Genomic DNA, 57,671 nt, shown 5'->3' with positions numbered 1-57,671 from the left:
AACGTTTTTGGCATTTCCGATTAAGGAGTTCTTTGTCAGCCTATATTTCCGACTCTTTAGTCACAAAGCGTCAGAATTATAAATTTATGATTTCCCTTTAATCGTAACCCTCCTTAATCCCCCGGTGCTTTGGGGAGAAATGTTACCTCCTTCCTTCCGATTCCCTCCCCTTGATAAGTAAGGGGAGGGTTAGGGTGGGGTTAATCAGGGTAGTGACGTGGCACACCTTAATTGGTGGATTAGCATTGTAGGGGCGCATGGCGTGCGCCCGGTTTAAACGTCAAATCTATTCCACAATTTTAGCTGTTTCAGTCCAGTAGTGGCGTGGCACACCTTATTTGATGAATTAACCATTAGCCCCGAAACCGTAGGGGCGCATGGCGTGCGCCCGATTCAATGGTCAAATCTAATCCACCATTTTAGTTGGGTTGGTGCGTTACGCTATCGCTAACGCACCCTACCTCAAACCCTTACCTATCTTCATGAAATCTTCACAATAACGCCAAAATCCTGCTGGTTTGATGAAGATTCGATGAAGCTAATGTATCACGTTGATCATGGATTTACAGCCGAACGATGTTAATTCCGTGAATGGCGGGCGGTTGAAACAGGCGCTGGCATTTTGTGCATAAGGCTCTCAGTTCTGGGAAATATAACAATCTAGGATACAATCCTGTCAGAGGGAAATCCCGTATTTTTACCTAAACCTCAGGTGCATCCCATGATTGCCGTGCAAAACTCAGCCTACGAGTATCAAGTTGGGGGGTGTCTACCCATTGATGCTCCTACCTACGTGGTTCGACAAGCTGACAATCAACTCTACGAAGCGCTGAAAGCTGGAGAGTTCTGTTATGTTCTCAACTCCCGCCAGATGGGGAAGTCTAGCTTGCGGGTTCGCACGATGCAGCGCCTGAAGCAGGTGGGGATTGCCTGCGCTGCGGTTGATCTGACCGCGATCGGATGCCAAAATATTACCCTAGAACAGTGGTACGCGGGTATTGTCTACACCTTGGCTGGCAGCTTTGATCTCATGGATGCCAGTGAACTAGAAACTTGGTGGTCTACGCGCAAACATCTCTCTATTGTACAACGGTTTGGCACATTTTTTGATGAGGTATTACTTCAAGCAATCCCGCAAAACTTAGTCATATTTTTCGATGAAATCGATAACGTTCTCCGCTTAAAATTTCCGGTGGATGACTTTTTCGCCGCGATCAAATCATGCTACAATCAGCGAGCCACGAATCCTAACTATCAACGCCTCACCTTTGCTCTGCTTGGCGTCGCTACACCATCTAATCTGATTCAAGATAAATACTGCACCCCATTCAATATTGGTCAGGCAATTGAACTTTCGGGGTTTCAGCTCAAAGATATTCAACCCTTAGCCGAGGGATTTGCCGGGAAAGTTAGTCATCCCGATGTAATTCTCCAAGAAATTTTAGCCTGGACAGGGGGTCAACCGTTTCTCACCCAAAAACTGTGTAAATTAGTCAGTCACTCTATTGAGAAACAAAGACATTCTCCTAAAACTAAGGAAACCTGGCAAGCTAATCCATTCAAAAAAATTTTTCTGGGACTAAATGGTAAAGCTAAAGTCTCAGCTTGGATTGAACACCTAATTCAAACCCAAGTCATTGAAAATTGGGAAGCCTTTGATGAACCCGAACATTTAAGAACAATCCGCAATCGCTTGCTCAAATGTGGGCAGCGTCATCCGGAAATTATTTATATCTACCAGCAAATTTTACAAGATGGACAAATTACGGCGAATGACAGTCGTCCCCAAATGGAATTGCGGTTGACTGGATTAGTGGTCAAGCAGAATAGTCAACTACAAGTTTATAACCCGATTTACAAGTCTGTCTTTAGTGAACAGTGGGTGCAGCAGATTCTTCCTAGTCTACCTCAACCTGTTTCCTTCGCGAAACGAAATCACGAGGGAGAGCTTGACTTAGACACCCTAGCCGAACGTCTCTACAAACACTTAATAGATTGCTTACAACGGGAATCTCCGGAGCAAATGATTGAGCGTTTCCATCAGTTGTTTATCCATGGAATCGACTATTCAGACCAAAAAATTTTAGATATACTCTACAGAATTACCGCCTCTAGACGAGCGGATCAAGAGTTTAAATATATCATTTATCGCTGCTGTCACATTCTGGTGAACCGTTGGCAAATGACGCCGAAAGAACATGTAGCGATCAACAAGTTGCTGGATTTGTTCCAAATTAGCCACCAGCCCACCACTAGCCGTTTGCGACAACTCGTACAAACCTTTATCAATTCAGAAGAATATCGAGCCTTAGAACGTCTCAGGGTAGTGGTAGATGAGCCAACATCTACAGAAAAGTCTTCTAAATGGGAACGGAAGAAATTAGCTGAGTTAATTGGGCGATATCCATTCTTATTTTCCTATTGTCTATTGAGTCAAGACTGTTCCGAGGAAGCTCAGCAAACCATCCAGAAACTGCAAGCGGAAAAACAGCAACAGTTGGAAGATGAACTGTGGCAGTATGCAACCTATATAGTCAAGGGAAGCGTATCCCCTACTAGAATGAGGAAGCCGTTGGTAAAAAATCCTACCCTATTGGATGATGAAGAATTGCATCTGGCATTGCGGCAGTTTGGCGGAAAAGCCAAGAATTCCTATGCCTACTGTGAGGCACAAAATTTTCTACACCGCACATTGAAAACGCCGTCGTATTCTCTCTTTAAAGACAACTTGTATCAGTATATCATTGCATCAATTGATCCGAGCTATGGACAACATTACTTTTATGGATTGTTAAATAAACACCTGGCTAATACGCTAACTGAATATAATCAGAATAAACTGGACAAGTTTCTGATCAAGAAAACATGCAGCCAGTTGTTTAATTTACTCATCGTCGAAAGTTCAGAAAAACCGGAACATTATTGGTTTGATGATTTAGTGGTTAATCTGGGTTCGCTACAAATGACAGTTTTACTGCTTAAACTGGTTTTGCTGTCTCCATCCGAAATTCGCCCTGACCTGGAAAAACGCATGGCTATTTTATTCAATCACTACGAATCAAAACCGATGGGAGATATCCCCTCTCTGGTTAAATCGATGGAAAATTTGAATGTTGCTTTTGTGGTCAATTTTGGCTTCAGAGATTTTTCATTGCTTAATAAGTATTGAATGTAAATTTACTGTTTCTTGACGAATAACCAATGACTAAGTAGGTTGGTGGAAATAAACTTAACTAGATTAAGTTATGTAAACAAGTCTCAAACCCTTATTCCTGTTCCCTGTTCCCTGTTCCCTGTTCCCTAATCTCCACCACTAACTTTAATTGTGTCCACCTACTTAATCACTATAATCGTCTACAGAGAATCCAACGCAACTCTAACGGTGGTCTTCCCTGTTTTAAAGGAAACACATTATACCCCAAACACCAATTAATAAACCAACTGGTGGGGGGCCACGCTATTTCTGGTAAATGTTCGCGTTCGTACTCTAACACAGACTCATCGGACACTAATTCTATCGGCAATCGTTCCATCGCTTTGGCTAATTCTTGGCGGGTAAACAGACAAGACCATTTCGCTTGGGATACTTGTTGGGTGACGGGATCAGGTTCATAGTCGTCAACCGTGAGAAACATACTAAACAGTAACAGTCCTCCCGAACAAAGAACATCGCAAATTTTGGCTAATAATAATCGCAGTTGTTCCCCATCCCGAATATGAGACGCCACAACTTCAGCCAGAACCACTAATCGATAATAGGCGGGTCGCAACCTGATTTCGCGACTGAAAATATCACCGAGAATTACTCTGACGGGTAAATTCGATCCTTGGACAATAGTTTGTAATTGATTCGCAAACACTGGCGCTAACTCAACCGCATCAACCGGATGACCAAGTTTCGCTAAAGGGAGAGTATTGCGACCCGCCGCCGCACCAATATCTAACACTGGAACGTGAGCAGGTTCTCCCAATTGTGCTGCAATTTCCATCAGTTTCGCATCGGGATGTGACCCAAATAGAGGCGGTTCTAGTTCATTTACCCATTGTTGATAGGTATCCGCAACAGATTCACTCTGTAGGGAAAAGTTAAACTTGAAGCGTTGTTCAGGGGGTGCAGTTAGGTCGTATTGAATCACTAATAGGGAAAGAGGCGATTGTTCAAATCCTTCTTCCAGTTTCAGTGTTAGGTTGTGAGATAAGCGACTGGCGGCTTCTTCACCTAATGTTTGGTTAATGGTTTGCAGCAGTGCTTCTATTTGATGCAGGTAATAGTTTCGCAGCGCGGGTACGCAGGGGAGTTTGAGTTGACCACGAGTCAAAAACTGGCGTTGTAGCTGGTGGATATGTTCTTCTCGGATGTTAGGGGGTTGATTGTTGATGGTTGATTGTTCAGGGTTCATCGTTTATTGTCAGTTGATTACACAGGTTATCCTAAATACTGTTCAATTAAAATTGTGGGAGAGATTTGACGATGTGATGGGCGCACGTCGGTCATTGGTGTCAACTTAAGGCTTGAAACCCTTACTTAATCAGAGATCCCCCCTAGCCCCCCTTCAAAAGGGGGGAACCAGAAATTAATCAAAGTCCCCCTTTTTAAGGGGGATTTAGGGGGATCTAAGCTTTGAGCGCTAGTCATACAAAGTCTTAAGTTGATACGAATGCACGTCGGTGCGCCCCTACAATTCTAATCAACTAATTAAGCTGCGCCACGCCAGTAGGTTGGGTTTCGACTTCGCTCAACCCAACGACTTCGCTCAACCCAACGGAATCTAGGGCTAAGGTTCCCTTACGACAGATCGCACTCTTGAGCTTTTCTATAATAGAGAGTTAGTGTAAGGCTTGCTGTCGCTGGGTGAGGTGGATTGGAGAAGGGCTGAGACTATCCTCGATTAACCGGGTTCACCTTTTGAGGGAAAGGTTAAAATTTTTCCCAGGAAAGCGCACGAACTCTTGGGCTTTTCTACAATGGAGAGTTAGTGTGAGGCTTGTTATAGCAGGGTGAGGTGGGCGATGGAGACAGCACAACAATGGTATGACAGAGGTATTCAGGAATATGAGGCGGGGAATTACGAAGCAGCATTAGCTAGCTTTGACAGGGCGTTGGAGATTCAACCTGACTCCCCTCAAGCTTGGTGTTACAAAGGCAATTGTTTATGGTATTTAGGGCGGTATGAAGAAGCCTTGGATTGCTACGGACAAGCTTTAAGGATTGACCCTAACGACTCTACTGCATGTGCATGGAATGGTAAGGGTTTAGTTCTCAATGCATTAGGGCGCTACGAAGAAGGATTAGTTTACTTGGAGCAAGCAATAGCCAAACAACCAGATAACTACAATGCCTGGAATAATTATGGAATTGTACTCCATGGCTTAGGTCGCTGTAAAGAAGCCCTAGCTAGCTATGAAAAAGCTATAGAAATTAATCCTAATGACTCCGATCCCTGGCATGGTAAAGGAAATGTTCTCAAAGAATTAGGAGATTCTGAAAAAGCATTACTGTGCTACGAAAAGGCACTAGGAATAAAGCCAGATGCATATATTATCTGGCATAACAAGGGCAATCTATTAAAAGACTGCGGATGCTATGAGGCAGCCTTGGCGTGCTATGAAAAAGCACTGATTATTAAACCTGAATATTCTATCTCATGGGATGCTAAAGGTAGAGTCCTCAAAGTTTTAAGACGCTATAAAGAAGCACAATCTAGCTACAAACAGGCACTACAGTTACAACCTCAAAACTATGACGATTGGATAACTAAGGGTGATGTATTTTCAGAGTTACTGCAGTATGAAAAATCACTGTATTGCTATAATTATGCATTGAATTTACAAGGCAAAGGATATTATGCTACATGGCGGAAAAAAGCTTTTGCTCTTTATAAGTTAAGACGCTATCATGAAGCGTTGCAATTGCAACAAAAAATATTAGAAGTTCAACCAGAATCCTATGATGATTGGCTGCGAATAGGTGATACTCTCAGTGCCTTAGAACGCTATAGAGAAGCGCTATATAGTTATAACAGAGCTGTTGCTCTACGATCAAGCGATTCTTCAGCTTGGAATAAAAAAGGCAATATTTTTTATAGCCTAAAAAAATATAAACAAGCTTTAAGATGTCATAAAAAAGCCACGAAAATACAACCAAATTATTATTTTGCTTGGTATGGACAGGGAAGCGTTTTCTATATGCTCAGTCAATATCAAGAAGCTATTGATGCTTATGATCATGCCTTACAGCTAACTAATAATCAAGATTGGATGGCTTGGGCGAATCGAGCCTTAGCTGTCTCTTACCTAGACGGTTATGAAGCAAGAATCCAAAACTATAATAACGGATTACAAGCTCTTCAACCCGACAACCCCGCATATAACGAAGGGTGTGGCTATTTACATTGGCAGAAAGGCAAAGCCCAATATCAACATGGCAAAGAACATACACAATATATGCCTGACTGGTTCGATGCCAGAAACAGCTATCAACAAGCCCTAAAATTCCTCACCGCACCGCATTTACGATTACAGCGTCTAGAAGTTTTACAAGACCTCATTCAAGTCTATCGCGCCTTAAATCAAACCCAAGACGTGCAGGTATTACTCGCAGAAGCCACCGACTTACTTGGACGTTTACTGCAAGAAATGTCCTTAGACGCCGATAAAATCCGACTATCCCGCAAATTTGCCAGCTTGGTGCAATTGCGGGTTGATGAACTCGCCCACTCTCCCGAACCCACTCACCCGATAAAAGCCCTGGAATTAGCCGAAGAACGCAAAAATCTCTGCCTGCGCTGGCTGCGCTACGGTACTTATAAATCTACTGAAGAAAGTCCCAGTTATGAGCAAATGCAACATCTATTAAATCCCCATACCGCGATTATTTACTGGCACATTAGTCCGGCGGCGATTACCACATTTATCCTGGGACACGAACAGCCGCTTCAGGTTCTCAAACCCAGGAATTTAGCCACTGACGATAACCATCCCCAATCCCCGCCCCCATCCTTTCAACAACTGCTCAAATTTGAAGACTGGCTGAAAACCTGGAAACAGGATTATCAAGCTTATCGCCAATTTGACCAACGGCGCAACCAAGCTAATTCCAGAGATGGGGGAAATCCTCAACCCTGTATTCCCTCAGACGAGGAGAAGCGCTGGATAAAAACTATGCCTAAATCCTTAAACCGCCTAAAGGAACTGCTGAATATTCCAGGAATTGTACAGTACCTCAAGCAGCATTGTCCCTCCGTCACCCATTTAATTTTAGTTCCCCACCGAGACTTGCACCTGTTACCGATTCATGCCTTATTTCCCGATAAATTTACGATTACCTATCTCCCCAGTATCAAAGTCGGACTCGATAATCAACAGCGAAAAGCCACCCAGCGAACTCAACCCCTATCCTTCTCCCTCCTGAGTGTCGAAAATCCTCTGGGTGATCTCAAATATGCCTCCCTCGAATCAGCCGCCATTTGTCAACTTTACCCCCAACCTCACCGCTTACCTAAATCACGCGCCACCCTATCCGCTATTCAGCAAGCTTTCTCCCAGCCTATCAATATTTTCCACTTCTCAGGTCATGGGGAACATAATCTGGAACACCCCCATCAATCCCACTTGAAATTAGCCAATGATGAGGAATTTATATTAAAGGATATCTTTGCAGCAGATTTAAGTCACTGTCATTTAGTCTGTCTCTCCGCTTGCGAAACCGGATTAACCAGTCAATCGGGATTAATTGATGAATTTGTCGGACTTGCCAGTGGTTTTCTGGCGGCGGGTGTGACTCATATTGTCGGGAGTCTCTGGAATGTGAATGATTTATCCACCACGTTTCTGATGCTGAAGTTCCATGAAACCTTACAGGAGAATCCAGATGATGTATCTCGCGCCCTCCGTCAAGCGCAATATTGGCTAAAAAATGCGACGAAGCGAGAACTGAAACCGATGATTAAGCGATTACCGTTGAAGAGTTCTTCTAGAATTAAGTTGAATAAGTTCTTAAATAAAATTGATGATAATAGGAAGCCCTTTGCTTCTCCCTTTTACTGGGCAGCATTTTGTACAATTGGCTAAATTATCCTCTTGAATTTGTATAAATTGTATAAATTGTATAAATTGTATAAATGTAGGGTGCGTTAGCGAAGCGTAACGCACCATGATTCTACGAAACCAGCTTGTTAAATTGGGTGTTAGTAGCCAGCAAGATTACAGGATATAACGCAACTTAGTATTACCTGTTCATTCCATTTTCTTGTAGCCAGTTCGATAAGTCTTCTAAACTATTGAACCCTAAAACATCATTTCCTAGATGTTCTACTTGTTCAAAGGATAAGTTTTGAATCTGGTTAATAATTTCTGGAGCAATTAAGCCAAACTGCCGCTCCAGTAAACGTAATGTCCATCGGATTCCTTCCTCTCGACGCCCTCGCTCTAATCCTCGCTCTAATCCTTGCTCTAATCCTTGCTCTAATCCTCGTTCTAACCCTTGCTCCAAGCCTTTAGCTAATCCATCCTGCTCTGCCTGAATAATAAATCCCCGTTGGTCTTCGAGAAACATTTCTTGTTTACGCAATTTTTCCAATTCCTCTACACTTAAATTCGCTTGATTCGCGATATTCATGGCTTTATCCAGTGCCGGAAGTTGACTAAATGTGGGTGGAATGACTTCCAAGCTGGGAGCTTCTTTAATAAAGTAAATCCATTTATCTGTTAAACTGTCTAATTCATCCAGGGTTTTCGTGAATTTGGGTAATTCCACAAAGATTAACTCGATTTCCGGATCAGGATAATCAAACAACTCCTGTGTTTCCTTTAAGCCAAAGCGTGTCAGGAACCGTTGAGTTTGGTTAAACATGAGAAAATCGGTAATGGTTAAGGCAATAGCGGGTTTAAGATAAGAGTATCCTTCCCCATATTTGAGTTGATTCGCATAAGTTTTGGTTAGGTTATAAATGACACGCTTCTCAAAGCACGCCACGTTGAGTACCTGCATTTCAATTAATACGGTTGAGCCATTATCTAGTAAGGCTTTTACATCTAGATAGCTATCTTTGAGATCAACGACATCTCTGGGATTATAAGGGTCAATGATTTCTAAATCCTGAATTACAGGATTGGCGTCATAAATCAAGGCGTTTAAAAAGCTAATCAAGATATCTTTGCTGTCGTTTGACCCAAATATTTTTTTGAAAGCAAAGTCAGTTTTGGGGCTAATAAATCTTAGAGTCATAATTTTTCAACCATTTAATCAGGGTAAAAATGATTATATCGTTCCTGTTGAACCCAACTGTAACTAAGTAGCGAGCAAGATGCTCGCACTACCAGGATTTCGTCATTATTGATACTAAGGTTTAAATGCTAAACAGCTTAAGTTGTCGGACATAATGTAACCTTTATTTCCAGGGAATTTAAGCGTTTATGGCGCTAAAGCGCAACTACGAACAACTACGAACTTCAAACCATAAAATTTTCCCTCACCCGAACATCCCCTAATTCCAATTCAACAGTAAACCCTTTCCCCAAGGGAGTGGTTAACCCTACCTGATTATAATAATCCCCCGGTTGTGCTGTCGTTTTTCGCCAAACTTGCCCCGCTTCATCCAATACGGTTAACTCTAATCCTTCCGGTAATGTATCCTCTAACTCGGTTGAATAAACCTGCAACAACACATCAATCTGTTGTTCTGAATTCCGCTTCACTCCCACCAATAATTCCACCGCTTGTTCAGCTAATTCTATGGTTTTATGTTGGGCAAATGCGGCTTGCGGATGGTTGGGTGCAAGTTCTCCTAAACTTAACGCAATTTGCCAAGAGGTTTCCTCATGGTGACAGGTTTGCAATCCTTTGACTAATGCCTGAATAATCGCTGGATGAGGATTTCCTGTTTCCCCTAATTCCAACGCGGCTTGAAAACTCACCTGTTTATCGGGATTATCCAGTAATTCCATATAGCGACGAATCACTTGTGATCTCGAACCCCCCCGCGCCCCCTCTAATTCCTCACTCCAACTGGATGTATTATTCATTTCTTGGGCGAGAAATGTTCCAATCAGTGTTGCTTCTGCTTCCCATTTATCCAGCACATTTTGCTGAAACCATTGCCGTAACTGTACCCCCATTGATACAGGGGCGGTGGGTTGATACTTAGAGACGGCATAAACATCCTGCACCGGAACACCCAGCAATTTTTCTAACTCTCCCGATAAAAATAAGGTCATAATCTGGTCAAAGTTGGCATACGTTCCCTCAAGAATAAGTTCAGTCTGGGATTCGTTAGGATTAGAATTATTGTTAGGAGTCATAAGGTTATCGTTTAATTAATTCAGCTAAACCTGGAATTTGTCTAAGTTGATTAAATATGGCATCTATATCCTGATTCCCTGATATAACCAGACGAATCTCTAGTGGTTCCTCGCGAATAGATGATGTTATCGCTTTGCGGTATTTGGATTGATTGTTCTCTGTCGCTAAATCCAGATAGACTCTAACTTGCGCCCAATCTTTAATTGGCTTCTTTGTCAAGCGTTTGACATATTTATATAAGGTTTTAGAAAGAGCGGGTCTAACGGTACTTTTGTAACTAATATTAAATCGTTCAGCGATTTGTTCTGAACTGACGCCTTGTAGCAAAAGACAGAACCAACAAACTTCCTTGAGTGTGAGGGGTTGGGGTTGAATCTTTAGCTGCTGAATATCTGCATCGCTAATCTCTCCATCCCCTATATACTCTTGCACCCCTTTTGCCCATGCCATATCGTTTAATAGCCGTTGCAAATGCCATTGTTCCTCCACAACTGGACATTCACGGCAATGGTGTTGATTGTTAGACGCAGGGCAACGCTTCGTTAAATCGGGCATCTTTTACCATACAACATCTAGGGTCATTTGTGCTAACCAACATGGGTGGGTAAATGTTCGGGCAAATACCAACAACGATGGGTTAGAGAAATGGGAATCAATAGAGTCCAATGGACATAGACAAGTTCAGTGTACTCCTTCCCCATGAAACTTAAACGTCTACCCATTGTACTCAGTAGTGTCAGCCTAGTAAGCTGCACGGCTGTTTCCCAACCGCCAACCCCACCACCGCCCCAAGCTGGCGTCTGTCGCACTATCCACGGCGGAAGTGAACTCTCTCTCAACCGCCACCTGCAAACTATCCGGGTTCCGGTGAGTCGGGAGAGTGCAACCGAAGGCTTTACCACACTCATTCTACCTACCTCGGCGGAGAAAATGAGCATTCAGCTACTGATAGGAGACAACAGTGGATGGTCAATTCTGCCCAAAAATCAAGTCGTCGTTTGGCAAGACGCCAACACGTTGGACTTTTCCCCCAACCTACGAATTATAAAAGGCGATCGCAAAATTTTGGTGCTGAATCTTCCGGTTAATCATTTCACCCTAACTGTGCAACCTGTCGTCAATCCTGAAACTCAGGTGGCGGGAACAACTCAAGCTTATCCTGTCACTCTCTTCGCCACAGGTATCACGTCTCCGTTTCAATTCTTAGAGAATTCGTTCACTCCGGGCAAATCTTTCCCAGCCTCTGTGAACTCAATTCTCAATCGCACTCAACCCGGTGATTTATTAATCCCCAATCGCTTTGCCCATGAACTGACTCTCTCAGAAATTACGGGCGCTGAACTTAACCGTTGTCCTCGTTCTCACTAATGGAGTGAATTATGACTTCAACTCACGACTCTGCTGACAAAATTTCCACGGTTTTACCTGAACAAGAAACAAAAACACCCTTGATTGACAACTCAAACCAACGACTAAAAGTAATCCTGACATGGATAGGATTTAGTGGGATTTGGGGCTTCTGGTGTATCTCGGCTTTGGGATCGTTTATCGCTTTAGCAGTTCTCTTGGACATTTCTGGTGGTGGCGTTATTGGTAAATACAAACTTGATATTTTTGGCTTTAAGGTTCCCACGAAAACTCTCGTTTCGACTATTTTCGCAGGTGCGATTGAAGTGGGCGGTCTAGGGATGAGTTGGCTTAACCGAAAGCACAAATCAGATGAGTTGGACTGACGATTAAAACCAAAATAGTCTTGTACGGCGTTGGGTTTCGACTTCGCTCAACCCAACCGACAATTCCTTGAATTAAAGCACATTTTCGTTTAACTAATTCCCATGAATCGTTTAATCTTACCTAAAATAACCCCTCCTTTAGTTGTTCACATTGGCATAGTCATTACCCAGTTTTTTCTATTCTCATCCGCCCTATCAATTGTCTTGTTAGGTCAATCTTCGACTATGAATTTTAATAGCTGGACAACAGAAGAAACTTTGGCTGAAGTGAATCCCCAATCACCGATTCCTTCTCCCTCTGATCCCCTATCTGCTGGTCTAATTTACAGTTTAGCCTTAACCGCCGCGATTTGCAGTTCCTGGGTGATTCCAGAGGTAGCTTTAGCGATGAGCGATCGCGTGACGTCTTTGCACGCTACTCCTAACCAGGATACCTCTCAAACCTCTCCCGATCAACCGATTCCCGAAGACAGTAACACCGACACTCAAGATGAACCCAACAGCACTCAGGATATGAATATGAAAATGCTCAGATTTAGTCAACAATTTATGCAAGTTTTAGGACAGCAGATGCTGGAAGACAGCCTTCATCGCCAGCAAGATTTCCTCCGTAAAACAATTGATACACTCAATGCTCAAAATGAGCAGTTAAATCAAGACTTGGAACGGGCAAAAACGTTACCCCTAGAGATTGTCAATCAGGTTCTCCAAGCGGAAGCGGTGCAATATATCCCCAATTTGGATGACTATATTGAGCAAGAAATACTCAAGCGCAACAATCAGGACTAAATGGCAAATTGTCGTGGTGTGATACAGCAAAAATCATGGAATAGATTTTGCTATTTAATTGGGCGCACATCAGTCATTGGTGTCAACTTAAGCCAAAACCCCCTCACCCCCAACCCCTCTCCATCCCCCCTAGCCCCCCTTTGAAAGGGGGGAATGAGGGGAGAGGGGAGCAAGTACGCCCTGACTCAAATCCGTTGACCCAGAATCCATCGCAGTTCCACCACGGATTTTTCCGCTGAAGGAACTAATATATTCCCCCCTGTTGCCCAGTTGCAAAATTGCTCGCTTAAGGTTTCCGTCTCTGGTGATTGATGTTCGCGTTCATAGTCTAAAAAGGATTCATTAGAAATGAGTTGAAGGGGTAATCCTTCCATCGCACTGGCTAAGTCTTGTTGCGTAAAGAAAGAAGTCCAGTGAAGTTGAGAAATCTGCCGAGTTAACGGATCAGGTTCGTAATCGTCTTGACATAAAAAAATAGCAAATAGTAATAGTCCTCCTGAACAGAGAACATCAGACATTTTGACTAAAAATAATCGCAGTTGCTCAACATCTCGACAATGAGCAGCAATAACTTCTACACCGATCGCGAAACGATAATGCGCTAGAGGCATTCTCACCAGTGGATCAAGGATATCACCAACGGTCACGTTAACTGAACCAGTTGAGGCGGCATTTTTTAACCGTTCAACAAAGGTTGGGGACAACTCTAACGCATCGACTGAATAACCCTGTTTGGCTAAAGCCAAGGTATGGCGACCCATTCGGGCACCGACATCTAATACCGTTACGGTTGTCGGATCTTCAAACTGTGCCGCTACTTGCATCACTTTCGCGTTTGGTTCAGACCCAAACAGGAAAGGCTGTCGGGACTCAACCCATTTCTGGTACTCCTCGACAACTGATGCAGCCAGTATTGATGTTTTGAATTTATATCCCTCATTTGTCGGCTGGGAGGTTTCGTACTTCAGACGCAATCTACTATGGGGAGAAATCCGAAATCCCTCGACCAGATTCTTGGCAATCATTGGACCCACTTGCTGCAATTGTTCCTGGCTAAACCGAGAATCAATTGCCTGAAACAGCGCCCCTATCCGCCAGATATAATACTCGGTTAATGCTGGGATACAAGGCATGACCATTTCGCCATTTGCCAATACCGATTGAACAAAATCATCAAACAGGGTTTTTTGAAGAACGCCAGGATCGGTGACAATGGGTGGCGGTGGATTCTGGGGGGGCGGGTTGTCAGAGGTGATCATTGCTCATCGGTGCTGGTAGAAGAAGGCAGAGGTTAGACGGTTGGTGGGCAATGCCCACCCTACGGTAGATCAAGGGTTTCTGCGATCTGAAAATGCTGATTAGCCTAGTGCTAACAGTTAGAAGCTGTGTTGCACTCAGTTGTTTTTCTCTACCACCTAACACCGTTTTGGCGTAAAAATGTCCGAATCTTTAACAATTTTTAATCACCCAGGACTTGAGGAGTTCATTCACTTGGTCGGGAACCTCATCATGGGGACAATGACCCGCTTGGAGATAGTATTCTGTCAGTTGGGGATAATACTGACGGAACTTTGCTCCCCGTTCTTTAGCATTCATCCAGGGATCACCTTCTCCCCACAAGAGTAAGAGGGGACAGCGTAATTGGGAAAGCAGTACATCGATTTTTTCCCCTTGGGGCGATTTGAAGACAGAGGCGAAGACTTTATGCGCTCCGCGATCGCAGGAGGGACGATAGATATCGTCTACCAGTTGGTCGGTAATGGCGCTGTGATCTAGATAGACTTGCTTGAGGGTTCTGCGAATGATCGCCCGTCGCCGCAGGTATTGAAACAGAAGGAAACTCGCCCAAGGTTGCAATAAGAGCGATCGCGTCAGGTTCTTGAATCCCTTTCGCCCAGAATTCGCGGACTCTGGAACTTTCGTCTCGGTAAACGGACCGGCACTATTGAGCAACACCACTCCCGCCGCAGAATCAGGACGTTGCGCCGCCACACACAGCGCACAATAGCCGCCTAAGGAGTTCCCTGCCAATACTACAGGCTGACCAATCACCTGAGTGATAAAATCATGCAACTGATCGCGCCACAACTCCCCACTATATTGCCAGTCCGGTTTAGCGGATCGTCCAAATCCCAATAGGTCAATTGCCCAAACTTCAAACTCCTGTTGGAGTTCAGCCATATTCTTGCGCCAGTGATCCGTCGATGCACCAAATCCATGGATCAGTAACAGAGGGGGGTGTTGCGATCGCCCTTCACCCGCTTTGACGTAGTAAATGGACTGTCCTCGCCATTGCCAATAGATGCCAGGAATAGTAGCCGTTGCTGCAACGGGGGTCGCCTGCATGGTTCTCGATAATGTTAAGTAACGTTAACTAACCTTAATATAGCGTAAGCGTTAAGGAATAGGATCACCATGTAAAGGTGTAGGGGCGGGTTTCACTACTATCTCTTTGGTTGCACCCAGATGCAACTAAACCCGCCCCGATACACAGGTTTCGTGATTTCTCGTGAAAAGTCAGGAATTACCCAAGCGTTAACTGCTGGTGTTTTTGAGAATCAGTGGATATTTGCACATCAACCTTCTCCGTCGATTTTTTCAACGCCGCTAACTGAGGAATGGCGGTGCGACTCATCTGGTAATATTCTGCATATCGCTCAATCCCGATACAGCAAACGCCTACAGCTTCGGCGGCGGCGACTGTCGAACCTGAACCCATAAAGGGGTCAATTAGAATACCTTCGCCTAAGGGTAAAACAGCATGAACAAGTTGGCGTAAAAACGACTGAGGTTTTAAACTGGGGTGATTTGCAATCTCCCGTTCTTGACGCGGAGTTCGTTCACTAAAAATAACATCATTAAATGGATTTCCGTCCGGTGTTCGTCGTAAGCCTCCCGTTTGAAATTCTCGCAAACAGTCACTCACTTTCATTCCGGATGGGATAGGTTTTCGCAGAATTCCCCACGGTTCATAACATCCTCTGGGCATAGATGATACATGAGGAAATTCCTGTTCAGCATTTTTCGGGCGATCGCCGCCGCGCAGTGTTCTCACTAAACGAATTAATTCACCGCGAAATTCTAACCCACCTTCAACGAGTGCCGAAAAGACTAATTGAGACAGAAAAGCATTACTGGCAACAAATACATGACCCCCAGGACGAAGTACACGCACGACTAATTTTGCCCACTCAACAAAGAAACATTTCAACGTGGTTCGTTCCTTCTGAGTTAGTGCTGTAAATCTGGGCAAAGGTGAGCGTTGATGTCCATCATAAGACGGTGGAATTCTCCAAATTCCTCCTTTACCATTGCTTCTTTTCTTAATTTGCTCGATGTCATATTCTTTGACGCCATAGGGTGGATCGGTGACGACTCCATGAATGCTATTTTCCGGTATCTGTGCCAACCAGTCGAAGCAGTCTGCATGTAAAATGAGGGAGCCACCTATGGTTTCTGAATTGTAGTTTAACGCCAGGGAATGCATTATTTTACGTTATTTATTTATACATCAAGACTATGATAATTGTGGAATTGAGTCAACGTTTTTGCATTTCAATAATTACCCCACCCTGTAACTCATAGCGGCATTCAGAGATTTCTGGTAGCTGGGATGAATATACCAACCAAGTTTAATTATCTAGACATTATACCGGATAACCAGCCTCTTATAGAAAAGACTCTCTTGTAAGTTAAGGAGAAGCAATCATGCAAATCACGATCGAACTTCCTGACGACATCGCCAATCAACTACAACTAAAACCTGCTAATATCTCCCGCCAAATTTTAGAACTTATCGTGGCTGATAACTACCGCCAAGGATACATTGGAGCCGCCCAAGCCCGCCAGATGCTCAACTTCTCATCCCGGTGGGAAACTTATGAATTTCTCAAGCGTGAAAAAGCCTACTTGCCTTACACGGAAGATGATTTAGAGCAGGATTCACAAAGGATTCGTAATGTTATAACTCAAGAATGATTACTCCTATTTTTGAGATAAAAAGCTATAGAAAAAGAGCGAGCCTTTGAGAGAAGTTCAGGTTAAACGAGGAAATGTGTGTTAGTTTACGCTATTTAGTCACACATTAAGACTATTAGGATTGTAGGATTGAGTCGCGATTCGGCTATCTCTACTCGCCAAATCGGGTGATTGGTCTGATAATTGTTGAGTAATATAAAGAAAAAGCTAAAATAGGGAACTGTATCCCAGCCACTATTTTTTTGTAAACACTTGAACGAGAGGGAGATTCTAGCCTTGTCTGTCGAAACGATTGAAAAGCGTTCAACATCAACCGTTCGGAAACCCGCACCTCGCTATCGTGTTTTGCTCCACAATGATGATTTCAATCCGATGGAACATGTGGTGCAAGCCTTGATACAGACGGTACCGAGTCTGACTCAGCCGCAAGCGGTCAATATTATGATGGAAGCGCACAACTCAGGAATTGCTCTAGTCATCACCTGCGCTCTGGAACATGCAGAGTTCTACTGTGAAACATTGAAGAATCACGGCTTAACCAGTACGATTGAACCGGATGAATAGGGAGACGTAAGTCCTGAACATTTTAAGACAAAACCTCCCGAAATTAGCTCAATACCCAGCACCTGTGCGGCTGGGTTTGTTTGTTGTTACCCTAGGGCTATTTTGGTTACCGTTAGCCGCGCCAATCTACCTTTTGGTCGATGACTCAAACCTCGTCACTATTCTAACGATGGCGCTATTGTTTGGGGAATTTTTAGGGCTACTACACGTTTGGGGACAGTTCGTTTATGAAGAACCTCAACTGTTAAAGCAGTATGGGTTGTACTCCTCTCGGCGCAATGGAATAGACTTGCTCAATGGGTTAAGTATTGGTTTATTATTTACCTTAAGTTTGTTTGCGTTAGAGGGGGGATTAGGATGGCTAACGTTTCAACCTCCTCCAGAACAATTGCGGCGGATTATTGTAGAAGGATTGGTTAGCGCCCTGGGTATTGGCTTGGCGGAGGAGTTAGTCTTTCGGGGTTGGTTATTGGATGAGTTGGAACGAGATTATTCTCCGAAACTATCTCTTTGGGCAGATGCGCTAATTTTTGCCACACTGCATTTTCTCAAACCCCTCGGAGAAATTATTCGCACGTTACCAGGATTTCCCGGATTAGTGCTGTTGGGATTAACCTTAGTTTGGGCAAAACGAGGACAAGGGCGTTTGGGTTTACCCATTGGGTTACATGCAGGTTTGGTTTGGGGCTATTACATGATTAATGTGGGACAACTGGTGCAGTATTCAGGTCAAGTGTCTCCTTGGATAACCGGAGTAGATAGTAACCCGATCGCGGGAGTCATGGGGTTAGCCTTCTTGATGGTGCTGGCTTGGGGGATCAGGGCGCGGGCTGTGAATTAAGCGATCGCGCCCTAGCGCCCCAGTTGCTCCTATTCTATGCCCGTCCGTTAATCTTCATCTAGATCATCATCTTCCTCGTCATCATAGTCATTATCCTCGACACCCATCAATTCAGTGATTTCCTCTTCATCATCGCCGCTCTCCTTCTCGCTCGGATCACGCGCCAGCAGACGATTCGTTGATTCTAACCACTCTAAAACTGAGGTTTCACGTTGAACGGAAATGACTGGAGCTAGTTGCTCACGAGATTCTTCACGCAAAGAAGGATTATACATAATAAATTTCAGTAAGTCGATAAAAATGATACCATATTTAACGGTGGATTGTCAGGACTACAGATGGTTAGCAAAGCCACGTTATTAGAAGCGATCGCGGGAAAAAATCGGGGGTTGTTGGCAACGGACACTGAAAAAACAGCGATTTTGGCAGCCGTTGCCCAATTAGAAGACCGCAACCCTACGCCACGTCCACTGGAAGCGCCGGATTTGCTGGAAGGGAACTGGCGATTACTCTACACAACCAGTAGCGATTTGTTAAACCTGGGTCGGTTTCCCCTGTGGCAATTGGGTCAAATCTACCAATGTGTTCGCACCGCCGACGCTAAAATTTATAACATTGCCGAAATTTCCAGCTTGCCTTACTTAGAAGGAATTATCAGTGTAGGAGCGCAGTTTGAACCCGTTTCCCAACGCCGCGTTAATGTGAATTTTGATCGGTCTGTTGTGGGATTAAAACGCTTAATTGACTATAAATCTCCTACTAACTTTATCCAGCAAATTGAAACGGGTAAAAAATTTAAGGCGCTTGATTTTAACATTGAAAGTCGAGAGCAACGGGGCTGGTTGGAGATTACCTATCTCGACGAAAATCTGCGGATTGGACGCGGGAATAAAGAGAGTGTATTTGTCCTCACTAAACCATGAATGCTGACCAATCGACAGTTTCCCTAACTCGCTTATCTCAAGGACAACTCAATCTGTTAGAAACCTGTCCGCGTAAGTTTCAACATATCTATGTGGATCAGTTCGGAAGTCCTGTTTCACCGGATCAACAAGAACGCCTGACGTGGGGAAGTGACTTTCACCTGTTGATGCAACAACGAGAACTCGGATTACCGATAGACTCGTTGCTGAAGGATAATCCCCAACTTAATCATTGGGTGACGGCGCTAATGGATGCAGCCCCAGAGGTATTTGCCCGCCAGTCTCACACCTTTCGGGAGGCTGAACATTGTCGCACGGTAACGATGCAAGGCTACTTACTAACGGTTATTTACGACTTATTTATTGAAGACGAAAAAAGCGCCCAAATTCTCGACTGGAAAACTTATCCTCTACCGACAAATCGTCATCGATTAGCCAAAGACTGGCAAACGCGCTTATACCGATATGTTTTAGCAGAAACCAGTGATTATTTGCCTGAGCAAATTTCGATGACGTACTGGTTTGTTAAGTCTCAACCCCGTCCCCAATGTCTTACGTTTGCCTATGATAGAGTACAACATGAAAAAACGAGAGCGGATTTAACGGAGTTGCTGACTCGGCTATCTGGATGGTTACACCGCTATCAAAATGATCATATCCCGTTTCCCCAAGTGCCAATATCGGCGGGTAAATGCGGTAACTGTAGCTTTGCGGTGCGCTGTCAGCGAACTGGGGAAAGTGCGGTTAGCCAAGATAATTTATTACCCAATTTGACTGATATTGAGGAAGTATCAATTTAAATCATTCGTCATTGGTCATTGGTCATTTGTCCTTTGTTTGCACTTCCACACCTCTATACCTCTGCAACCAATGCTGCTACCTTAAAAGTATTCCGGATAATCATTCGTTTATGAGTAGGTATAAACATAAAGCCCCCTAACTTGACGAAGTATTGGGAGTGGAAGACTAGCAAACGAGGATCTAATGGTGCAATATCTAATGAGTTAAACGATTGTAATCACTCTGTTGAAGAAAAAAACAAGTATTTCATCTTGTACAAATAATTATTAAACCAGGCTTCAGCTTCTACCTGTTTGCATCCAGCTCTAATTTTTATAGATGCTGGAATAAAGCTGTTTGTAAATCGGTAAGGGTTATAACTTCAATGATTACAACCAATATTTGGCTGGTCTTTAGTGTTTACCTGATTTATGCGTTAATTAGCATCCCCCTCTTTTTTATAACATCGGGCGGATGGATGTCAATTTTCTTCTACATTGCGTTTGCCGGATTGTTTTACACCACAACGACAATCTTTTTGTTTTTTAGTGCGACGGCTCGAACGGCAAAAAGACGAACTAAGGTAAGGATAAAAGGAAGTTTTTTACCCAAAATAATTGGATTGCAAACGTTTGTGATTCTCTTTAATTATGGAACGTGTGGAGATACGATATGCTATCAAGGTTTTTTGCCTAACCTTTTGGAGGAAGCGAGTTTTCCGGTGATTTTTACACCCCCCTTTATTGTCGTTTTACTTGCTCTTTTGTTGTATTTAGCGTTTTTGTCGATGTTTTTATTAGATGTCGCTTAAGGAAATAGAGAGCGGGGGGAGATGGGGGAGCTGGGGAAGCGGGGGGAGCTGGGGAAGCGGGGGGAGATGGGGAAGCTGGGGAAGCTGGGGAAGCTGGGGAAGCTGGGGGAGACGTTTCGGTGGAACGTCTGGAAGCTGAGAGAAAAAACTAAAGGTATAATTCTATGGAGGTCATCTAAAGACAAGATGAGATGAAACTAGGAATCGGACAGTTGACGAATAGCTTACTGTCTTTATTCCTGAAGTCAAACTGTCCATTATGCGATCGCGCGACGGATGCTGAACTTTGCCCCTACTGTCAGCGTCAGTTACAGCGCTGTCAACTCAAGCATCCGAGTCAATTTTGGCAAGGAGAGTTACCCGTGTTTGTTTGGGGACATTATGGCGGCACATTGAAACGGGCGATCGCGGCGCTAAAATACGAGAATCATACCCAGATAGCCCGTCCCTTGGGATTCTGGTTGGGTGAGGCTTGGCTAAAATCGGCGGCGGCGAGACAGAGGAAAAAGTTAACGGTGATTCCGATTCCGATTCACCCCAGTAAGCGCCAACAACGGGGGTTTAATCAAGCTGAACTCCTTGCCGAGAGTTTTTGTCAATTTACAGGGTATCAGTATCAGCCCCACGGTTTAGAACGGGTTCGGGAAACTGAAGCCCAGTTTGGCTTATCTGCAAAAGAGCGATCGCAAAATCTCACGGAGGCGTTTGCTGTGGGTAAGCGTTTTGGCAAACGTTCACATCATTCACCCGTACTGATTTTAGACGATATTTACACCACAGGCGCAACCGCCCGTTCAGCTACAGAAGTATTACGCCAGCAGGGAATCGCAGTATATGGTATTCTTGCGATCGCCTCGTCTAAACAGGGACGATAGACGAGATGGGGGAGATGGGGGAAGCAGATGCATTCGTAGGGGCGACCCGCCGCACAAAATTAACACGACCCACCCATTAATCTGATCGGGTCGCCCTGTATCGGGTATCGGTAATCGTCTGAAACCACCTATATTTAGACAGGGGCGAGTCGGGACAGGTAATTGGAGACACCGCCTACTATGAACAGCGACCATTGGTGTCAACTTAAGCTCAACCCCTCACCCCCAGCCCCTCTCCCACGCCGGGGAGAGGGGGGCAAGAGATCCGGTTCCCCTTCTCCCATGCAACAAAAGCGAAGCATCCTCTGTCATCCCTCCTCGCAGGGGGGAACGAGGGGGGTGGGAGAAGGGGTTAGGGGATGAGGGGGAAATGTCGAGAAGTAGATAGACACAGCTTAAAACCTTGCCAGCATTTATAATTTGTTGTCTAGGCAATTGCAAAGTTACGAATAGTAATATTGTTTTAATTAGCTAAATCTTCCGCTAGTTCTGATTCAGTTAAGCGAAAAGTATCAACATCGAATTCAGCAAGTTTGGATAAAAAGACGACTCGTGGAATTCTGGCTAGATTGGCTGCGGCTCCAGAAGAAAGTCGCCCTAATTCATAAAGCTTAACGGCGGCGGCTAAAAGGATCTCACTATCGAGGTTTTCAGGAGTTAGCTTCAGTGCCTGTACTGTTTCTTCCGATACGGACAGTGTAATTTCATACATAGCCAAATTCAAATTCAACCTTCTCTCATTGTAGTTGTCGGGTAGACAGTCGATTTGTAGGGGCGCACGGCGTGCGCCCTTTAACGCTGTGCGCTCTTAACCTTGTGCGCTCTTAACCTTGTGCGCTCTTAACCTTGTGCGCTCTTTAACCCTGTGTGTCTTTCATGTCGAGCTTGATGGGCGCATATTGGGATTTATCGTCGCACACTGGGGAATGGGTGCATACCATGCGCCCCTACGAGCGGGGTGGTTTCATTAAGCAAGTTTGGATAAAAATACGACTACCTAATAAATTTTTGTAACAAAACCTTGACGCTGTAGTATCCATCCTTCAATGTGCTAAGATAATCCAAATTAAACCGAAAACTCTTAGCGCCACTCAAAGCTGTTACAGCAGCTCTGAGCAGCTAACCCCCAAACTGATGTCTCCAGTCTGGAGGCTAGAAGAAATAGTAACACTCCTCTAGCCACTCCGACTTCATAAAGCAACTTGTGCGGGGTGGCTAAGATTTTGGGTCAATTGATTTTAGGGTTGAGGATTTGGGCGTTTTTCCGGCAAAAAAGCCGAGATTGCCACAAATCTAGTATCAACTCTCCTAAATCAAACCAACGCTACCGCGAATACCCAAAACAGGAGTGATTTACCATGTCTCGGAACTTAATCACGGCTGGGGTAATTGATCCTCGCCAATTTTCTCTGGACGAAGTACGCCATCAAGTCGCTACATTTCTTAACATTCCCCTCCAGCAAATCGATCGCGTCGAATGCTGGCACCACCAAATCTGGGTCAAGCTAGTGGAATCCCGTGCTATCTTTGTTAGTTATCGCAACTTGCCCCTGTGGATTGAGGCGGGATTAGCGGCAATTGGGCGCTGTACCTCGCGTTCCCAGTTGGATGAATTAGGGGAAATCTTCCGCCGTGAACGTGACTGGTATGATCAGCATGAGCAACCCGAAGCCGTGCAACCCTGGCGTCAGGCGTGGGCAAAACAGGCTGAATATCTCAGAAACGAGGAAGAACGCCTCAAACCCATTCGCGCCCATCAGCAAGCCGGACAGGATTGGTATGGGGCTTGGAAACGGGTACTCTATTGTTGCCGAGATTTTAACCGACTTCAGGGATTAGCCAGGGAAATCAATCAACAAAGTCAGGAGTTTCAGGATTTACCTGAGATTATGCAAAAAATGCAGCAATTGTGGCATCAGCGCTGGCAAGATCTATCGAGTGCGATCGCCTAAACCGTAGGGGCTTGGTTACTAAGCCCCTACCAAGCCCCTACGGGTGGTGCGACTACATATAGGGTGTATTTGAATGATGTATCCTTATATGTGGGGTAGCCAGGGTCAATCTGGATGAATCAGGAATGCTATTAGACCTGTCAGCTTACCATGAAGGTGAGCGATCGCGCCCCTTAACGGAATCCTTATCTCTCTTTGTTCTATGTCCTTCGTCGGTCTACATATTCACAGTGACTACAGCTTACTTGATGGCGCGTCCCAGCTACCGCAACTGGTGGATCGGGCGGTGGAATTGGGAATGCCCGCGATCGCACTGACGGATCATGGGGTAATGTATGGCGCGATCGAGTTGATTAAAGTCTGTCGGGGGAAAGGGATTAAGCCGATTATCGGCAATGAGATGTATGTGATTAATGAGGATATTCAAGATAAGACGAAGAAGAAACAGCGCAAATACCATCAAGTTGTCTTGGCTAAAAATACCCAAGGCTATAAAAATTTAGTTAAACTGACGACAATTTCTCATCTGAAAGGAATCCAAGGAACAGGAATTTTTCAGCGTCCTTGTATTAATAAAGAATTCCTCCAACAGTACCGTGATGGATTAATCGTCACCAGTGGTTGTTTGGGCGGAGAAGTCCCCCAAGCGATTCTCAAGGGTGACGTGCAAAAGGCACGAGAGCTTGCCCAATGGTATAAAGAGGTTTTTGGTGACGATTATTATCTAGAAATTCAAGATCATGGGTCAATTGAAGACCGGATCGTTAACGTAGAAATTGTGAAAATTGCCCGTGAATTAGAAATTAAACTGGTTGCCACCAATGATTCTCATTTTATCTCCTGTTACGATGTCGAAGCCCACGACGCCTTACTCTGCATTCAAATAGGGAAATTAATTTCAGAAGAGAAGCGGATGCGCTACTCCGGAACCGAGTATCTCAAGTCCGCCGAGGAGATGGCACAGCTATTTCGGGATCATTTGCCCGATGAGGTGATCCAAGAGGCGATCGCGAATACATTAGAAGTCGCGGATAAGGTAAAACGTTATGACATTATGGGGGAACCACGCATTCCCAATTACCCCGTTCCCAAGGGTCACAGCGCCGATAGTTACTTAGAAGAAGTTACTTGGGATGGATTATTGGAGCGCATGGGATGTCGTTCTCGCAGTGACATCGATCTCGTCTATAAAGAACGGCTGGAATATGAGCTGAAAATGATGCAGCAGATGGGATTTTCCACCTACTTTTTAGTCGTGTGGGATTATATTAAATATGCCAGAGATCAGAAGATTCCTGTCGGTCCAGGGCGGGGTTCTGCGGCGGGTTCTTTAGTTGCCTATTCCCTGAAAATTACTAATATTGATCCGGTGCATCATGGGCTTTTATTTGAGCGCTTTCTCAATCCGGAACGGAAATCTATGCCTGATATTGATACAGATTTCTGTATTGAACGCCGGGATGAGGTCATTGAATATGTCACCCACAAATATGGGGCAGATCGGGTGGCACAAATTATTACATTTAACCGGATGACATCAAAGGCGGTATTAAAAGATGTCGCCAGGGTGTTGAATATTCCCTATGGGGAATCAGATCGGATGGCAAAAATGATTCCGGTTTCACGGGGAAAACCCACTAAGTTAAAGGTAATGATTTCTGAGAAAACGCCTACACCAGAGTTTAGAGAGGCTTACTTAAATAACCCCGAAGTGCAGCGCTGGCTGGATATGGCAATCCGGATTGAGGGGACGAATAAAACCTTTGGCGTTCATGCGGCGGGGGTAGTGATTTCGTCCGAACCCTTAGATGAAATTGTTCCCTTGCAGGTGAATAATGAGGGGGCGGTAATTACTCAGTATTTTATGGAGGACTTAGAATCCCTCGGACTCTTAAAAATGGATTTTCTAGGTCTGAAAAATTTAACCACAATTCAGAAAACGGCGGAATTGATTCGCCAACATCAAAATATAACGTTAGATCTGGATCAGTTACCCCTGGATGAACGTAAGGCGTTTGATATTGTGGCAAAAGGGGTAATCAAGAAAATACCTGATGACATAAAACAGACCTATACGGTTTTAGAGAAAGGCGAGTTAGAGGGAATTTTTCAACTAGAATCGTCGGGGATGCGCCAGGTGGTGCGGGAGTTGAAACCGTCGAGTATCGAAGATATTTCTTCGATTTTGGCATTGTATCGTCCGGGACCTTTGGATGCAGGTCTGATTCCTAAGTTTATTAATCGGAAACACGGGAAAGAAAAGGTTGAATATCAACATCCGCTATTAGAGCCAATTTTAAAAGAAACGTATGGTACGCTTTGTTATCAAGAGCAGATCATGAAAATGGCTCAGGATTTGGCGGGGTATTCCCTGGGTCAAGCGGATTTGCTACGCCGGTGTCTGAGTGGTTCAACGGAGATTATTGATGCACAAACGGGGCATTTAGTGTCTCTAAGAGAAATTGCGTCCAAACCTGAGTATTGGTTGGGACGAGAAGTTTTGTCTCTGGATACGGTGACTCAAAAGATTACTCAGCAACCGATTAGCGAAATTTATCCAAACGGGGTGCGAGATGTTTGGGAAATTACCACCAAAACCAATCGTAAAATTAGAGCGACAGCGGATCATCGTTTCTATTCACTGTTAGGATGGCAGCCTCTGGAGCAGTTTAAGGTTGGTAGTCGGATTGGCTTAGCTAAGATATTGCCACTGGCTACAGAGAGTGATATATCAGATGCTCAAATTAAGCTAACTGCTTATTTAATAGGTGATGGTCATCTTTCGACAAAGAGTCCTTCCTGTAGCTATTTCTGTAATAGTGACCCTGAACTGATTGCTGATTTTAATCATTGTGCAGAACAACTTTTTGGGACGACTGCACCAGTCGATCATCAGTTCCATGCTAATCGTCAATCCCAGAATTTTGCCACGGCTTTGCAGGATAAAGCACTGATGGCAATTGCAGAGTCTGATGTATTCTGGGATGAAATTGTCTCGATTGAATATGTTGGTCAAGAGGAGGTTTTTGACTTAAGTATTTGCCAAACTCATAACTTTATTGCCAATGACTTTATTGCTCATAACTGTATGGGTAAAAAGAAAGTGGCAGAAATGGAGAAACATCGAGGAATTTTTATCGATGGGGCGGCAAAAAATGGTGTAGCAAAACGGATTGCGGAAGAATTATTCGAGCAGATGATCCTATTTGCTGAATATTGCTTGAGTTATGATACACCCATTCTTACGGTTGAATATGGTGCTGTGGCAATTGGGGAAATTGTAGAAAAGCAGATTGAGTGTACGGTTTATAGTGTGGATGAGCATGGTTATGTCTACACCCAACCCATTGCACAATGGCATAATCGCGGTGAGCAAGAGGTGTTTGAATATGTGTTAGAGGATGGTGCTACGATTCGGGCGACAAAAGACCATAAGTTTATGACAGATGAGGATCAAATGTTACCGATTGATCAGATATTTGAGCAAGGCTTGGAGTTGAAGCAGGTGGAGGTATTGCAACCTGTTTTTTAAGAGAGGGGAAGCCGCCGCATTAACCAGCCTTAGGTTGGTGATGAGTTGAGAATCCACCAAAGTGTAGTACAAAGGCTTAATTCCTAAGCGATCGCCTCTTGTAGGGTGCGTTAGCGACAGCGTAACGCACGAAAACAAACGATAACGGTGCGTTACGGCGCGTCAGAGCTTCAGCCGTGCGGCAATAGGCGCAGCAATCCCTAAAATGGGCGCGAATTTGTCGCTGTAGCTCAACAGGAATATAAGCGCTCACGCCACCGTTGCCATTGTTTCTAGGCAGTGTAGAGTATATCTAGCTCTGGTTTTGAGGATTGTCAGTTGATCGACTTGTGCTAGGAGACGGTCTAGATTTGCAATTTCGTCGGCAGAAAGCTGAGATTCTGCATTCTGAACTAGCAAATCGTTCAATTGATTTTGTGCTGCGGGAGCTAGCTTACTATCGGCTAACGCTTGCAGTTCATCTCGGCTTAAGCCAATTAAGCACTCGTCATCTAGAGCTAATGGGTTCACTAGCCGATTGTAGGCTTCCAAATCTAACAAGACGCCAACTCGCTCCCCCTGCTCGTTGGTAATGTAACGCACTTGCTCAGACATGGGGTTTTTTCTCTCTTGGTCTTTGGGTTCATCGTAGCTTATGGGGGTGAGAGCGATCGCTTCTCGTACTGCTTCTGTCTTTTCACTCTAAGTGAAGCCAACTTAAACAGTAAGTAAAGATTAGATGAATTAACCATTTGAGGTTTTCCAGAGCAGATCAGCTAATGTTATTCTGATAGGAAAGCTTACTCATGAAAAGGCTACTTCATGGTTTCATTCTATCCCGGTCAGAAAGCCAACGAGATTGGCAAGAGCGCTCAACAGCGACATGAACGAGCTGTTGTGCAACTGAAAATAGAAGAAAAAGCTACAGATAAACTGGCAGAAGAGTATGGTCAACTTCAGCTTAATGCTATGAAGCATACCATAGGACGCTTTATCACCTTTATTGAGAACCTAGGGCAACGAGGTTCAACAAGTGTCGAGTCCCTTTTAGAAGGGATAGAATTTTCAGTTGAGAAGATTAAGGAGTACAAAGCTGCAACTATAGAAGTAGAGGTTTTTTTCAAGGGTGGTGTTAAATCTGCTGGAGCGGCAGCAGCGGGATACGGAGGAGCGGTCACTATCGCTACCACTATAGGAACAGCAAGCACTGGAACAGCCATCTCAAGTCTTAGCGGAGCCGCTGCTACAAATGCTATGCTGGCATGGTTTGGTGGTGGCGCTGTTGCAGCGGGTGGAGGCGGCATGGCAGTAGGAGTTTGGGTACTCGGCGGTATAACTGCTGTTCCCGCTTTAGCAATTGGGGGCTTTATTGCAGCTCGTGAAGGACAGAAAGCCCTAACCAAGGCGCAGGAGTATGAAGCGAAAGTTAATAAGGCGATTGCTGAGATAAACCAGGCAAAAGATTATTCACAACAAATTAAAAGGCGGATCACGGAGTTGAAAGGATTGTTTGTATCTATAAACACTCGTGCCGTTACTGGTCTTGATGAGCTTGAATCTCAGCCATTTGATTCAAAAAAGGACGCTGACGCTGAAAAGTTCAAAAAGGTATTCGATTTGATAAAAGCACTTGTAGACATCATGAAAACCTCAGTGTTAAACAGTGAAGGCAAGCTTAACCTTGGCACTGTCACCATCCTAGAGAAATACCGAAATCTGTAAGATAGCTGGATATGACTACTAATAAAGTTTCTGTAGAAGCCTTTTTCAAAAGATCTGCTGCCTTCACCGCTCCTGCTGAATGCCTAAACGAAATTATCTCAGCTTACGTCGAGTACCAGAAAGTTGCACAAGAGGAACGGACTAAAAGGCGAGATATTGAAGCTTGGGAAAAGGCGACAATTGCCAAGATTAACGCTCAACGCGACTTACTCATTGTGTATCTTGACCGCTCGTTCGATGAACGTGCTAATAACTTTAGCGCTCTGTTTAGAGTCGTTGACCGAGCAATTGATATGGGTAATAATGAGTTGTTGACTGCGACCTTAAACAGAATCACAGAAATAGCGAAGTCGAGTCCATTGCAAGAGCTTACAAACTTAGAGTCTGTCAAGGCTGCTCTTAATGAGCCTACTCATGAATGGACACTCTAATCCTGAGCTTGAAGCTAGACACGGAAAAATTCTGATAGCTCTATTTTGAGTAGATAAAGCACTAGACTATACTGCGGCAGATAATAAAGTCCAAAGGCTTGTACTATGTTACATTTCTTCGATAATGAGCAAGAATCTTTCCTAGAATCACTACGTAAATCTCTTGAAGCAGCCAATCAAGCTGACTTTTGTGTTGGTTATTTTACCTTAGGAGGTTGGAATCTCATTGATGATTTGATAGAACTTCTTACCTATCGTAGTGAAGGGCAATGTCGTTTACTTATAGGTAGATGTGGAATTGGAAATAAGCATCAAAATGTTGTATTTGATGACATTTGTAATAAGATGATTGAAGGCTTGAAACCAGGCGAAGAGTCCACAAATAGTTTAGAGAAATTTGGAGAGCTACTAAAGAGAAAAAAACTTATTGTTAAAGTTTCCAAATACGAAATTCACGCTAAGCTATACCTAATACGTAATACTGATTTTTCAAATCAGTTCACTTGTTTTTTGGGCAGTAGTAACCTGACTATTTCAGGTTTAAAAAAAAGAAAAGCAGAGTTAAATGCTAGTTTTACTGAAACAAGTGAATGTGGCGAGCTTCAAAAATGGTTTGATAAGCATTGGTTTAATCCTAATTCTATAGATATTTCCCAGAAGCTAATGGACTGGGCTTTAACAAAAGAACCTAATATTACAAACTATATAATAGACTGTAGAATTGATGATTTACTGCTATTTCTAGAGGAATGGAATGTTGAATACTTAACTGATGGAGATGGAGTCGATTATGACTCTTTTGATAAAGAATTAATAAAAGAGTTAATTGAAAAACATGGTGCAGAAAATATTATTTTACCCTGGGAAAACAATCCTAACTGTGAAACTGTTATGGATGTATTTCTTAGAGATGAGCAATCAGAACGATATATACCTAGCCACCTTTATATATCAATGCAACGATATATGAGAGATGCTTATGATTAGGATAGAGAAGTTTGTCTTGAGTTAGCAGGCTGCATCTAGTCATTACTTCTATTTTTTCCCGTATCTATCTCGATAGACTATAACCCAGCTTCAGCAGAGCATTGCGGCACTGGGTTTCAGATGCCATTGGCACGACCAAAGAGCGATCGCATCTCATTAGTTTTCTTCAGCGCTAGGAATCACTCCAGCCCAAATAATCTGCTCACTTGTCAGATTCAACTCTGGGAAAGTGCCTGAAACAATCTGCTCAGCACCAACGAACTCCATACCTTCATACAGTTCCTCAACCAGGGTAAAAATCGTCACCTTTGATGTCAGTGGGTCAACGACCCAGTATTCTGGAATGTTTAAAACGTTGTACTCAACCCGCTTAGCCCGATAATCGGCGGTCTTTGTCGATTCGCTAACGACTTCTATCACTAAAATCGGAGGAGGTTCGTTGAGTTCAATAACAGCCTCGCGGGTTCTTAATTCGCGCCACTGCTGGCTAGGAATAATAGTCAAATCGGGAATGCGAGAGGTATCCCACTTGCCAGCACGAGGCGATCGCACACCAATCGCCACGGGTCTAACAATCCAGTCGCGTCCGCTACGCCCGATCTCAGCATCGATTTGCCGATAGAGAAAGTCAATGATTTCTCCATGTTGCCCGGTGCCAATACTCATTGCTACTAATTCCCCGTTCACCAACTCATAGCGGGTATCAGTCCCGTCTGAGTAGGTCAGATACTCTTCAAAGGTTAGCTTCTTAGTCGTTACAGTCATGATCGCCCCCTTCGGAGCATCTAGTTCGGTAGGCTATAACCCAACTTTAGCAGAGCATTGCGGCACTGGGTTTCAGATACCGTTGGCACAACCAAACAGCGATCGCACTCACCAATGAGCAGTTAAATAGCAAAGAGTTAAAATTTACCCTCTTGCAAAACGCCAATCTTGGGTAATTCGTTCCACTCCGGCTCAATCGGTGAATAACGGCAATAACACACAACAACCTCATCATACTCAGCCGACTCAACCGACTTGAATCGCTCAACTCGGCTCACTTCCCAGTCAGACCAACGAACATGAGTGCTAATATCCGGGAAGTTTGGATCGACCGACTCTTCAAATCGAGCAAACTCACGCGGACGATAGCCTGGTTCTGGCAATGCCTTATCAGAGCAATCCAAATACTCAGCCAGCATCCGGGTTAAGTGTCCAGCAGGTTGCAATTTGCGTTCTTTCCACCCCTTCGATGAAGCTGATTCAGTTTTGAAGACAATCCATCTCTTCATAAGTTATTCCACCGGACATGATATCACTCAGGGTGCAGGAGAACCATCGCGGCTGCTACTCTTGAGCAACGGAAACGCAATCACATCCCGAATACTTGCCGAATCCGTCAATAACATCACCAAACGATCAATACCAATTCCTAACCCCCCGGTTGGTGGCATTCCGTACTCTAACGCCGCGAGAAAATCTTCATCAACCCCTTGGGCTTCCAAGTCTCCAGCCGCTTTCCGTGCAGCTTGCGCTTCTAAGCGTTCCCGTTGATCCATCGGATCAGTTAATTCAGAAAAGCTATTAGCCGTTTCTCGCCCCGCAATAAATAACTCAAAACGTTCCACCAATCCCGGCTTAGAACGATGGGGTTTAGCCAGGGGAGAAATTTCAATCGGGAAATCAACAATAAATGTTGGCTGAATCAGGGTTTCTTCACATTTTTGCTCGAAGCATTCATTGAGGAGTTTCCCCAATGATGGACAGTCGTCTACCCCTTCAATCCCCACCTTTTTAGCCGCAACTTTTGCTTCATCGAATGTCTGAAATTGATTAAAATCTAACCCTGTAACCTCTTGCACTAACTCATGCATCGTGACTCGACGCCAGGGAGGAGTGAAATCAATTGTTTCACCTTGATAAGTAATTTCCAGAGTTGTCAAACTATCTTGAGTGACGGTGGTAATTAAATTTTCCGTCAACGTCATCATATCGTTGTAGTCGGCGTAAGCCTGGTACACCTCAATTGAGGTAAATTCCGGATTGTGGCGCGTGGAAATTCCCTCATTCCGGAAAATTCGCCCCAACTCAAATACCTTTTCAAATCCGCCGACAATTAACCGCTTCAGGTGGAGTTCTGTAGCAATTCGCAGATACAACTCCATCTCTAGGGTATTGTGATAGGTGATAAAGGGACGGGCTTCGGCACCCCCCGCTTCTGTACTAAAGACAGGGGTTTCAATTTCAATAAAGCCACGATCCTCTAAATAGCGACGAATGGCGGCGGTAATTTTAGCACGGCGGCGGAAGGTTTCCCGAACCGTGGGATTCACCATTAAGTCCACATAACGCTGGCGATAGCGCTTTTCGGTATCGGTGAGACCATGCCACTTATCGGGTAAGGGTAATAGGGATTTGGTCAGGATAGCATATTCACTGACATAGACCGAGAGTTCCCCTTTATCGGTGCGCTTAATTGTCCCCTTTACGCCTAAAATATCCCCAATATCCGTGAGTTGCTTGAGAGGGGTGAACGGATTCGGCAGATCCGTCATGGTTGCGGTAATCCGCTTTTTGTCCAGATAGAGTTGAATTGTTCCCGTTTCGTCTTGGAGATTGAAAAACGCTAACTTGCCAAAGACACGACGGGCTAAAATACGACCTGCGATCGCGACTTCAAAATCAACCTCTTCACCATTCCCCAGATCCGCGAATTTCTCTTGCAGTTCAGCCGCGTGGTGAGTAGACTGCCAGTGATACGCATAGGGTTCAATTCCCAACGCTTTAAGCTGTTGGACTTTTTCCAAACGGGTAGCACGAATTTCTTCCAGCGTGTTTTGGCGATCGGGTGGGGACTGCTCAGGGGACATAATAGGGAACTGCTCGATGCTAATCTTGTAGGATCTCGGACATCTATCTTAACATTCGACAGAACAGATAACCGGAGCAATCATGCGATCGCACCGAATAACCGGATTCTCGCCCTGCTGTAACCGAACGCGGTAAATCTAGAATACGCGATCGCTTCAGATGGCAAGTGCTATCAATTTTCTGACTGAATTGGATCGCCTGGATAATATCGTGCCCCTACCATAATAAAAGGCATTTTTTATAAATCGGCTTGATTTTGGGTTAAATAAAGATTGCGAACAGTCCGATTTACAAAACTGAGATAGTCATCAATTTCTTCATATAAATCTAGTTCTTGTTCTTCTTCAGTATTGAGTGGTAATTTTTGTTGTTTCTCTAATAGTGTGTTAATCCGTTCTTGAACAGTAATGGATGCCCGAAATAGAGGAATTCCTTCAACTAATTCAATACGAACCGCTCCTTCAACAGGGAAACTATTTGGTAAGTTGTGCAATTTAGGTAAAGCTAGCACAAATATTCAAGATTCCCAGAAATTGCAGGAAGTTTAGCTTTATCTGCGAGAAGCCTCACGTTCTAATGGTATATGTGTACTAATGTTAGTTAGTTTAACAAAACTTATTCAGTTGGAAGCATAAATTTGATCACAATTGTGTTAATTTTCAGCCATAAGCGGATAGAATAAGGGAATTCTGAAGCAGAATCACCGCTAGCGTTGGGGCAGTCGGCAATGTCTTCTCACGAACACCTCTGGAAAAAAGGCTTCTCTAAGCCCAATTCGACACCTGTGCCGAATCCCTTCAAGATACAGAGGCGTCGTGTCAAACCCTTACCACCACCTTTATCGCAACAGGAAACACTACAGCTCAAACAGCAAGCTGATCAAATCTCCCAGTTAGGCTACAACTCCCACAACATTCCGATTCAAGCTCCAAATCCTACAGCCGTCGCCAATCCAAGTCCGTCAAAATCCGGTGAGGTGGCGAATCAGCCCACAACGCCAGCCGCCGATGCTGTAGAGATTCAAGCAGATGCATTAGATGAGCAAGAAGATCAAGAAGAGACGAAAGAGCGCGACGAGATTTCTTTAGCAGCCGCCTCCGATGGTTCAGCATCAGATGAAAGTATCCAGCGCCAGGAAATATCCGACAGTGAAGCCGATGAAATCCCTGAACCCCAGGTAAACAGCGTCGAGAATCCAGAAGAAGACACTGAAATCCAAGCGAAAGCGCAACAACCCGCTCGTAATTTCCTAGAACTCCCCATCAACGCTCCTGGTACATCACCATCTTCTATACAAAGACAAGTTAACTTCAGGGGTAATGGTAATTCAATTCAACAGCAGCCAGTTGAAACTGAAGAAAAAGTTGAGCCAGAAGCTGAACAAGAGTTGCAGGAAGAAGATGAAACTATCCAGCGACAGGAACTACCAGACGCTGAAGAAGATAAGATATCATCGAGTGAACCTCCAACCGTTCAACGCCAATCTGAAACACAAGACACACCTGATCAAGAGACAGAAAAATCAGAAGATAATCACAATTTCCTCGAAATTCCGGTAAACGTTCCAGGTACACCGTCATCCTCGATTCAGAGACAGGTAAATCTGGGCAAGTTCACAAATTCCTCTTCTCAGCAAATTCAACCCGCCTCTCACCCCAGATTAAATCAACTCAATGCTTTTCAAACTGGCGAATTCGTACAGCCGCAGCGGATTCAGTCGCCTGTTAAGCCAGTCAATCCTGTATTGAATCAAACTCAAACAAATACAGAAACGGTTCAGAAGAAAGGTACACCACCATCAAGTGAAGCTAAGGCTGCACCGAATCTAGAGCAAGAGATTCAACAGAAACGGGGAAGCGGACAGCCAATTTCCAATAAAATACGCCAGCCAATGGAGCAGGCGTTCGGGGCTGATTTTAGTCAAGTTCAGGTTCACACCGATAGTAAGTCGAACAAACTGAATGAGTCAATCCAGGCTAAGGCATTTACCACAGGTACAGATATCTTCTTTAAACAGGGAGAATATCAACCCGATAATCAGCCAGGACAGGAATTATTGGCACATGAATTAACTCATGTTGTTCAGCAAAATGGCAGTCAAGTCCAGGCGAAAACCGATAGCCAAGTCGGGACAAAGGGAAATAAGTTACAGACAAAAGAACGCCTGGTATCCGGTTTTCCGGCACAACTGAAAATCCAACGCCGAGAAAATCCCCAAGAACAAACAGTAAAAGAGAATAAACCCCAACCAGCACAACCCGCACCCGCCCCAGCATCCGGTGGTAACGCCGCTCCAGCTACTCCCCAGGTAGCCAATGCAGGTGGGGGTGCAGCAGCACCAGCCATTCCAGAAGCAGGAGGGAAAGCTCCTGCAACACAAGGAGGAAGCCAACAAGCGGCTGGCGCAGGTGGAGCATCAGCTACCTCAGGCGGCGGTGGCGCAAAATCTCCCCGTTCCCCAGAAGAAGATCCCGCATTTAAGGGAGTGGTAAATAAGGCAAAGGGAGTAGCCGACAAAGAAAAACAGCATGACCCCGCCGAGGCTGAATCTAAAGAAGCCCAAGACTCAGCTGAACCTCCGGGTAACGAAGTAGAGAGTAAGGCGCAAGACAAACAAGTTGGGGAAATGAACCAGCAGCAGCCTGGAACCTTTAATGCGAAGGCTTTCAAGGCAAAGCTGATGGAAAAAATTGGCGCAATTATTCCCGACAACGAAGAAGACGCCAAAAAATTCAAGGAGAGTAATCAGCTTGATGCGGTGAAGCAGGATGTCTCCTCACAGGTAACTGACGAGGAAAAAAAAGCAGCCGGTCCAATTGAGGAGAAAACCAAAGCTGCCCCTGACACCAGTGGTGTTGAACCCAAACCTGTCACGCCAATGCAGCCGCCAGAAGCGGGAGCTGCACCAACTGATATTAATGCCGAAAAAGCTGCTCCTAAGCCGAAACCTGATGCTGAAGTATCCGCACCATTTGAGGCGAATAGTCAAGAACTAGATGACGAGTTAGCCAAGGCGAAAGTCCCAGAAGAGACACTGGAAAAATCAAATGAACCACAGTTTGTGGAAGCGCTAAGTGCGAAGAAAGAAGCACAAACCCACGCTAAAGAAGCCCCACAAACCTATAGTCGGGATGAAAAAGCCACTATCAATAAGGCTGAAGCGGAAGCACAAACGACGAGCCAAACCCAGCTCCAGGGAATGCATGGTCAGCGTTCACAACTGTTGAATCAGGTGATGGGCGCTCAGAGTGAAACTCAGGGTAAGGATACCCAGGAACGGACTAAAATTGCTAACAAAATTAATGGGTTCTACCAAGATACGAAGAAAAATGTTGAAGACGTTCTCAGTAATATAGATGAAGAAGTAACCAAGAAGTTTGATGCGGGTGCTGCAACTGCCAAGCAGATATTTGAGAATTATGTTGACCAGAAAATGGAGGCGTGGGAAGATGAGCGCTATGGTGAATGGTACGACGTAACTGGATGGGATGAGCGAGTTAGTGATAGTTGGCATGGGTTGCCACCGGAAGTCAATCAATTCTTTGTTGATGGGCGGCAAAAGTATCTCGATTCAATGGATGGCACTCTGACCGATATTGCTAATTTGGTTGCCCAAAAACTGAATGAAGCTAAACAAAAAATTGCTGAAGGCAAGCAGAAAATTCAGGAACACGTTGCGGGTTTGCCGGAAAATCTCCGGAAAGTCGGACAGGAAGCCGCACAGAACATTCAAGGTAAATTTGATCAGTTAGAGGAGAGTGTCAATAACAAGCAGGATGAGTTAATTGACTCCCTGGCACAAAAATACAGTGAGAACCTGCAACAGCTTGATGCCGAAATCGAGAAGCGCAAAGAAGCAAATAAGGGTCTAAAAGATAAAGCTAAAGACGCCATCGTGGGAACCGTTCAGACCATCATGCAACTGAAAGACATGCTGATGGGCGTCTTGGCAAAAGCCGCTGGTGCCGTGGAGAAAATTATTCTCGACCCGATTGAATTCTTAGGGAATTTAGTTTCTGGAATTAAGCAAGGGTTCCAAAAATTTGTCGGCAATATCTGGGAGCATCTCAAGAAAGGGCTACTGGGGTGGTTGACGGGGACGATGGCAAAAGCTGGTATTCAAATGCCGGAAAGCTTTGACATTAAAGGCATCTTTACGTTAGTGATGCAGGTGCTAGGGTTAGCCTATGACTCGATTAAGTCACGGACAATCAAGGCTCTGGGTAAGAACGGAGAGAAGATGTTCAATGGGTTAGAAAAGACCTTTGAAATCTTCGTTATCTTGAAGAATGAAGGATTAGCGGGTCTGTGGCAGTTCATTCAGGATAAGATTGGTGACCTGAAAGTGATGGTAATTGATACCATCCAGAATTTTGTGATTGAGAGCGTGATTAAGCAGGGCGTGCTGTGGGTAATTAGCCTGTTGAATCCAGCTTCAGCATTTGCCAAAGCCTGTAAGATGATTTACGACATCATCATGTTCTTCATTGAGCGCGGTAGCCAGATTGTCGAATTGGTGAACGCGGTAATGGAGTCAGTGACAGCTATTGCGAATGGGGCGCTGGGTGGAGCCGCGAAGTTGATTGAGAATGCTTTGTCTAAGGCGCTACCCGTGGTGATTAGCTTCATGGCGAGTCTATTAGGCTTAGGTGGTATTAGTAAGAAGATTCAGGAAATCATTCAGAAGGTTAAGGAACCGATTGATAAGGCAATTGATTGGCTGATTGCTAAAGCGGTGAAGTTTGCCAAGAAGATTGGTAAGAAACTGGGATTTGGTAAGGGTAAAGGTAAGGGTAAGAAAGAGGGTGAGAACCAAGATGAAAATGAGGGTGAGCAGCTTGAGGATAGGGAAGTTGGTAAAACCATTAACTTCAGTGGTGGAGATGAAAGTCATCGTCTGTGGATAAAAACTCAGGGAACCTCAACCACCGTCATGGTTGCCAGTACCCCGACTTCTGTTGAGGCGAAGCTGAATGAGTGGCAAGGAAAGCTGGATTCTCTACCAGACGATAAGCGTCCACAGGCTCAATCGTTGTTGGGTACTGCTCGTCAGCATCTGGGTACAACTGAGCAGAAAGCCCAAAAAACGGCTAAAGAAATGGAGGAGGCCAAGCAAAACTCGACGGATGAGAATGCTATTACTGAGGCTGAACAAGCAGATAACCAAACTGAGGCAGCGCAAGAGACTCTGGCGGATATACTCAAGCAGCTATTCGAGTTGTTTGGCAAGGTGGGTGAGTCTGATGAGCGCACAATGGAGGAGAAGGAAGCTGACCTTAAAAAAGCTTTGAACAAGTCAGCTCAACTAATGCGAGAAAATGATTCTACAGCTGATAGTGTCAGGACACAATTGCCTACTATCCAATCAACGCATAGGCTCACTTCTCTGAAATTGGTGAAGGCTGGCGATACTAAATATTATGTAGAAGGCAAGGTCAATCCTGAGGGAAAAACAGAAGAGGAAGATTTAGACGAGGCTCCACCAGAACTTAAAGCACTCAAACAAAATTTATCGGATGAATATGCTTTAGCAGAATTTGATCGAATTGTCAAAAGTGCAGGAGCAGAAAGAGCGAAACGAGCTTTTGATGCTATGACTCGTGATGGGTCAAGTCTTGAAGAAAAACTCATCGCGCAATACAAGCGGAAGAACCCACAACTGGAACCACCAAGTGAGGCAGTACAGGCTCAACTTGATGCACTTGCGAATGATGCTAATAAGCTGATTAGTGAATTGGAGCCATACCGTCAAAAACTAAAAGGTTTATCTAAGGCAATTAAAAGTTTGAAAGGTGAATTGAATTTCATCGAAAAAATGCGTAGCGGTCAATACTCTCCAGTAACTGAAGAAAACCTTATAGGATGCCGAAGCAATATCGATAGTATTCGCGCCGAATGGGAGAGCGGACAATCACGTGAAGATTTAGTAGGTGTTGGTGTCGATGTTGAGTATACTACGGAGAGTGGAACCAAGACTACTGTAGACGTTGACAATGTTGCTGAGAAAGGTCACTTATGGGTAGAAGTCAAGAATGTAAACATGGATAATATCGATTTGCCAGGAATTATAGAGCAGGTTGAGAAGCAAGTAAGAGCGGCGAAACAAAATCCTGTTGGTGGTGCTGGTGGACTTACACCCCGTATTGTCGTCTATTTTCCCAAAGGGGTAACGCCGACAGTAAAAGCAGCTATAGAAAATATAAAGGGTGTATCGAAAGTAGAGGGTGAACTCAAGCCTTGAGATAACTACACCTAACAGACGATTTTATATTGAGCTTTTGCCACAAAAAATAATGGTGGAGATGAAATAATTATGGAAGAGTGCATAGGAGGATTTATATTTGTCACTCCAGCGGAGAGTATCTCTCACGCCGAGTTAATTCATCTGACAATTCATACCTATAATATTAGAGATAATCTTATCCAATTACGATTACAAGAAGGAGAATGGCTACCATTTTCATCCGATGTTGCAATAGATGAATTATGCCGTGCTGGGCATGGAATAGTAGAGACACGCATAGCTGGTCTTCATGGATACGTAACATTTGAAGAGGATGTGAGTGGTTATAGCGTCATTGGTATAAAAACTTACAGAAGAGATTGGTTAGAACTTGCTTTCCCAAGTGTATTAGATTTGTTTCGGATGCAGTGGATAGCTTTATGTGAAAAAATTAAAGCGGAATTTGGATATTTTGGCAACTTTGACTTTCAGCAAGAGATTGCTTATCGAGATCAAGAAATTATCGTACAGCTATTAAGCTATGAAATAGATTATTTGGTACAAAAAGCTTTCTGGCTTACATACTTGGGGTCGCCAATCGTATCCCATTGGAATCCGTCCAATTTCTTACATTTCCATCGTCAAGTTGAGAAACTTGCATCAGGTGCTTTTGTACTCCATGCAGGACGAGGAGAAAATCCAGTTACTGGTGATGAAATTGACACTCATACCCTTTGAGTTTCATGCCGTTGTATGTTCTGAAAAGAATATCAGGTTAGGGAGAACTCTGTATGACGACAAAAACTTACAGTTATCAACTAAACAACGAGTTAACCCTACACGATCGCACCACCACCCCTCTACCCATCCACGCAGTTACCCTATCCCTAACCACCCAAGACGACCAACTCATTGAATGTCGTCTTACTTTCCAAGTTAACTCCCAACTCTACCAGCGCATCGACACAGAGGCACTATTCAATCTCAAGCCGGAAGTGCGTAACCCCCTCTCGGCTGGAGACTTCCTCCCCGAACCCGACATCCAAATCGAAACCCTTTTAAAACCCGACTTGCTACCTCGCCTAGTAGGACACACCACAACCATTGACGAAGCTGCAACCTACATCCTAAATCTCAGCCAAGAACAACCCAATCACCCATTACTATCGACTGAGAATTGGTTAGCGCTGTCGGTCAAACAGCAACAGGAATCAGGCGAGATAGGCTACCGTACCCTCTGGGATTATATTAGTCCAGCCGCCCTTGCTCAAGCCACGACTTCAGGTTCAAGCGAAGAAATTGCCGAAGCAATTACCAACTTCTTCAAAGATTGGACGGAGGCTAATCTATCGGAAGTGACACAGCAAACCACTTCTCAGTTGCTTGAGGGCATAACCAATTTCTTCGATGAATTAGCTGATGTTAGTCTGGATGCCATAGAAAAGCAAGTACCCAGCACCATCGCTGAACCTGAACCATCCAGTATCCAGATTTTGGAGGAAATGGTCAATTTCTTCAAACAGGATGATTGGTCTTTTTACCAGATCAAAGGACAACCTGTACTACAAATGGGATTCCAGGGGAAAAATGGTCAATGGACTTGCTACGCTAGAGCGAGAGAAAACGAACAGCAATTCGTCTTTTACTCAATTTGTCCAGTTACAGTACCCAAATCAAAGCGTCGAGGTTTAGGAGAATTCATCGCTAGAGCAAATTATGGCATGATTATCGGCAATTTTGAGTTAGACTTTGCTGAAGGAGAAGTCGCCTACAAAACCAGCATTGATGTTGAAGGTTCAACACTCACGTTTCCTCAAATGAAGCGCTTAGTTGATACCAACGTGGCGATGATGGATCACTATCTACCGGGAATCAAGTCTGTGATTCAGGGAGATGCATCACCAGAAGAGGCGATCGCACAAATCGAAAAGCGGTAATTCGCGATCGCTGATTCACTGATTATGACCTAACTTTTCACGGGAAGTCTAGAGACCTGATTAGGGGCGGGTTTAGTCACATCTGGGTGCAACCAAAAAGATAGTTGTGAAACCCGCCCCTACACACTTAAAACTAACGTTGCGCCACATAACGCGAAAAGTCAGATTATGACGGGTTTTGCCGAATTTCCCTTGTATCCCAGACATTTAAATAATGTAAAGAGCCATAATGCTAATTGTTATCAACCGAATGAAGAATGAACCACCAACTATCATCTAACACAACCAATATCCCTCAGCATATCTAAATGCTTCTGTACAGGTGCAAGGGTATTCGCTGCAATCATCCCACTCGCTGCAACTGCGGGTAACCCAATTCCAGGAAAGGTGGAATCGCCACAGCAGTATAATCCGGGTAGAGGTGTACCCACTCCGGGAAAGAAACCAACCCCCGCCTGAATCGCTGGTCCATAAGAACCCCGATAACGTCGCAAAAAACGTTCATGGGTTAACGGTGTACCAACTAAGGTTAAATCACACCGCGATCGCACGTCGGGTATAATTCTCTCTAAGGCTTGCCACATCACTTGCGATCGCACTTGCTTTTGCTGTAAATAAGTATCACTACGACGATCAAGTCCCTGCCAAAGTTTATAAGGTTCATTCCCCGGTGTATACACATGAATTACATGTTTTCCCGGTGGCGCGAGGGAGGGGTCAAGAATCGAAGGAATGGAGATCAACACCACATTTTGCGGCGCCGTCACCCCTTTATCCCAATCGTTGACCACAATATGGTGACAGGCTAAATCTGAAGGTAATCCTTGGGCGTCAATCCCCAGATGCAGATGCATGAAACTCTCACAAGTGGGTGTCGCTTGGCGAGACTGGCGAAACGCTGTAGGAACCGCATCGTCGGGTATCAATTTCAGCGTATCCCAAACCGAGGCATTGGATACCACCCCCTGACGCGCCCGGATTTCCTCACCCCCCCGCAACCGTACACCAACCGCCCGATTATTCTCCACCAAAACTTGCTCAATATGAGCATTTAGCCTCAGTTGACCCCCGTGTTTTTGCAGTCCCCGTACCAAGGCTTCCACAAGGGCGCCACTTCCCCCCACGGGATAATCTAAGACAACATCGGGTTGATACCAATCCGCAAACATAAACGCCATCTCTGCGGCGCTGGTTCCATTCGCCGGAAGTCCAGATAGGAGGAAACAGAGGAGATTTAACCAGTTGCGTAAGAAGGGGTCAAACACCACATCATCCATAATCTGGCTAAAGGGTCCCGTCAGTTTCATGACATTTAGCCCATGTTGCCACATTGATGGCGCAAATCGCCCCACCGTCAACGCTACCCCCAAATCCCAGCGTACCGCCGCCGGAGGAATTGCGATCGCCGCTTTTCCCAAAGGTTGCATTACCTGTTGTAATGAACGCCATTCCGCTACCGCCTGATTCCCGCGTAACTTTGCCAGTACCTCAGCAAATTGTGACGCCCCCACCGAGGTGTCAAAATCCCCCTCCGGTAAACAGCATCCCCAGGTATCATAAGTTAGACAGGGGAGTTCCTCGCCAATCGCATCCAGAACTTGACGCAGGGGGTTCGGGGAAGGACTGTAGGATAAGCCAGAGTATAGCGAGGGACCCGAATCAAAGGTATAACCATTGCGGACAAAACTGTGTGCAGCCCCACCAGGAATCGAGTGGCTTTCACAAACTGTGACATCAACGCCATAGCGGGAAAGCATTGCGGCGCAGCTTAGACCGCCGATACCACTACCGATAACAATAATATCTGGACAACTCATTATATATTGCGATCGCGAACTGATTGAGGGACTCGATGCCGAAGAGCAAAAGGTGCTTTTGTCAATATAATTAGGTATCTACCCGCTGACAATCACGAGTCACCTAATCTCTAAGTAATTATACCCAAGTTCGAGGGGTGTTTTTAAATTAAACTAGATTAGGAGGATATATATCCTTAAAATTTGGCAAATTTTTATCCTGTTTTATTTTCGGGATTGTCATGAAGCAAGAAATGATGTTTAGTAAATTCGATTTATTAAGCTTTATATCTTTTGGTCTTATTTGTTCAGTTACGTTTAGTCAAAGTCCAGCCTTAGCACTTCCCCTGGAGGAAATTGACGATATTATAGACAGCATAAATGATGGAATTGAGGAAATTAATCGCACTGGGGAAACGATAAATGAAATCACAGATTTTTTAGGAATTGATGGAGATGATGATGAAGAAGATGAAGAGGATGAAGATGATCAGTCCAACAAAAAAGAAAAATTATTCAGACTCTATGCAACATGGTATAAAAGCTTATCTCCATCCGAACAAAGACTTGTTTCTTGGCTGACTTTAGAATATGCCAAGAATCAAGACATGACTTTCACCATAATTACTTCCCGTGAAGGGTTTTCAGAAAAGCCGCTTCAAGAACAGGCTAAAATTGCTCACATTTACTACAAGTTTGATGCCATTTATAAGGCTGTCGAAGAAGATAAAAGTATTTTTTTCTCGTTTGCGTTTTGTGTAAATAGTGGTTCTGATAGTTGCCCAGTCAATGAATTATTATTGTGATGGTAACATCAAGTCATACCTACGGATATAATAGTTCTTTGCATTTGGCGTAATTTGGTCTAAATCAAGCCGCCGAGACTTGGCATTTCTGGCGCCAACTCTGCAAATCAGCTAAAGCGCGATCGCGATACGCCCCATACCGCTCTTTTTTCCCTTTAATCCGCACCCCTAACGGTGGTAAAATCCCAAAATTGGGTGGCATGGGTTGAAAGTGTTTCGGTGAGGCGGAACTAATAAACTCAAATAATGCCCCCATCATCGTCGTTGGCGGTAACGTAATCGGTTCCAATCCCAACACCAACCGCGCTGCATTTGTCCCCGCTAACCAACCCCCAGCCGATGCGGCTGTATACCCTTCCGTTCCCATCAATTGACCCGCCGCTAACAGGGTTGGACGATTTTTAAACTGTAGTGTGGGATATAGCAACTCTGGCGAATTAATAAACGTATTCCGGTGCATCACCCCCATCCGCACAAACTCAGCATTTTCCAATCCTGGAATTAACCGAAAGACTCGCTTCTGTTCGCCCCAACGCAGGTTTGTCTGAAACCCAACCATGTTCCACAACTGACCCGCCTTGTCTTCTTGGCGTAACTGTACCACCGCATAGGGACGTTTACTCTGATTTTCTGGGGCGCGAAAATCTCCCTGGCGGCTATCAAATAACCCTACAGGCTTCAGGGGACCATAGCGCATCGTATCTTCCCCCCGTCGCGCCATTTCTTCAATCGGTAAACAGCCTTCAAAGAACTTTGCCGTTTCTTGCTCAAAATCCTTTAATTCGGCTTTTTCCGCCTGACACAATTCCTGCCAAAACCGTAAATATTCCTCCCGATTCATGGGACAATTCAGATAAGCTGCTTCTCCCTTGTCATATCGGGACGCCATAAACGCAATCTCTTGATTAATCGACTCCCCGACGACAATCGGCGACGCGGCATCAAAGAAACTGAAATAGTCCATTCCAGTGAAGCGCTGCAAGTCTGTTGCTAAAGCTGGACTCGTCAACGGACCTGTTGTCAGCACCACAACCCCATCGGGGGGAATTTGTGGCACTTCCCCCCGCCGTAACTCAATCAAGGGATGACTGGCAAGGGTTTCGGTCAAATCGTGGCTAAATACCCCCCGATCTACCGCCAACGCCCCCCCAGCCGGAACTGCATGGTTATCCGCTTTCGCGATAACAATAGAATCCAGACGGCGTAACTCTTCATGCAACAACCCCGCCGCGCGATCGCTTGATAGCGCCCCAAAGGAATTACTACAGACCAATTCTGCTAATTCTCCGGTATGATGGGCGGGACTCATCTGCACTGGGCGCATCTCATGGAGTACCACAGACACACCCGCTTGGGCAATCTGCCACGCGGCTTCCGTACCCGCTAATCCACCACCGATAACCTGAATTGTCTGTTGTTCCATAATTTTTTTGTTGTCACCTGATACTTTTAACCGCGACATCTGAGACAAACTCCGACATCGAATACAATATCCTCTACTCCCCAGTGACAAATGACCAATAACAACAAACCCCTAAACGGATTTGATAGAGTAAGCATTTTACGACTGACTAGCGCCGATAAAAGTTACGGGTTCGGTTAGTCTAAACATTCCTAGGGTCAGGATTTTTATCTTTTTTCCTTGCCGTACTGTTACCTTGTTTTAACTCATCCTCATCGTTGGCTAACGTGCTGGGGTCAATTAGAGTAACATCATAAGGGTCGAGCGGTCCACTCTTGTTATCTTCCTTCTGTCGGTAGTATTCCGCCTTCACGCCTGCATTACCGCCGAACATGACTCGATCGCCATCTTTAAGTTCATAACTACTAATTGGGCGACCATTAATCGAGATTTTATTGGTGCTACGTTGACCTTGGAGATTTCCATCGACAATTTGGTAACGGTAGGAACCGTCATCGAGTGTCATCCGTCGTAACGTTGCGTGTTGGCGAGAGACAAACATGGAGAACAAGCGGATATCGCAACTCGGATCTCGACCAATCGAATAGACTTCCGCTTCTAACTGAAAGACTCGGCGTCCTTTATCATCTTCCACCAGCAATAGATGCCTGTCTTGAGCATCTGAAGCCTCTGAAGACTGATTTGAGTCCTTGGGGGTGCTGTTATTTACAGGTTGATGGAATTGAGAAGTTTCAGTTTGAGACATTTTTTTTTATCCTTGGGTTTACCGAAGGCGGTAACAACGACAAGCGAATAACCCACAGTGGTTTGATCTAGTTTAACCATTGGGCGATCGCAACGCTTCGGGACAAGGGAGATAGGGGAGACAAGGGGGACAACAGCTATTTTAGCAGGTTAGGATTTGCAGCTACTCTACATTAGGCGTCCCCGGAGAACACTCTAGAGAGCAGAAGAAATAAGATTGTGTTTCTTTCATGCTACATCGAAAACTACAGGAGTGGCGACGCCTAAAAATTCAACCATTGCGACAGGGTTCCCGGAACGGGTAAGAGAATACTCACCAAAACAGTCAGCGCTAGCAATCCAGCAAAATCCCGCCAGTTATCCAATTCTGAAACATCGTTCAATGCGGGTTCATCGACAACGGGTAGCAAGATTAAAATAATCGCCCACAGGAGTAAATCGGGTTGTAGGAATGCCAAAACCAACATCAATAAGCGACTCAGTTGACCAATGGCGGCACCGGTTCTCTGTCCAAACATGGCGTGGATAATATGACCGCCATCCAGTTGACCGACGGGCATTAAATTAAACGCCGTGACGACTAACCCAATATACCCAGCCACAGCGACTGGATGCAGGTTGATTGCCATATCTGGCATGAATTCACTACCTAATGCCCATTTGCTGAGGACTGACAGCAATAGGGAAAAACGCGGATCTAAGGATTGGATATTTACCAATCCCGATTCCTCCGTCAACGGAACCGGACTAGAATGGGCTAACCCCCAGAATAGAAGGGGAAGGGCAACCAGTAACCCCGCCACAGGACCGGCAATGCCTACGTCAAATAAGGCTTTGCGATTAGGTACAGGCGATCGCATCTGGATAAATGCGCCAAAGGTACCTAAGAAAAAGGGTATAGGGATAAAGTAGGGCAGAGTCGTCCGCATTTTGTAATACATCGCGACGAGGTAATGACCGAGTTCGTGAACCCCTAAAATTGCCATCAGGGCTAAGGCATAGGGCAATCCTTTGAGTAATGCTTCTGGGTTGGATTGCACTTGTTCGGGCGAAAGTCCGGCAATCTGAGTGGCACCCACCACAGTTGTGGTAAACAAGGTAATCACAAAGAGAGCTAATGCTAGCCCCGGTCGGGTTAACTCGTCCTGCAACCGTTTCCCTCTAGACTGGGTGTAGGGATTGGGAACCAGGGCAAAGAAGGGTTTCCCACTGAAGCTTTCCTGAAAAATCACAAAAAAGCGATCGCCAAATTCTGCCTCAACATTTTTCCGCACTGTTTTGTAAGCCGCATCCGGATTGGTTCGGAGTTTACCCCGACATAAAACCGCTTGGGGACGATACTCCAGATTTTGGAGATAGTAGACCCCCCAAGGAAAACAATTTCGCAGTTCCGTTTCTTCCTGCTTGGTTATTGGACGCAGCCCTAACTTTTCAGCCGCCTGGGAAACGGTTGATCCAGTCGCTGAGTTTTGAGAGGGTGTTGGCATCCGGTTCATCCTGGTAACCGAGTACCTGCCAATAAAGTAGGCAATGAAAACAAGTAAAATTAGGAGTAACCAGAGTTCCATGATGTACAGATACCCATTCGTAATAAAAGCAAAATTTTGACCCAGATGAGTCTGATTAGTCCAAGTGGCTAATGATTACAGACCAATCCGTATTGTGCAACCTGATTTGTATCAAACGGATCATCGTGTTTTTCGTTCCAGATCGTCGCCCAATCTAAAAGCTACTGTGTTCAAATCCCCACGCCTAGTCCTTAATCACATTTTCGCATTTCCACCCAATCGTGACACCTTAGGAGGTACAGCTTATTTCATTGTAGAGAATGGGACTGGGGTGTTGATTGATTGTCCAGCTTGGAATGATGGCACTCACCAATTTTTGCGGGATCACGGCGGTGTCTCCTGTCTGTTCATTACCCATCGCGGCGGTATTGGCAAAGCCCAAGAGATTCAGGACGCCTTTGGCTGTAACCTGGTGATTCAAGAACAAGAAGCCTACCTGCTACCCAGCGCCCAAGTTACCCCCTTTCAGCGAGAGTTGACAATTTGCGATCACTGTACTGCCTTATGGACACCGGGTCATTCTCCGGGTTCCGCTTGCCTTTACTACAACCAGGAAGGGGGCGTATTATTTTCTGGACGCCATTTGCTACCGAACCCAGATGGAGAACCTGTACCATTACGAGTGTCAAAAACATTTCACTGGCAACGGCAACTTCGCAGCCTCCAGTTTCTCCTTGATCGCTTTACACCAGACACCTTGAATTATATTTGTCCGGGCGCAAACACCGGGGCGCTGCGGGGGAAAGGCGCGATCGATCAGGCTTATAAACGGCTGTCTCAAATTGACCTAGTTTGATTGTGTAGGGGCGGGTTTCACTATTATCGCTTCTTCCCTCACCCCGATGTCACTAAACCCGCCCCGACTAATTTTTGACGGTTCAGATCAGTTCTAATTTAATTTTTGCTTCCCCTGAATCCGAACAAGGGCGGGTTTAGTTTAGTTATCGGTTTGTGCCAAAACGTTATGGGTAAAACCCGCCCCTACAACCTGACAGGTGTAGGTTTTTTATTTTAGGGTGGGGACAAGACAAGGAGGACAAGGAAGGAAAGAAGACAAGGGAGAAAAACCGTACAGAATTAGGTTCGGTCAAACTAACGTAAAAAGCTGAAACGCTCTATTTTTCGTTAAAACTCCCTCATCTCCCCCATCTCCCCCATCTCCTTCATCTCTGACTTATGCGGCTTTAGCGGCTAAGACAGAATCCCCCGTCAATAACTCCACGGCGGCTTGATATTGTCGATCTGAGGCTGTACCCGCACGAGTCACAGGAATCGGATCAAGAGACACCTCCCAATCCGGCGTAATCCCTAACTTGTTGATATCTCGATGATTGGGCGTCTCGTATTTGGCAACGGTTACGGCTAAACCTGATCCATCGGATAAGTCAAATAAGGACTGAATTAATCCTTTCCCAAAGGTTCGTTCCCCGACAAGTTCTGCTCTGCCATTATCTTGAAGTGCGCCCGCTAAAATTTCACTGGCGCTGGCACTTCCCTGGTTGACTAATACGACTAACGGTGCTTCTGTAACTGCCTGTCCAAAAGCATCAAAACTGCCCATCATGCCATTGCGATTAACGGTATAGACAATAGTGCCACGATCCAGCCAGAGACGAGCAATTTCTAAACCCGCCTGCAATAAACCGCCGGGATTATTCCGCAGATCGAGAATGTAAGCATTTGCCCCTTCTTTCTCTAATCGGTTAATGGCAGCTTCGACTTCTGTGGGCGCATTGGCACTAAATTGGGTTAAGCGAATGTAGCCAATGGGGACGTTGTTGGATTCAGAATCGAGTGCGGCATAAACTGGATTGAGGGCAATGCGATCGCGCACCAGTTCAATCACTCTAGGTTGCTCGTTTTTGCTCTGTACCGAGAGGATGACGCTTGTACCAACTGGTCCACGCATCCGGGCGGCGGCTTCATCAAGGGTTAAGGCGGCTGTGGTTTCGCCATCAATTGCCACAATGCGATCGCGCGGTTGAATTCCGGCTTCCTCGGCGGGAGATCCAGCGATGGGCGCGACAACAGCTAATTGCCCGGTTTCATCATCCAGGGCAATTTGTAATCCCACACCAGACAGTTCACCGGATGTATTCACCTTGAGACTGCGATATTGACTTGGTTTAAGCAATCGCGTGTAGGGATCATCCAGAGTGGCTAACATGCCCTCAATTGCCTTATACGTGGCATCACGGTTCTCTAAATCCTTCTTCAGAGTTTTCTGGCGCACCAGCCACCAGTTTTGATCGTTAAAGGAGTCATCCACATACGCTTGCGAGACAATCCGCCACGCTTCGGAAAATAGTTGTTGTTCTTGAGTCGATGCTGAAGCTGAGGGAGTCCACCCCACCCATAGCAGGACAATTTGGCAAAGGATTATCAGTCCAACCCAGAATGATCGTTTTGGCATAACTCAACAAAAATTAACGCTAGGCTTTGATGCTCTCATTTATCTAGTTTGGCAAAGTCTGGAAAAATAAGTGTGCCAGGGGTACAGTTTTCCGAGGGAGAAGGGAAGCAGGGGGAGCTGGGGGAGCTGGGGGAGCAGGGGGAGCTGGGGGAGCAGGGGGAGCTGGGGGAGCAGGGGAAGCTGGGGGAGCAGGGGGAGCAGGGGAAGCTGGGGGAGCAGGGGGAGCAGGGGAAGCTGGGGGAGCAGGGGAAGCAGGGGAAGCTGGGGGAGCTAGGGGAGGTGTAGGGGCGGGTTTTACCGTTAACGTTTGGTTTTCACCCTGATATCCCTAAACCCGCCCCGACAGAGTGCAAGTAGTTTTCAACAAATGACAAAGGACGAAGGACGAATGACGAATGACGAATGACGAATGACGAATGACGAATGACAAAGGACTACTCTTGTCAAGTTATGTTACATTTCTCATAGAGCAATTTCAAATCGGGTCAGTGTTCCCGATACAAAGATTCCGCCCCAGCGGTATTCAACACGCTAGTCCCAGAGCTATCTCATTTCCTGATAGACTTAACCCTATCCAGGATTAGCTCACACGCAAACAGCAATATCCTTCTAAAAATTCTGGCTTCATGTTTTCTAAGCAGGTAACTGAATCAAAAGCTTTTAACTGGTTTCAGGAGCGTCTAGAAATTCAGGCATTAGCTGAAGACGTAACATCAAAGTACGTTCCTCCCCACGTTAATATCTTCTACTGTCTCGGTGGAATTACTCTGGTTTGCTTTATTATCCAGTTCGCTACTGGATTTGCCATGACCTTCTACTACAGACCAACGGTAACTGAGGCATTTTCGTCTGTACAGTACATCATGACGGATGTCAACTTCGGTTGGCTGATCCGTTCCGTCCATCGCTGGTCTGCCAGTATGATGGTGCTAATGATGATTTTGCACACCTTCCGGGTTTATCTGACAGGCGGATTCAAAAAGCCACGGGAATTGACCTGGATAACAGGCGTAATTTTGGCAGTCATTACCGTTTCCTTTGGCGTGACAGGATACTCTCTACCTTGGGATCAAGTGGGCTACTGGGCGGTCAAAATCGTCTCCGGTGTTCCTGACGCGATTCCTGTAGTTGGTTCCTTAATCGTTGAACTCATTCGTGGCGGTCAAAGTGTTGGTCAAGCTACCTTGACTCGCTTCTACAGCCTGCACACCTTTGTTCTTCCTTGGCTCATTGCCGTCTTCATGCTGCTGCACTTTATCATGATTCGCAAGCAGGGTATCTCTGGTCCCCTCTAAACTGCGATTCCTGACAAAGACGTGCTACTCTTTGTTGATTAAGGACATTTAAAATCATGTCAATTCTGAAAAAGCCGGATCTCAGCGATCCCAAATTACGCGAAAAATTGGCTCAAGGCATGGGTCACAACTACTACGGTGAACCCGCTTGGCCCAATGACCTGCTTTACACCTTCCCAATCGTGATTATGGGGACAATCGCGCTCTGCGTTGCTCTAGCTGTCCTCGATCCAGCTATGATTGGCGAACCCTCTGATCCGTTTGCCACTCCCCTAGAAATCCTACCGGAATGGTATCTCTATCCTTCATTCCAAATTCTGCGCGTTGTTCCTAATAAGCTGTTAGGGATTGCGTTAACGGGAGCGATTCCACTCGGTCTAATCCTGGTTCCCTTTATCGAAAACGTCAACAAGTTCCAAAATCCCTTCCGTCGTCCAGTAGCAACTACTGTCTTTATGATTGGTACTCTGGTTACGCTGTGGATGGGTATTGGCGCGACGTTCCCGATTGACAAATCCTTTACTTTGGGTCTGTTCTAAACGTTCAAATTCTTTGAACTTAACACCTGTCGCTGTCTTAGTTATTTTCAAGCTAAGGCAATGACAGGTGTTATATTATCAGCCGTATTCCTAGAAACCGGGTTTCTCGTGAGGATGACAACGCATATCAACTTCACCCAAAGAAACCAGGTTTCTTGACCGATGTCCTAGGGAATAGGGAATAGGGAACAGCCAAATAGAACTTATTCGAGTAGTATTGGGGTTAGGAAGAATTTAAACATACAGCATTAGTAGGTCGGGGGAAAAGAAAAAATTGAGGAGTCTGAATAATACCCCAACTCATCATTTATTTGTTTTTCTAGAGATTTTTACCATTGAAGGCGGTATTCAATCTTACGTCAAAAATATATTACAAGCTTATCTATCAATTCAGGCTCAATCTGAAGCCGAGATCGGGGCTGAGGTATTTTTACTCCGGGATAGCCCAGATTGCGACAATCCGTTTGATGTTCCCTGTCTACAATTCCATTACCTGAAAACCAAACCCCCAATGTTAGGGCGTCTGCGGTTAGCCGCAGCGCTGGGGCTTTGTTTATGGCAAAAACGTCCCAAGCATGTTTTTTGTGGTCACATTAACTTAGCACCTCTGATTCAGTTTCTTTGTCAGCCATTGGGTATTCCTTACACCGTTTTGACTTATGGTAAGGAAGTTTGGCAGCCATTACCTGATTCCCAACGTCGGGCGCTGGCTGGTGCGGCTCAAATCTGGACAATTAGTCGCTACAGTCGCGATCGCGCTTGTGCGGCGAATGGGTTAGATCCCGATCAGGTAAAGATTTTACCTTGTATGGTGGATGGTGATGCCTTTACTCCGGGTGACAAGTCTCCAGCATTAATTCAGCGATATGATTTGGCAGGGGCTAAAGTATTAATGACTGTAGCACGTCTGTGGTCAGGGGATATTTATAAGGGAGTGGATGTGACGATTCGCGCCCTCCCCAAAATCGCAGCGGTTTTCCCAGAGGTGAAATATTTAGTCATTGGGCGCGGTGATGATCAGCCTAGATTAGCACAATTGACTCAAGAACTTGGCGTTCGCGATCGCGTGGTTTTTGCTGGGTTTGTTCCCACCAGTGACTTAGTTGAACATTACCGCGTAGCTGATGCTTATATCATGCCCTCTCAAGAAGGCTTTGGTATTGTCTATCTAGAAGCCATGGCGTGTGGCAAACCTGTATTAGCTGGGGACGCCGATGGATCGGCTGATCCTTTACAGGATGGGCGTTTAGGCTGGCGAGTACCCCACCGTGATCCGGACGCCGTAGCAGCAGCCTGTATTGAAATCCTTAAAGGAGAGAATCAGCGCTGTGATGGGGAGTGGTTGCGAGAACAATGTCTGGCTAAATTTAGCCGAGATGCTTTTCAGGAACAGTTTAAACAACTTTTGTACAACTTATAGCGCTTTTCAAGTAAGTAAGGTACACAGACAGATCCCCGACTTCTTGGAGAAGTCGGGGATCTTGCTTCGATGTGTCTACTGCTATACTTACTGTCTCTACCTCCTTAAAACTGCTCTAACTCTTCCTTAAACAAAACATCGAGAAAAATTGCAGAACCTGTAAGGTAGGCAATTAAAATCAAGAATGCCAGCATAACCATCACCTCCACTAGGAAATACGTCCACTTGGCTAGAGGTTATGCACATTATTTGCAATTCTTTACAATCTGGGTCAACGCTTGGTTGGGCGATCGCAAGTCTGTGTGCCAATCGCCACCACCCTGTGCTGAACCTGGGAATGTTTCGCACCTGACCCCTGAATACCCCTAGTCACGGACTACCGCTCTGTTTACATTTTGTCACTTTTGCGATCGCATGGGCAATAGAAATACCCGAAATAAACCCTTCATTTTACCGTAAATCCGATCAAATAGGAAATTCAAATTCATTACTTATAATTTATAACCCTCCCTCATCGCCTTTTGATAGGCTTGAACTTGCCAATCAATTCCCGTAATCGCCGTTCCCACCACCACAGCATCAGCGCCTAACTTTAGGGCTTGTTGTGCCATCTGGGGCGAGGCAATCCCCCCTTCACAGATGGTTGGCACATCTAACTGTTCGACGATTTGGGACAAAAGTTCAAACCCCGGTGGCTGGAGATGTTGGGTTGAGGCGGTGTAACCATACAGGGTAGTTCCCACAACATCAGCCCCAGCTTTCACGGCGGCGATAGCATTTTCAATCGTATCGATATCTGCCATAACTGGTTTTCCTAATTCCGCGTGAATTCGGGGAATTAATTCAGAGAGGGTTTCCCCACCAGGGCGTTGTCGTAACGTAGCATCAAGAGCAATAATATCAGCCCCGGCTGACGCGATCGCCTGGGCATGATTAAATTGAGGGGTAATGTACACCTCAGATTCGGGTATCTGCTGTTTCCACAACCCAATAATCGGCGTTGTCGGACATTGCTTCCGCACCGCTTGAATATGGGCAGGGGTATCAATTCGCACCCCAACCGCGCCCTGATTCACAGAGGCTTGCGCCATCGCCGCAATCACCAATGGATCATGGAGAGGCGAGTCAACGGGGGCTTGACAAGAGACGATCAAACCGTGACGTAAGGCTGAAATTAAGTTCTGAGAATTGGCTGTCATTACTCAATCCGGGTTAATTGCCGCCGTTTGGGTTGGGATAAGGAAGAAGGTTCCAAGGCAGAAGGGGTAGAAGGCAAAAGTACCCAGGGGATAAAGGGAGTGAAAAAAAGCGATATCATAGCAATCCCCAGTGCTGATGATACACCCATGGAAGAGGCGAAGGTAGGGGCGCAAAGACTTGCGCCCGATTTAATGGTAAAATCTCTACCACCATGTTAGCTGTGCCACGCCAGTAGATGGACATAAACTTCAAGGTGAAGAAAGCCCTATTTGGTATAATTAATTCCATCCTACACCACGCGATTATTTCTAATACATTCTCGATACCAATCAAAGCTGGCTTTAGGAATCCGGTTCTGAGTGGGATAATCAATATAAATCAATCCAAATCGACGGTCATAGCCATAAGACCATTCAAAGTTATCCATCAAACTCCAGAGAAAATATCCGTTCAGGGGATATCCTTCAGAAATAGCCCGATGAGCAGAACGCAGATGTTGGCGCAGGTAAAAAATGCGATCAATATCGATAACTTCACCCTGGCTATTTAAGTCATCCGCAACAGCACAACCGTTTTCAGTAATCACAATGGGTAAATCAGGACGCCCCACTGTTTCACTAATGTGGCGAATGCCCCAATAAATACAATCTGGTAGAATATGCAACCATGGCATATTTAGTTTCGGATAATGTTCGGGAAAGTCGATAACCTCATATCCGCATTCATTATCAACAGCGCGAACATAATTACCGAAGTAAACATTAAATCCCAGAAAATCTAAGGGTTGATGAATGGTTTCTAAGTCTCCATCCTGAATATCGGGCGCATTTTCGCCTAATTTTTCCAACAATGCCGGACTATACTGTCCTGTTAAAGCAGGAAAAATAATCCCGCCATTTTGTCCACAAGTATGAAAAGCTTTTTTTGCCGCCTCTATATGATCAGGAGATTCATTAATCGGTACGGTTACCGCAAAATTATCGACTAAACTCACCGAACAGGGAACAGGTGATGCGGCGCGAATGGCTTGACACCCTAAACCATGGGCTAAAAGGGCATGATGAGAGGTTTGCCACACTTGTTTGAGTGAACTCACCCGCGTTCCCGGTGCATGAGGCGGATCAGAATCAACCCCATAACCCCAGTGAGTAAAGCAGGGTATTTCATTCAGCGTCATCCAATGGGTAATGCGATCGCCTAATCGACTGACCACGGTGGTAACATAGTCAGCATAATCGATTGCCATTTGCCGACTTTGCCAGGAACCGTAAGCATCTTCTAACCCTTGGGGGGAGTCCCAGTGAAATAAGGTAGCGTGGGGCGTAATTCCCTTATCCCGCAAGCAATCCACCAAACGCTTATAAAAATCAATCCCTTGTTCATTCACCGTACCACGACCATCGGGAATAATTCGTGACCAGGCGATACTAAACCGATAGTGTTGAATACCCAGTTGTGCTATTAAGTCTATATCGTGTTCGTAGCGATGATAATGATCACAAGCCACAGCACCCGTATCACCGTTAAGGGTACGTTCAGGGGTAGCGCTAAATGTATCCCAGACACTGGGTTTGCGCCCACCTTCGTTTACTGCACCTTCGATTTGATAGGAAGCCGTGGCGCTTCCCCACCAGAACGCCTCTGGAAATTGGTAACTGGTCATAATGAATTTAAATGTTGACCCCATGCCTATGATTGCAGATAAACTAGCATCACATGACGAGTAGGAGTTTGGAAACCAAACCCCTACGACCAAACGGTTATAATTTGAGATATTTCCCAGGGAAAATTGACGCAACCCTTCGACTTCGCTCAGGGTATTAGGAGAGGAATAAAGGACTCATGGCATGGACGTCGGGACACCAATTGAAAAGTCGCCCCTTTGTGGTGGATTGTATCCTGGGAGAGGGCGGATTCGGAATCACCTACAAAGTCCATCATCAAGACCTCAAGAAATATTTTGTGATTAAAACGCCCAACGCCCGTTTGATAAATGACCCTGATTATCAGAAGTATCTGAACCGCTTTATTCAAGAAGGACAGCGAGTCGCTCAGATATGTCATGACCCCCATCCCCATATTGTTCAGGTGACGGATTTGTTTGAAGAGGCGGGAATTCACTGTCTGGTGATGGATTATGTCCCTGGGGAGAGTTTATGGAAATATGTGCAGAACCAAGGCGCGTTGTCAGAAGCCCAAGCGGTGCGATATATTCGTCAGATTGGGGATGCGCTGCGTGTGGTTCACAAAGCGGGATTGGTGCATCGGGATGCGACACCGTTGAATATTATGGTGCGGAGTCCGGAAAAAGCTGTATTAATTGATTTTGGCATTGCCAAGGGATTAGTGCCAACCACGAGTACAACTACCAATCAGGCGGGAAATCGTGCATTTGCTCCCTATGAACAGATGGTGCGGGGAAGTCGTAAAGTTACGGTTGATGTGTATACCTTAGCGGCGTCCTTATATTATGTGGTGACAGGTCAACGTCCGATGGATTCCTTTTCTCGCAAGTTACGCAAGTTAGATGATCCTGAATTAATACCCCCGCAACAGATTATTTCTGGGTTAAGTGATGCCACAAACCAGGCAATTTTATCGGGAATGAAGCTAGAACCGGAAGACCGCCCTCAATCCATGGAGGAGTGGTTGGAATTATTAACGTTTGAACCGCCAATTATTCGTTCAGTGACCTCTCCATCCGTCGAGAGTTCAGCCACAGTTCAGCCTGCAAAAACTGCAAAAACTCTACCCATGTCAGCATTTGACTTTGAGGTGGTGACAGTGGAGGTTAAATCGGGGTGGTTGAGGAAACAACTAACGCTGAATCGTCGCACCCAGCAGGCGTACCATTACATTGAAACCCTTGGCGATGTGCCTCTGGAAATGGTGGCGATTCCGGAGGGTACATTCCAAATGGGTTCGCCAGAGACTGAGGACGAACGCGATAATAACGAAAGTCCTCAGCATTGGGTGACGATTAAACCCTTCTTCTTGGGTAAATACCCCATCACTCAGGCGCAATGGCAAACGGTGGCTCAATTTCCCAAAGTTGAGCGAGAACTTGACCCTGACCCCTCTAACTTTAAAGGAAAAAACCGTCCTGTCGAGTGCGTATCATGGTATGATTGTGTGGAGTTTTGTGCGCGATTGTCGCAGTACACAGGTTGGAACTACCGACTTCCTAGTGAGGCGGAATGGGAATATGCCTGTCGTGCTGGAACAACAACACCGTTTCATTTTGGCGAGACGATTAC

General features: G+C 45.2%; 50 protein-coding genes and 1 pseudogene (1 of these 51 running past the window's edge). 29 read left to right on the top strand and 22 right to left on the bottom strand.

Annotated elements, in window-relative coordinates; genetic code table 11:
- The 3 genes from RIC07_RS19125 to RIC07_RS19115 all read left to right on the top strand — a co-directional run.
- On the top strand, positions 1-82 hold the final stretch of the coding sequence (locus tag RIC07_RS19125; RefSeq protein ID WP_446395905.1) for a bifunctional sterol desaturase/short chain dehydrogenase. Its footprint begins 1,145 nt before the window's first position; the window shows 82 of its 1,227 coding nt (coding positions 1,146-1,227); its start codon lies beyond the left edge, outside the window; it ends in the stop codon at positions 80-82.
- 237 nt (positions 83-319) lie between these two features.
- A complete protein-coding gene (locus tag RIC07_RS19120) occupies positions 320-451 on the top strand; it encodes a hypothetical protein (RefSeq protein ID WP_446395904.1) in 132 nt (43 codons plus the stop codon).
- 270 nt (positions 452-721) lie between these two features.
- Positions 722-3,169, top strand: a complete 2,448-nt coding sequence (locus RIC07_RS19115) for an AAA-like domain-containing protein (RefSeq protein ID WP_446395903.1) — start codon at positions 722-724, stop codon at positions 3,167-3,169.
- Positions 3,170-3,344: 175 nt separating this feature from the next.
- Here the strand turns inward: RIC07_RS19115 and RIC07_RS19110 are convergent, their stop codons facing one another.
- A complete protein-coding gene (locus tag RIC07_RS19110) occupies positions 3,345-4,400 on the bottom strand; it encodes a class I SAM-dependent methyltransferase (protein ID WP_446395902.1) in 1,056 nt (351 codons plus the stop codon).
- Between the two features lie 610 nt (positions 4,401-5,010).
- On the opposite strand from RIC07_RS19110, the gene RIC07_RS19105 reads away from it, so the two are divergent.
- Positions 5,011-8,070 carry a tetratricopeptide repeat protein gene (locus RIC07_RS19105; RefSeq protein ID WP_446395901.1) on the top strand — a complete coding sequence of 1,020 codons (3,060 nt, stop codon included), beginning with the start codon at positions 5,011-5,013 and terminating at the stop codon, positions 8,068-8,070.
- Between the two features lie 157 nt (positions 8,071-8,227).
- On the opposite strand, the gene RIC07_RS19100 is transcribed toward RIC07_RS19105, so the two are convergent.
- From RIC07_RS19100 to RIC07_RS19090, 3 genes are all read right to left on the bottom strand, one after another.
- Entirely contained in the window at positions 8,228-9,226 is a 999-nt protein-coding gene (locus RIC07_RS19100) for an Rpn family recombination-promoting nuclease/putative transposase (RefSeq protein WP_446395900.1), read from the bottom strand.
- Positions 9,227-9,450: 224 nt separating this feature from the next.
- Positions 9,451-10,299 (bottom strand): DUF1822 family protein, encoded by an 849-nt coding sequence (locus tag RIC07_RS19095; RefSeq protein ID WP_446395899.1) that lies wholly within the window; start codon positions 10,297-10,299, stop codon positions 9,451-9,453.
- A 4-nt stretch (positions 10,300-10,303) separates the two neighbouring features.
- Positions 10,304-10,855 (bottom strand): hypothetical protein, encoded by a 552-nt coding sequence (locus RIC07_RS19090; RefSeq protein ID WP_446395898.1) that lies wholly within the window; start codon positions 10,853-10,855, stop codon positions 10,304-10,306.
- Positions 10,856-10,999: 144 nt separating this feature from the next.
- On the opposite strand from RIC07_RS19090, the gene RIC07_RS19085 reads away from it, so the two are divergent.
- From RIC07_RS19085 to RIC07_RS19075, 3 genes are all read left to right on the top strand, one after another.
- On the top strand, positions 11,000-11,668 hold the full coding sequence (locus RIC07_RS19085; protein WP_446395897.1) for a hypothetical protein: 669 nt from the start codon (positions 11,000-11,002) through the stop codon (positions 11,666-11,668).
- Positions 11,669-11,679: 11 nt separating this feature from the next.
- A complete protein-coding gene (locus RIC07_RS19080) occupies positions 11,680-12,033 on the top strand; it encodes a hypothetical protein (RefSeq protein WP_446395896.1) in 354 nt (117 codons plus the stop codon).
- Between the two features lie 225 nt (positions 12,034-12,258).
- On the top strand, positions 12,259-12,822 hold the full coding sequence (locus RIC07_RS19075; protein WP_446395895.1) for a hypothetical protein: 564 nt from the start codon (positions 12,259-12,261) through the stop codon (positions 12,820-12,822).
- Between the two features lie 185 nt (positions 12,823-13,007).
- Here the strand turns inward: RIC07_RS19075 and RIC07_RS19070 are convergent, their stop codons facing one another.
- The 3 genes from RIC07_RS19070 to RIC07_RS19060 all read right to left on the bottom strand — a co-directional run bounded on the left by RIC07_RS19070 (position 13,008) and on the right by RIC07_RS19060 (position 16,309).
- Complete coding sequence (locus tag RIC07_RS19070) at positions 13,008-14,081, bottom strand: class I SAM-dependent methyltransferase (RefSeq protein ID WP_446395894.1); 1,074 nt, start codon at positions 14,079-14,081, stop codon at positions 13,008-13,010.
- Between the two features lie 190 nt (positions 14,082-14,271).
- The gene (locus RIC07_RS19065; protein ID WP_446395893.1) at positions 14,272-15,168 is read right to left on the bottom strand and encodes an alpha/beta fold hydrolase; all 897 of its coding nucleotides are present in this window, start codon (positions 15,166-15,168) and stop codon (positions 14,272-14,274) included.
- A 178-nt stretch (positions 15,169-15,346) separates the two neighbouring features.
- Positions 15,347-16,309, bottom strand: coding sequence for a DNA-methyltransferase (locus RIC07_RS19060; RefSeq protein ID WP_446395892.1), 963 nt, complete (start codon positions 16,307-16,309; stop codon positions 15,347-15,349).
- A gap of 221 nt (positions 16,310-16,530) precedes the next feature.
- On the opposite strand from RIC07_RS19060, the gene RIC07_RS19055 reads away from it, so the two are divergent.
- From RIC07_RS19055 to RIC07_RS19045, 3 genes are all read left to right on the top strand, one after another.
- Positions 16,531-16,800 carry a UPF0175 family protein gene (locus RIC07_RS19055; protein ID WP_446395891.1) on the top strand — a complete coding sequence of 90 codons (270 nt, stop codon included), beginning with the start codon at positions 16,531-16,533 and terminating at the stop codon, positions 16,798-16,800.
- 276 nt (positions 16,801-17,076) lie between these two features.
- A complete protein-coding gene (gene clpS, locus RIC07_RS19050; RefSeq protein ID WP_446348685.1) occupies positions 17,077-17,364 on the top strand; it encodes an ATP-dependent Clp protease adapter ClpS in 288 nt (95 codons plus the stop codon).
- A 64-nt stretch (positions 17,365-17,428) separates the two neighbouring features.
- A complete protein-coding gene (locus RIC07_RS19045) occupies positions 17,429-18,205 on the top strand; it encodes a CPBP family intramembrane glutamic endopeptidase (RefSeq protein ID WP_446395890.1) in 777 nt (258 codons plus the stop codon).
- Positions 18,206-18,252: 47 nt separating this feature from the next.
- Here the strand turns inward: RIC07_RS19045 and RIC07_RS19040 are convergent, their stop codons facing one another.
- Positions 18,253-18,480, bottom strand: a complete 228-nt coding sequence (locus tag RIC07_RS19040; protein ID WP_446395889.1) for a DUF3134 domain-containing protein — start codon at positions 18,478-18,480, stop codon at positions 18,253-18,255.
- Positions 18,481-18,543: 63 nt separating this feature from the next.
- Here RIC07_RS19040 and RIC07_RS19035 point away from each other — a divergent pair, with 63 nt between their 5' ends.
- The 4 genes from RIC07_RS19035 to RIC07_RS19020 all read left to right on the top strand — a co-directional run bounded on the left by RIC07_RS19035 (position 18,544) and on the right by RIC07_RS19020 (position 21,594).
- Positions 18,544-19,128, top strand: coding sequence for a PAP/fibrillin family protein (locus tag RIC07_RS19035; RefSeq protein WP_446395888.1), 585 nt, complete (start codon positions 18,544-18,546; stop codon positions 19,126-19,128).
- Positions 19,125-19,928 carry a PD-(D/E)XK nuclease family protein gene (locus RIC07_RS19030; protein WP_446395887.1) on the top strand — a complete coding sequence of 268 codons (804 nt, stop codon included), beginning with the start codon at positions 19,125-19,127 and terminating at the stop codon, positions 19,926-19,928. Before RIC07_RS19035 ends, RIC07_RS19030 begins: the two co-directional genes overlap by 4 nt.
- A 365-nt stretch (positions 19,929-20,293) precedes the next feature.
- Positions 20,294-20,719, top strand: coding sequence for a hypothetical protein (locus RIC07_RS19025; protein WP_446377638.1), 426 nt, complete (start codon positions 20,294-20,296; stop codon positions 20,717-20,719).
- 191 nt (positions 20,720-20,910) lie between these two features.
- Positions 20,911-21,594: a ComF family protein gene (locus RIC07_RS19020; RefSeq protein ID WP_446395886.1), complete on the top strand. Its 684-nt coding sequence runs from the start codon at positions 20,911-20,913 to the stop codon at positions 21,592-21,594.
- A 463-nt stretch (positions 21,595-22,057) separates the two neighbouring features.
- Here RIC07_RS19020 and RIC07_RS19015 read toward each other — a convergent pair whose 3' ends face one another.
- Positions 22,058-22,306 (bottom strand): UPF0175 family protein, encoded by a 249-nt coding sequence (locus tag RIC07_RS19015; RefSeq protein WP_446395885.1) that lies wholly within the window; start codon positions 22,304-22,306, stop codon positions 22,058-22,060.
- Between the two features lie 646 nt (positions 22,307-22,952).
- Between RIC07_RS19015 and RIC07_RS19010 the strand changes: the two genes are divergently transcribed.
- The gene (locus RIC07_RS19010) at positions 22,953-23,546 is read left to right on the top strand and encodes a hypothetical protein (RefSeq protein ID WP_446395884.1); all 594 of its coding nucleotides are present in this window, start codon (positions 22,953-22,955) and stop codon (positions 23,544-23,546) included.
- Between the two features lie 202 nt (positions 23,547-23,748).
- Entirely contained in the window at positions 23,749-27,078 is a 3,330-nt protein-coding gene (gene dnaE / locus RIC07_RS19005; protein WP_446395883.1) for a DNA polymerase III subunit alpha, read from the top strand.
- 160 nt (positions 27,079-27,238) lie between these two features.
- Here dnaE and RIC07_RS19000 read toward each other — a convergent pair.
- Positions 27,239-27,331 (bottom strand): annotated as a pseudogene (locus RIC07_RS19000) (HNH endonuclease); the annotation flags it as partial.
- Entirely contained in the window at positions 27,328-27,672 is a 345-nt protein-coding gene (locus tag RIC07_RS18995; protein ID WP_446395882.1) for a hypothetical protein, read from the bottom strand. The gene RIC07_RS18995 and the pseudogene RIC07_RS19000, both read right to left, overlap by 4 nt.
- A 207-nt stretch (positions 27,673-27,879) precedes the next feature.
- Here RIC07_RS18995 and RIC07_RS18990 point away from each other — a divergent pair, with 207 nt between their 5' ends.
- The 3 genes from RIC07_RS18990 to RIC07_RS18980 all read left to right on the top strand — a co-directional run bounded on the left by RIC07_RS18990 (position 27,880) and on the right by RIC07_RS18980 (position 30,197).
- Entirely contained in the window at positions 27,880-28,779 is a 900-nt protein-coding gene (locus RIC07_RS18990; protein WP_446395881.1) for a hypothetical protein, read from the top strand.
- Positions 28,780-28,790: 11 nt separating this feature from the next.
- Complete coding sequence (locus RIC07_RS18985; RefSeq protein ID WP_446395880.1) at positions 28,791-29,210, top strand: hypothetical protein; 420 nt, start codon at positions 28,791-28,793, stop codon at positions 29,208-29,210.
- A gap of 105 nt (positions 29,211-29,315) precedes the next feature.
- Positions 29,316-30,197: a phospholipase D-like domain-containing protein gene (locus RIC07_RS18980; RefSeq protein ID WP_446395879.1), complete on the top strand. Its 882-nt coding sequence runs from the start codon at positions 29,316-29,318 to the stop codon at positions 30,195-30,197.
- A 156-nt stretch (positions 30,198-30,353) separates the two neighbouring features.
- Here RIC07_RS18980 and RIC07_RS18975 read toward each other — a convergent pair whose 3' ends face one another.
- The 4 genes from RIC07_RS18975 to RIC07_RS18960 all read right to left on the bottom strand — a co-directional run bounded on the left by RIC07_RS18975 (position 30,354) and on the right by RIC07_RS18960 (position 33,567).
- The gene (locus RIC07_RS18975; RefSeq protein ID WP_446395878.1) at positions 30,354-30,962 is read right to left on the bottom strand and encodes a Uma2 family endonuclease; all 609 of its coding nucleotides are present in this window, start codon (positions 30,960-30,962) and stop codon (positions 30,354-30,356) included.
- Between the two features lie 137 nt (positions 30,963-31,099).
- Entirely contained in the window at positions 31,100-31,471 is a 372-nt protein-coding gene (locus RIC07_RS18970; RefSeq protein WP_446395877.1) for a hypothetical protein, read from the bottom strand.
- Between the two features lie 27 nt (positions 31,472-31,498).
- Complete coding sequence (gene lysS, locus RIC07_RS18965) at positions 31,499-33,049, bottom strand: lysine--tRNA ligase (RefSeq protein WP_446395876.1); 1,551 nt, start codon at positions 33,047-33,049, stop codon at positions 31,499-31,501.
- 239 nt (positions 33,050-33,288) lie between these two features.
- The gene (locus tag RIC07_RS18960) at positions 33,289-33,567 is read right to left on the bottom strand and encodes a hypothetical protein (protein ID WP_446395929.1); all 279 of its coding nucleotides are present in this window, start codon (positions 33,565-33,567) and stop codon (positions 33,289-33,291) included.
- Positions 33,568-33,777: 210 nt separating this feature from the next.
- On the opposite strand from RIC07_RS18960, the gene RIC07_RS18955 reads away from it, so the two are divergent.
- From RIC07_RS18955 to RIC07_RS18945, 3 genes are all read left to right on the top strand, one after another.
- Positions 33,778-39,291 (top strand): eCIS core domain-containing protein, encoded by a 5,514-nt coding sequence (locus tag RIC07_RS18955; RefSeq protein WP_446395875.1) that lies wholly within the window; start codon positions 33,778-33,780, stop codon positions 39,289-39,291.
- A gap of 72 nt (positions 39,292-39,363) precedes the next feature.
- A complete protein-coding gene (locus RIC07_RS18950; RefSeq protein ID WP_446395874.1) occupies positions 39,364-40,011 on the top strand; it encodes a hypothetical protein in 648 nt (215 codons plus the stop codon).
- A 53-nt stretch (positions 40,012-40,064) separates the two neighbouring features.
- Positions 40,065-41,210 carry a YbjN domain-containing protein gene (locus RIC07_RS18945; RefSeq protein ID WP_446395873.1) on the top strand — a complete coding sequence of 382 codons (1,146 nt, stop codon included), beginning with the start codon at positions 40,065-40,067 and terminating at the stop codon, positions 41,208-41,210.
- A 272-nt stretch (positions 41,211-41,482) separates the two neighbouring features.
- Here the strand turns inward: RIC07_RS18945 and RIC07_RS18940 are convergent, their stop codons facing one another.
- Positions 41,483-43,027 carry a phytoene desaturase family protein gene (locus RIC07_RS18940; RefSeq protein ID WP_446395872.1) on the bottom strand — a complete coding sequence of 515 codons (1,545 nt, stop codon included), beginning with the start codon at positions 43,025-43,027 and terminating at the stop codon, positions 41,483-41,485.
- Positions 43,028-43,248: 221 nt separating this feature from the next.
- Between RIC07_RS18940 and RIC07_RS18935 the strand changes: the two genes are divergently transcribed.
- Positions 43,249-43,812: a hypothetical protein gene (locus RIC07_RS18935; protein WP_446395871.1), complete on the top strand. Its 564-nt coding sequence runs from the start codon at positions 43,249-43,251 to the stop codon at positions 43,810-43,812.
- Positions 43,813-43,876: 64 nt separating this feature from the next.
- Here the strand turns inward: RIC07_RS18935 and trmFO are convergent, their stop codons facing one another.
- The 3 genes from trmFO to RIC07_RS18920 all read right to left on the bottom strand — a co-directional run bounded on the left by trmFO (position 43,877) and on the right by RIC07_RS18920 (position 47,466).
- Entirely contained in the window at positions 43,877-45,235 is a 1,359-nt protein-coding gene (gene trmFO / locus RIC07_RS18930) for an FADH(2)-oxidizing methylenetetrahydrofolate--tRNA-(uracil(54)-C(5))-methyltransferase TrmFO (protein WP_446381146.1), read from the bottom strand.
- Positions 45,236-45,416: 181 nt separating this feature from the next.
- The gene (locus RIC07_RS18925) at positions 45,417-45,980 is read right to left on the bottom strand and encodes an FHA domain-containing protein (RefSeq protein ID WP_446395870.1); all 564 of its coding nucleotides are present in this window, start codon (positions 45,978-45,980) and stop codon (positions 45,417-45,419) included.
- 262 nt (positions 45,981-46,242) lie between these two features.
- Positions 46,243-47,466 carry a site-2 protease family protein gene (locus tag RIC07_RS18920; protein ID WP_446395869.1) on the bottom strand — a complete coding sequence of 408 codons (1,224 nt, stop codon included), beginning with the start codon at positions 47,464-47,466 and terminating at the stop codon, positions 46,243-46,245.
- A gap of 247 nt (positions 47,467-47,713) precedes the next feature.
- Here RIC07_RS18920 and RIC07_RS18915 point away from each other — a divergent pair, with 247 nt between their 5' ends.
- Positions 47,714-48,343: an MBL fold metallo-hydrolase gene (locus RIC07_RS18915; protein WP_446395868.1), complete on the top strand. Its 630-nt coding sequence runs from the start codon at positions 47,714-47,716 to the stop codon at positions 48,341-48,343.
- Positions 48,344-48,721: 378 nt separating this feature from the next.
- On the opposite strand, the gene ctpA is transcribed toward RIC07_RS18915, so the two are convergent.
- Positions 48,722-49,960 (bottom strand): carboxyl-terminal processing protease CtpA, encoded by a 1,239-nt coding sequence (gene ctpA, locus RIC07_RS18910; protein ID WP_446395867.1) that lies wholly within the window; start codon positions 49,958-49,960, stop codon positions 48,722-48,724.
- Positions 49,961-50,376: 416 nt separating this feature from the next.
- Between ctpA and RIC07_RS18905 the strand changes: the two genes are divergently transcribed.
- From RIC07_RS18905 to RIC07_RS18890, 4 genes are all read left to right on the top strand, one after another.
- Positions 50,377-50,544 carry a hypothetical protein gene (locus RIC07_RS18905; protein WP_446395866.1) on the top strand — a complete coding sequence of 56 codons (168 nt, stop codon included), beginning with the start codon at positions 50,377-50,379 and terminating at the stop codon, positions 50,542-50,544.
- 42 nt (positions 50,545-50,586) lie between these two features.
- A complete protein-coding gene (gene petB / locus RIC07_RS18900; RefSeq protein ID WP_446395865.1) occupies positions 50,587-51,255 on the top strand; it encodes a cytochrome b6 in 669 nt (222 codons plus the stop codon).
- Positions 51,256-51,311: 56 nt separating this feature from the next.
- Positions 51,312-51,794 carry a cytochrome b6-f complex subunit IV gene (petD, locus tag RIC07_RS18895; protein WP_446376661.1) on the top strand — a complete coding sequence of 161 codons (483 nt, stop codon included), beginning with the start codon at positions 51,312-51,314 and terminating at the stop codon, positions 51,792-51,794.
- A gap of 274 nt (positions 51,795-52,068) precedes the next feature.
- Positions 52,069-53,214, top strand: a complete 1,146-nt coding sequence (locus RIC07_RS18890) for a glycosyltransferase family 4 protein (RefSeq protein WP_446395864.1) — start codon at positions 52,069-52,071, stop codon at positions 53,212-53,214.
- A 491-nt stretch (positions 53,215-53,705) separates the two neighbouring features.
- On the opposite strand, the gene RIC07_RS18885 is transcribed toward RIC07_RS18890, so the two are convergent.
- Positions 53,706-54,413 (bottom strand): N-acetylmannosamine-6-phosphate 2-epimerase, encoded by a 708-nt coding sequence (locus tag RIC07_RS18885; protein ID WP_446395863.1) that lies wholly within the window; start codon positions 54,411-54,413, stop codon positions 53,706-53,708.
- 290 nt (positions 54,414-54,703) lie between these two features.
- Positions 54,704-56,077, bottom strand: coding sequence for a GH1 family beta-glucosidase (locus RIC07_RS18880; protein WP_446395862.1), 1,374 nt, complete (start codon positions 56,075-56,077; stop codon positions 54,704-54,706).
- Between the two features lie 179 nt (positions 56,078-56,256).
- Here RIC07_RS18880 and RIC07_RS18875 point away from each other — a divergent pair.
- Positions 56,257-57,671 (top strand): protein kinase domain-containing protein (locus RIC07_RS18875; RefSeq protein ID WP_446395861.1); only part of this gene is annotated, 1,415 nt, incomplete at its 3' end.

Source organism: Coleofasciculus sp. E1-EBD-02 (genome assembly GCF_040218245.1).
Classification (GTDB): Bacteria; Cyanobacteriota; Cyanobacteriia; order Cyanobacteriales; family Coleofasciculaceae; genus Coleofasciculus.
This window is presented reverse-complemented; position numbering and strand designations above follow the sequence as displayed.

What these genes read in the sequence shown, in the direction of transcription:
- RIC07_RS19040 (WP_446395889.1), bottom strand. Translation starts at nt 18,480, where the DNA reads ATGTATAATCCTTCTTTGCGTGAAGAATCTCGTGAGCAACTAGCTCCA.
- lysS (WP_446395876.1), bottom strand. Translation starts at nt 33,049, where the DNA reads ATGTCCCCTGAGCAGTCCCCACCCGATCGCCAAAACACGCTGGAAGAA.
- RIC07_RS19060 (WP_446395892.1), bottom strand. Translation starts at nt 16,309, where the DNA reads ATGCATTCCCTGGCGTTAAACTACAATTCAGAAACCATAGGTGGCTCC.
- dnaE (WP_446395883.1), top strand. Translation starts at nt 23,749, where the DNA reads ATGTCCTTCGTCGGTCTACATATTCACAGTGACTACAGCTTACTTGAT.
- RIC07_RS19025 (WP_446377638.1), top strand. Translation starts at nt 20,294, where the DNA reads ATGATTACAACCAATATTTGGCTGGTCTTTAGTGTTTACCTGATTTAT.
- RIC07_RS19055 (WP_446395891.1), top strand. Translation starts at nt 16,531, where the DNA reads ATGCAAATCACGATCGAACTTCCTGACGACATCGCCAATCAACTACAA.
- RIC07_RS19085 (WP_446395897.1), top strand. Translation starts at nt 11,000, where the DNA reads ATGAAACTTAAACGTCTACCCATTGTACTCAGTAGTGTCAGCCTAGTA.
- RIC07_RS18980 (WP_446395879.1), top strand. Translation starts at nt 29,316, where the DNA reads ATGTTACATTTCTTCGATAATGAGCAAGAATCTTTCCTAGAATCACTA.
- RIC07_RS18920 (WP_446395869.1), bottom strand. Translation starts at nt 47,466, where the DNA reads ATGCCAACACCCTCTCAAAACTCAGCGACTGGATCAACCGTTTCCCAG.
- RIC07_RS19110 (WP_446395902.1), bottom strand. Translation starts at nt 4,400, where the DNA reads ATGAACCCTGAACAATCAACCATCAACAATCAACCCCCTAACATCCGA.
- RIC07_RS18940 (WP_446395872.1), bottom strand. Translation starts at nt 43,027, where the DNA reads ATGAGTTGTCCAGATATTATTGTTATCGGTAGTGGTATCGGCGGTCTA.
- RIC07_RS18955 (WP_446395875.1), top strand. Translation starts at nt 33,778, where the DNA reads ATGTCTTCTCACGAACACCTCTGGAAAAAAGGCTTCTCTAAGCCCAAT.
- petD (WP_446376661.1), top strand. Translation starts at nt 51,312, where the DNA reads ATGTCAATTCTGAAAAAGCCGGATCTCAGCGATCCCAAATTACGCGAA.
- RIC07_RS18975 (WP_446395878.1), bottom strand. Translation starts at nt 30,962, where the DNA reads ATGACTGTAACGACTAAGAAGCTAACCTTTGAAGAGTATCTGACCTAC.
- RIC07_RS18970 (WP_446395877.1), bottom strand. Translation starts at nt 31,471, where the DNA reads ATGAAGAGATGGATTGTCTTCAAAACTGAATCAGCTTCATCGAAGGGG.
- RIC07_RS19080 (WP_446395896.1), top strand. Translation starts at nt 11,680, where the DNA reads ATGACTTCAACTCACGACTCTGCTGACAAAATTTCCACGGTTTTACCT.
- RIC07_RS18905 (WP_446395866.1), top strand. Translation starts at nt 50,377, where the DNA reads ATGACGAATGACAAAGGACTACTCTTGTCAAGTTATGTTACATTTCTC.
- RIC07_RS18885 (WP_446395863.1), bottom strand. Translation starts at nt 54,413, where the DNA reads ATGACAGCCAATTCTCAGAACTTAATTTCAGCCTTACGTCACGGTTTG.
- trmFO (WP_446381146.1), bottom strand. Translation starts at nt 45,235, where the DNA reads ATGGAACAACAGACAATTCAGGTTATCGGTGGTGGATTAGCGGGTACG.
- RIC07_RS18925 (WP_446395870.1), bottom strand. Translation starts at nt 45,980, where the DNA reads ATGTCTCAAACTGAAACTTCTCAATTCCATCAACCTGTAAATAACAGC.
- RIC07_RS18880 (WP_446395862.1), bottom strand. Translation starts at nt 56,077, where the DNA reads ATGACCAGTTACCAATTTCCAGAGGCGTTCTGGTGGGGAAGCGCCACG.
- RIC07_RS18985 (WP_446395880.1), top strand. Translation starts at nt 28,791, where the DNA reads ATGACTACTAATAAAGTTTCTGTAGAAGCCTTTTTCAAAAGATCTGCT.
- RIC07_RS19115 (WP_446395903.1), top strand. Translation starts at nt 722, where the DNA reads ATGATTGCCGTGCAAAACTCAGCCTACGAGTATCAAGTTGGGGGGTGT.
- RIC07_RS19105 (WP_446395901.1), top strand. Translation starts at nt 5,011, where the DNA reads ATGGAGACAGCACAACAATGGTATGACAGAGGTATTCAGGAATATGAG.
- RIC07_RS18950 (WP_446395874.1), top strand. Translation starts at nt 39,364, where the DNA reads ATGGAAGAGTGCATAGGAGGATTTATATTTGTCACTCCAGCGGAGAGT.
- petB (WP_446395865.1), top strand. Translation starts at nt 50,587, where the DNA reads ATGTTTTCTAAGCAGGTAACTGAATCAAAAGCTTTTAACTGGTTTCAG.
- RIC07_RS18945 (WP_446395873.1), top strand. Translation starts at nt 40,065, where the DNA reads ATGACGACAAAAACTTACAGTTATCAACTAAACAACGAGTTAACCCTA.
- RIC07_RS19095 (WP_446395899.1), bottom strand. Translation starts at nt 10,299, where the DNA reads ATGACTCCTAACAATAATTCTAATCCTAACGAATCCCAGACTGAACTT.
- RIC07_RS19020 (WP_446395886.1), top strand. Translation starts at nt 20,911, where the DNA reads ATGAAACTAGGAATCGGACAGTTGACGAATAGCTTACTGTCTTTATTC.
- RIC07_RS19075 (WP_446395895.1), top strand. Translation starts at nt 12,259, where the DNA reads ATGAATTTTAATAGCTGGACAACAGAAGAAACTTTGGCTGAAGTGAAT.
- RIC07_RS19015 (WP_446395885.1), bottom strand. Translation starts at nt 22,306, where the DNA reads ATGTATGAAATTACACTGTCCGTATCGGAAGAAACAGTACAGGCACTG.
- RIC07_RS18935 (WP_446395871.1), top strand. Translation starts at nt 43,249, where the DNA reads ATGAAGCAAGAAATGATGTTTAGTAAATTCGATTTATTAAGCTTTATA.
- ctpA (WP_446395867.1), bottom strand. Translation starts at nt 49,960, where the DNA reads ATGCCAAAACGATCATTCTGGGTTGGACTGATAATCCTTTGCCAAATT.
- RIC07_RS18995 (WP_446395882.1), bottom strand. Translation starts at nt 27,672, where the DNA reads ATGTCTGAGCAAGTGCGTTACATTACCAACGAGCAGGGGGAGCGAGTT.
- RIC07_RS19065 (WP_446395893.1), bottom strand. Translation starts at nt 15,168, where the DNA reads ATGCAGGCGACCCCCGTTGCAGCAACGGCTACTATTCCTGGCATCTAT.
- RIC07_RS19070 (WP_446395894.1), bottom strand. Translation starts at nt 14,081, where the DNA reads ATGATCACCTCTGACAACCCGCCCCCCCAGAATCCACCGCCACCCATT.
- RIC07_RS19100 (WP_446395900.1), bottom strand. Translation starts at nt 9,226, where the DNA reads ATGACTCTAAGATTTATTAGCCCCAAAACTGACTTTGCTTTCAAAAAA.
- RIC07_RS18990 (WP_446395881.1), top strand. Translation starts at nt 27,880, where the DNA reads ATGGTTTCATTCTATCCCGGTCAGAAAGCCAACGAGATTGGCAAGAGC.
- RIC07_RS19090 (WP_446395898.1), bottom strand. Translation starts at nt 10,855, where the DNA reads ATGCCCGATTTAACGAAGCGTTGCCCTGCGTCTAACAATCAACACCAT.
- RIC07_RS19010 (WP_446395884.1), top strand. Translation starts at nt 22,953, where the DNA reads ATGTCTCGGAACTTAATCACGGCTGGGGTAATTGATCCTCGCCAATTT.
- RIC07_RS19030 (WP_446395887.1), top strand. Translation starts at nt 19,125, where the DNA reads ATGAATGCTGACCAATCGACAGTTTCCCTAACTCGCTTATCTCAAGGA.
- RIC07_RS19035 (WP_446395888.1), top strand. Translation starts at nt 18,544, where the DNA reads ATGGTTAGCAAAGCCACGTTATTAGAAGCGATCGCGGGAAAAAATCGG.